General features: G+C 71.5%; 55 protein-coding genes and 1 pseudogene (1 of these 56 cut by a window edge). 28 read left to right on the forward strand and 28 right to left on the reverse strand.

Annotated features, from left to right (window positions below; genetic code table 11):
- From GTY47_RS22820 to GTY47_RS22830, 3 genes are all read right to left on the reverse strand, one after another.
- Positions 1-886: aminodeoxychorismate/anthranilate synthase component II (locus tag GTY47_RS22820; RefSeq protein WP_010047022.1), on the reverse strand; the 886-nt coding region annotated here is incomplete at its 3' end.
- A 30-nt stretch (positions 887-916) separates the two neighbouring features.
- Complete coding sequence (locus GTY47_RS22825) at positions 917-1,531, reverse strand: antibiotic biosynthesis monooxygenase (RefSeq protein WP_202458563.1); 615 nt, start codon at positions 1,529-1,531, stop codon at positions 917-919.
- A gap of 90 nt (positions 1,532-1,621) precedes the next feature.
- On the reverse strand, positions 1,622-2,464 hold the full coding sequence (locus tag GTY47_RS22830; RefSeq protein WP_029181668.1) for a hypothetical protein: 843 nt from the start codon (positions 2,462-2,464) through the stop codon (positions 1,622-1,624).
- Positions 2,465-2,612: 148 nt separating this feature from the next.
- Here GTY47_RS22830 and GTY47_RS22835 point away from each other — a divergent pair, with 148 nt between their 5' ends.
- From GTY47_RS22835 to GTY47_RS22855, 5 genes are all read left to right on the forward strand, one after another.
- Positions 2,613-2,972: a hypothetical protein gene (locus GTY47_RS22835; RefSeq protein ID WP_029181669.1), complete on the forward strand. Its 360-nt coding sequence runs from the start codon at positions 2,613-2,615 to the stop codon at positions 2,970-2,972.
- A gap of 15 nt (positions 2,973-2,987) precedes the next feature.
- Positions 2,988-4,169, forward strand: a complete 1,182-nt coding sequence (locus GTY47_RS22840; RefSeq protein ID WP_010047036.1) for a glutathionylspermidine synthase family protein — start codon at positions 2,988-2,990, stop codon at positions 4,167-4,169.
- 188 nt (positions 4,170-4,357) lie between these two features.
- Positions 4,358-5,806, forward strand: a complete 1,449-nt coding sequence (locus tag GTY47_RS22845; protein WP_010047038.1) for a glycine hydroxymethyltransferase — start codon at positions 4,358-4,360, stop codon at positions 5,804-5,806.
- Positions 5,807-5,907: 101 nt separating this feature from the next.
- Positions 5,908-6,921 carry a tryptophan--tRNA ligase gene (trpS, locus tag GTY47_RS22850; RefSeq protein WP_010047040.1) on the forward strand — a complete coding sequence of 338 codons (1,014 nt, stop codon included), beginning with the start codon at positions 5,908-5,910 and terminating at the stop codon, positions 6,919-6,921.
- Positions 6,922-7,062: 141 nt separating this feature from the next.
- Positions 7,063-7,641: a 2'-5' RNA ligase family protein gene (locus tag GTY47_RS22855; RefSeq protein ID WP_010047042.1), complete on the forward strand. Its 579-nt coding sequence runs from the start codon at positions 7,063-7,065 to the stop codon at positions 7,639-7,641.
- Between the two features lie 12 nt (positions 7,642-7,653).
- Here GTY47_RS22855 and GTY47_RS22860 read toward each other — a convergent pair whose 3' ends face one another.
- Positions 7,654-8,409: a decaprenylphospho-beta-D-erythro-pentofuranosid-2-ulose 2-reductase gene (locus GTY47_RS22860; protein WP_010047047.1), complete on the reverse strand. Its 756-nt coding sequence runs from the start codon at positions 8,407-8,409 to the stop codon at positions 7,654-7,656.
- 45 nt (positions 8,410-8,454) lie between these two features.
- Positions 8,455-9,834 carry an FAD-binding oxidoreductase gene (locus GTY47_RS22865; RefSeq protein ID WP_010047050.1) on the reverse strand — a complete coding sequence of 460 codons (1,380 nt, stop codon included), beginning with the start codon at positions 9,832-9,834 and terminating at the stop codon, positions 8,455-8,457.
- Between the two features lie 133 nt (positions 9,835-9,967).
- On the opposite strand from GTY47_RS22865, the gene GTY47_RS22870 reads away from it, so the two are divergent.
- Genes GTY47_RS22870 through GTY47_RS22885 form a run of 4 tightly spaced genes read left to right on the forward strand, consistent with a single transcriptional unit; the run spans position 9,968 to position 12,783 of the window.
- Positions 9,968-10,489 carry a phosphatase PAP2 family protein gene (locus tag GTY47_RS22870; protein WP_010047051.1) on the forward strand — a complete coding sequence of 174 codons (522 nt, stop codon included), beginning with the start codon at positions 9,968-9,970 and terminating at the stop codon, positions 10,487-10,489.
- The gene (locus tag GTY47_RS22875; protein WP_010047052.1) at positions 10,482-11,426 is read left to right on the forward strand and encodes a decaprenyl-phosphate phosphoribosyltransferase; all 945 of its coding nucleotides are present in this window, start codon (positions 10,482-10,484) and stop codon (positions 11,424-11,426) included. The genes GTY47_RS22870 and GTY47_RS22875 overlap by 8 nt, the downstream gene beginning before the upstream one ends.
- Positions 11,387-11,875 (forward strand): GtrA family protein, encoded by a 489-nt coding sequence (locus GTY47_RS22880; protein ID WP_231911129.1) that lies wholly within the window; start codon positions 11,387-11,389, stop codon positions 11,873-11,875. Before GTY47_RS22875 ends, GTY47_RS22880 begins: the two co-directional genes overlap by 40 nt.
- A complete protein-coding gene (locus tag GTY47_RS22885) occupies positions 11,863-12,783 on the forward strand; it encodes a YihY/virulence factor BrkB family protein (protein ID WP_010047054.1) in 921 nt (306 codons plus the stop codon). The genes GTY47_RS22880 and GTY47_RS22885 overlap by 13 nt, the downstream gene beginning before the upstream one ends.
- Here the strand turns inward: GTY47_RS22885 and GTY47_RS22890 are convergent.
- The gene (locus GTY47_RS22890) at positions 12,731-14,038 is read right to left on the reverse strand and encodes a D-alanyl-D-alanine carboxypeptidase (protein WP_010047055.1); all 1,308 of its coding nucleotides are present in this window, start codon (positions 14,036-14,038) and stop codon (positions 12,731-12,733) included. The genes GTY47_RS22885 and GTY47_RS22890 overlap by 53 nt on opposite strands.
- A gap of 91 nt (positions 14,039-14,129) precedes the next feature.
- On the opposite strand from GTY47_RS22890, the gene GTY47_RS22895 reads away from it, so the two are divergent.
- The 3 genes from GTY47_RS22895 to GTY47_RS22905 all read left to right on the forward strand — a co-directional run bounded on the left by GTY47_RS22895 (position 14,130) and on the right by GTY47_RS22905 (position 17,758).
- Positions 14,130-14,369, forward strand: a complete 240-nt coding sequence (locus tag GTY47_RS22895) for a hypothetical protein (protein ID WP_010047056.1) — start codon at positions 14,130-14,132, stop codon at positions 14,367-14,369.
- 23 nt (positions 14,370-14,392) lie between these two features.
- Complete coding sequence (locus GTY47_RS22900; RefSeq protein WP_010047057.1) at positions 14,393-16,036, forward strand: metallophosphoesterase; 1,644 nt, start codon at positions 14,393-14,395, stop codon at positions 16,034-16,036.
- Between the two features lie 165 nt (positions 16,037-16,201).
- Entirely contained in the window at positions 16,202-17,758 is a 1,557-nt protein-coding gene (locus tag GTY47_RS22905) for an ABC transporter substrate-binding protein (RefSeq protein ID WP_040904207.1), read from the forward strand.
- Positions 17,759-17,764: 6 nt separating this feature from the next.
- On the opposite strand, the gene GTY47_RS22910 is transcribed toward GTY47_RS22905, so the two are convergent.
- The 10 genes from GTY47_RS22910 to GTY47_RS22955 form a co-directional block, all read right to left on the reverse strand.
- The gene (locus GTY47_RS22910) at positions 17,765-18,532 is read right to left on the reverse strand and encodes a TetR family transcriptional regulator (RefSeq protein WP_010047059.1); all 768 of its coding nucleotides are present in this window, start codon (positions 18,530-18,532) and stop codon (positions 17,765-17,767) included.
- Positions 18,533-18,549: 17 nt separating this feature from the next.
- Positions 18,550-19,089 carry a DCC1-like thiol-disulfide oxidoreductase family protein gene (locus tag GTY47_RS22915; protein ID WP_010047060.1) on the reverse strand — a complete coding sequence of 180 codons (540 nt, stop codon included), beginning with the start codon at positions 19,087-19,089 and terminating at the stop codon, positions 18,550-18,552.
- A 12-nt stretch (positions 19,090-19,101) separates the two neighbouring features.
- Positions 19,102-19,509, reverse strand: a complete 408-nt coding sequence (locus GTY47_RS22920) for a membrane protein (RefSeq protein ID WP_010047061.1) — start codon at positions 19,507-19,509, stop codon at positions 19,102-19,104.
- Positions 19,510-19,598: 89 nt separating this feature from the next.
- Positions 19,599-20,372, reverse strand: a complete 774-nt coding sequence (locus GTY47_RS22925; RefSeq protein WP_010047065.1) for a hypothetical protein — start codon at positions 20,370-20,372, stop codon at positions 19,599-19,601.
- Between the two features lie 85 nt (positions 20,373-20,457).
- On the reverse strand, positions 20,458-21,078 hold the full coding sequence (locus tag GTY47_RS22930; RefSeq protein WP_010047067.1) for a Uma2 family endonuclease: 621 nt from the start codon (positions 21,076-21,078) through the stop codon (positions 20,458-20,460).
- Between the two features lie 155 nt (positions 21,079-21,233).
- Positions 21,234-22,013, reverse strand: coding sequence for a succinate dehydrogenase iron-sulfur subunit (locus GTY47_RS22935; RefSeq protein ID WP_010047069.1), 780 nt, complete (start codon positions 22,011-22,013; stop codon positions 21,234-21,236).
- Positions 22,013-23,767, reverse strand: a complete 1,755-nt coding sequence (gene sdhA, locus GTY47_RS22940) for a succinate dehydrogenase flavoprotein subunit (protein ID WP_010047071.1) — start codon at positions 23,765-23,767, stop codon at positions 22,013-22,015. Before sdhA ends, GTY47_RS22935 begins: the two co-directional genes overlap by 1 nt.
- A gap of 19 nt (positions 23,768-23,786) precedes the next feature.
- Positions 23,787-24,269 (reverse strand): succinate dehydrogenase hydrophobic membrane anchor subunit, encoded by a 483-nt coding sequence (locus tag GTY47_RS22945; protein ID WP_010047073.1) that lies wholly within the window; start codon positions 24,267-24,269, stop codon positions 23,787-23,789.
- 5 nt (positions 24,270-24,274) lie between these two features.
- On the reverse strand, positions 24,275-24,655 hold the full coding sequence (gene sdhC / locus GTY47_RS22950; RefSeq protein ID WP_010047075.1) for a succinate dehydrogenase, cytochrome b556 subunit: 381 nt from the start codon (positions 24,653-24,655) through the stop codon (positions 24,275-24,277).
- Positions 24,656-24,876: 221 nt separating this feature from the next.
- Positions 24,877-25,350: a 2-oxo-4-hydroxy-4-carboxy-5-ureidoimidazoline decarboxylase gene (locus GTY47_RS22955; RefSeq protein WP_010047080.1), complete on the reverse strand. Its 474-nt coding sequence runs from the start codon at positions 25,348-25,350 to the stop codon at positions 24,877-24,879.
- Positions 25,351-25,637: 287 nt separating this feature from the next.
- Between GTY47_RS22955 and GTY47_RS22960 the strand changes: the two genes are divergently transcribed.
- The 4 genes from GTY47_RS22960 (at position 25,638) to GTY47_RS22975 (ending at position 29,058) form a co-directional block, all read left to right on the forward strand.
- On the forward strand, positions 25,638-27,245 hold the full coding sequence (locus GTY47_RS22960; protein ID WP_029181673.1) for a glycoside hydrolase family 20 protein: 1,608 nt from the start codon (positions 25,638-25,640) through the stop codon (positions 27,243-27,245).
- Positions 27,246-27,341: 96 nt separating this feature from the next.
- Positions 27,342-27,848: a hypothetical protein gene (locus tag GTY47_RS22965; RefSeq protein WP_010047084.1), complete on the forward strand. Its 507-nt coding sequence runs from the start codon at positions 27,342-27,344 to the stop codon at positions 27,846-27,848.
- A gap of 107 nt (positions 27,849-27,955) precedes the next feature.
- Positions 27,956-28,510, forward strand: a complete 555-nt coding sequence (locus GTY47_RS22970; RefSeq protein ID WP_010047087.1) for a hypothetical protein — start codon at positions 27,956-27,958, stop codon at positions 28,508-28,510.
- Positions 28,511-28,662: 152 nt separating this feature from the next.
- Positions 28,663-29,058, forward strand: coding sequence for a hypothetical protein (locus GTY47_RS22975; protein WP_086012593.1), 396 nt, complete (start codon positions 28,663-28,665; stop codon positions 29,056-29,058).
- Between the two features lies 1 nt (position 29,059).
- On the opposite strand, the gene GTY47_RS22980 is transcribed toward GTY47_RS22975, so the two are convergent.
- Positions 29,060-30,259 (reverse strand): N-acetylmuramoyl-L-alanine amidase, encoded by a 1,200-nt coding sequence (locus tag GTY47_RS22980; RefSeq protein WP_010047094.1) that lies wholly within the window; start codon positions 30,257-30,259, stop codon positions 29,060-29,062.
- A 114-nt stretch (positions 30,260-30,373) separates the two neighbouring features.
- Entirely contained in the window at positions 30,374-33,070 is a 2,697-nt protein-coding gene (locus tag GTY47_RS22985; RefSeq protein WP_029181675.1) for an N-acetylmuramoyl-L-alanine amidase, read from the reverse strand.
- A gap of 262 nt (positions 33,071-33,332) precedes the next feature.
- Here GTY47_RS22985 and GTY47_RS22990 point away from each other — a divergent pair, with 262 nt between their 5' ends.
- Positions 33,333-33,950, forward strand: a complete 618-nt coding sequence (locus tag GTY47_RS22990; RefSeq protein WP_029181676.1) for an RNA polymerase sigma factor — start codon at positions 33,333-33,335, stop codon at positions 33,948-33,950.
- A 171-nt stretch (positions 33,951-34,121) separates the two neighbouring features.
- Positions 34,122-35,099, forward strand: a complete 978-nt coding sequence (locus GTY47_RS22995) for a hypothetical protein (RefSeq protein ID WP_010047102.1) — start codon at positions 34,122-34,124, stop codon at positions 35,097-35,099.
- A gap of 17 nt (positions 35,100-35,116) precedes the next feature.
- Here the strand turns inward: GTY47_RS22995 and GTY47_RS40365 are convergent, their stop codons facing one another.
- Complete coding sequence (locus GTY47_RS40365; RefSeq protein WP_197709812.1) at positions 35,117-35,260, reverse strand: hypothetical protein; 144 nt, start codon at positions 35,258-35,260, stop codon at positions 35,117-35,119.
- Positions 35,261-35,575, reverse strand: coding sequence for a TetR-like C-terminal domain-containing protein (locus GTY47_RS40370; RefSeq protein WP_197709811.1), 315 nt, complete (start codon positions 35,573-35,575; stop codon positions 35,261-35,263). It lies immediately after the preceding gene.
- A gap of 5 nt (positions 35,576-35,580) precedes the next feature.
- Between GTY47_RS40370 and GTY47_RS23005 the strand changes: the two are divergent.
- Both GTY47_RS23005 and GTY47_RS23010 read left to right on the forward strand, forming a co-directional pair.
- Positions 35,581-36,101, forward strand: a pseudogene (locus tag GTY47_RS23005) (ubiquinol-cytochrome c reductase cytochrome b subunit); the annotation flags it as partial.
- A 121-nt stretch (positions 36,102-36,222) separates the two neighbouring features.
- Entirely contained in the window at positions 36,223-37,527 is a 1,305-nt protein-coding gene (locus GTY47_RS23010) for an alpha-hydroxy-acid oxidizing protein (RefSeq protein WP_010047104.1), read from the forward strand.
- A 31-nt stretch (positions 37,528-37,558) separates the two neighbouring features.
- Here GTY47_RS23010 and GTY47_RS23015 read toward each other — a convergent pair whose 3' ends face one another.
- Both GTY47_RS23015 and GTY47_RS23020 read right to left on the reverse strand, forming a co-directional pair.
- A complete protein-coding gene (locus tag GTY47_RS23015; protein ID WP_010047106.1) occupies positions 37,559-38,128 on the reverse strand; it encodes a TetR/AcrR family transcriptional regulator in 570 nt (189 codons plus the stop codon).
- 464 nt (positions 38,129-38,592) lie between these two features.
- Positions 38,593-39,723, reverse strand: a complete 1,131-nt coding sequence (locus GTY47_RS23020; protein ID WP_010047110.1) for a 4Fe-4S binding protein — start codon at positions 39,721-39,723, stop codon at positions 38,593-38,595.
- A gap of 567 nt (positions 39,724-40,290) precedes the next feature.
- Between GTY47_RS23020 and GTY47_RS23025 the strand changes: the two genes are divergently transcribed.
- Both GTY47_RS23025 and GTY47_RS23030 read left to right on the forward strand, forming a co-directional pair.
- A complete protein-coding gene (locus GTY47_RS23025) occupies positions 40,291-40,965 on the forward strand; it encodes an RNA polymerase sigma factor (RefSeq protein ID WP_010047111.1) in 675 nt (224 codons plus the stop codon).
- Positions 40,965-42,023, forward strand: a complete 1,059-nt coding sequence (locus tag GTY47_RS23030) for a hypothetical protein (protein WP_010047113.1) — start codon at positions 40,965-40,967, stop codon at positions 42,021-42,023. The genes GTY47_RS23025 and GTY47_RS23030 overlap by 1 nt, the downstream gene beginning before the upstream one ends.
- Positions 42,024-42,179: 156 nt before the next feature.
- On the opposite strand, the gene GTY47_RS23035 is transcribed toward GTY47_RS23030, so the two are convergent.
- On the reverse strand, positions 42,180-43,031 hold the full coding sequence (locus tag GTY47_RS23035) for a L,D-transpeptidase family protein (protein ID WP_029181677.1): 852 nt from the start codon (positions 43,029-43,031) through the stop codon (positions 42,180-42,182).
- 159 nt (positions 43,032-43,190) lie between these two features.
- Between GTY47_RS23035 and GTY47_RS23040 the strand changes: the two genes are divergently transcribed.
- Positions 43,191-44,774: a methylmalonyl-CoA mutase family protein gene (locus tag GTY47_RS23040; protein ID WP_010047118.1), complete on the forward strand. Its 1,584-nt coding sequence runs from the start codon at positions 43,191-43,193 to the stop codon at positions 44,772-44,774.
- Between the two features lie 27 nt (positions 44,775-44,801).
- Here GTY47_RS23040 and GTY47_RS23045 read toward each other — a convergent pair whose 3' ends face one another.
- Positions 44,802-46,199, reverse strand: coding sequence for an FAD-dependent oxidoreductase (locus GTY47_RS23045; protein WP_010047120.1), 1,398 nt, complete (start codon positions 46,197-46,199; stop codon positions 44,802-44,804).
- 74 nt (positions 46,200-46,273) lie between these two features.
- Between GTY47_RS23045 and GTY47_RS23050 the strand changes: the two genes are divergently transcribed.
- Positions 46,274-46,924: a TetR/AcrR family transcriptional regulator C-terminal domain-containing protein gene (locus GTY47_RS23050; RefSeq protein ID WP_010047122.1), complete on the forward strand. Its 651-nt coding sequence runs from the start codon at positions 46,274-46,276 to the stop codon at positions 46,922-46,924.
- 12 nt (positions 46,925-46,936) lie between these two features.
- Here GTY47_RS23050 and GTY47_RS23055 read toward each other — a convergent pair whose 3' ends face one another.
- The 4 genes from GTY47_RS23055 to GTY47_RS23070 all read right to left on the reverse strand — a co-directional run bounded on the left by GTY47_RS23055 (position 46,937) and on the right by GTY47_RS23070 (position 51,572).
- Positions 46,937-47,857, reverse strand: a complete 921-nt coding sequence (locus tag GTY47_RS23055) for a class I SAM-dependent methyltransferase (protein ID WP_010047128.1) — start codon at positions 47,855-47,857, stop codon at positions 46,937-46,939.
- Between the two features lie 63 nt (positions 47,858-47,920).
- Positions 47,921-49,027, reverse strand: coding sequence for an acyltransferase (locus GTY47_RS23060; RefSeq protein ID WP_086012594.1), 1,107 nt, complete (start codon positions 49,025-49,027; stop codon positions 47,921-47,923).
- A 227-nt stretch (positions 49,028-49,254) separates the two neighbouring features.
- Positions 49,255-50,586 carry an alpha-2,8-polysialyltransferase family protein gene (locus GTY47_RS23065; RefSeq protein WP_010047133.1) on the reverse strand — a complete coding sequence of 444 codons (1,332 nt, stop codon included), beginning with the start codon at positions 50,584-50,586 and terminating at the stop codon, positions 49,255-49,257.
- Complete coding sequence (locus GTY47_RS23070; RefSeq protein WP_029181678.1) at positions 50,586-51,572, reverse strand: glycosyltransferase family 2 protein; 987 nt, start codon at positions 51,570-51,572, stop codon at positions 50,586-50,588. The genes GTY47_RS23065 and GTY47_RS23070 overlap by 1 nt, the downstream gene beginning before the upstream one ends.
- A gap of 198 nt (positions 51,573-51,770) precedes the next feature.
- On the opposite strand from GTY47_RS23070, the gene GTY47_RS23075 reads away from it, so the two are divergent.
- The 4 genes in view from GTY47_RS23075 to GTY47_RS23090 are tightly spaced (at most 47 nt apart) and all read left to right on the forward strand, a layout consistent with a single transcriptional unit that may run on beyond the window.
- Positions 51,771-53,117 (forward strand): DUF6716 putative glycosyltransferase, encoded by a 1,347-nt coding sequence (locus tag GTY47_RS23075; RefSeq protein WP_029181679.1) that lies wholly within the window; start codon positions 51,771-51,773, stop codon positions 53,115-53,117.
- 44 nt (positions 53,118-53,161) lie between these two features.
- On the forward strand, positions 53,162-54,427 hold the full coding sequence (locus GTY47_RS23080) for an N-acylneuraminate cytidylyltransferase (protein ID WP_010047142.1): 1,266 nt from the start codon (positions 53,162-53,164) through the stop codon (positions 54,425-54,427).
- Positions 54,428-54,440: 13 nt separating this feature from the next.
- Positions 54,441-55,379 carry an N-acetylneuraminate synthase family protein gene (locus tag GTY47_RS23085; RefSeq protein ID WP_010047143.1) on the forward strand — a complete coding sequence of 313 codons (939 nt, stop codon included), beginning with the start codon at positions 54,441-54,443 and terminating at the stop codon, positions 55,377-55,379.
- A gap of 47 nt (positions 55,380-55,426) precedes the next feature.
- Positions 55,427-56,143, forward strand: partial view of a hypothetical protein gene (locus GTY47_RS23090; protein WP_010047144.1) — the 5' portion only. It continues 531 nt past the right edge of the window; only the first 717 of its 1,248 coding nucleotides appear in the window; it begins with the start codon at positions 55,427-55,429; its stop codon lies off the right edge, out of view.

The raw sequence follows: 56,143 nt of genomic DNA on the forward strand, positions 1-56,143 counted from the left end.
CCATCCCGTCGGCCATCCCGGTGTCGGTGGACTGGTCGGCCCGGCTGGGCCGACGGGACGCTGTGGACGGGTCGGCCCCGCCGGGCCGACCAGGCGCTGCGGACGGATCGGCCGCTCCGGACGGCACGGCACCACCGAACCAGGCGGCCCCGGCCGACCGGATCACCGCTGCCCGGCCCACGGCCGCAGGCCGACCGCCCCTCGCCGACGACCGGGCGACTTTGACCTCGCACTCCGGTACCACCACGCGCCGTCGGACCGCCTCCGGTGCCGGGACCGCCGTGTTCTTCGTCCGCAGCTTGCCGGCCCGCTCCGCGGTCAGGTTGCGGAAGTTCACGAGCATGCGATGGCCGAACTCCGTGAGGACGGACTCCGGGTGGAACTGCACGCCCCACAGCGGCCGGGTGCGGTGCCGCAGTCCCATCAGGACGCCGTCCTCCGCCCAGGCCGTGGCCTCCAGCATCTCCGGCAGCGGCTCGCGCACGGACAGCGAGTGGTAGCGGACGGCGGTGAAGTGCTGCGGCAGGCCCTGGAACAGGTCGCGCTCGTCATGCCGGATCGTGGACAGGTGCCCGTGCCGCGGCACCGGCGCGGGCCCCACCACCCCCCGCTCCCCGAGCGCGATCCCCTGATGACCGAGACACACGCCGAGCACCGGGACCGGGGAGGTCGCGACCAGCCTGGCCGCGATGCCGAAGTCACGCGCGTCCGCCGGGTGCCCGGGCCCCGGGGAGACCACCAGGTTGTCGAACTCCAGGAGATCCGGCACCGCCTCGACCGCGGCGTCGTTGCGGATGACCACCGGCTCCTCGCCGTTGACCCCGGCGATCAGCTGGAACAGGTTGTACGTGTACGAGTCGTAATTGTCGATGAGCAGGGTCTTCACCCGCCCACCTCCCTCTGTTCGTTCGCGGGCCTACGTGGCCCGGCGTTTGTGCCGTCCGCGGAGCGCCTGGAGCGACGGGTACAGCCATTTCCTGAAGAAACGCTGGAGCCGCGGCATGAGAATCCAGGTGACAAGGGCCGTCACGCACAGACACAACAACAACGTGCGGATCAGCGCATTGAGGTCACCGAGATAGGGAAGCACCGTCAGATTGAACAGGAGCACCGGCGGAAAAACCGCGCTCATATTCACGAACCACAGTTTCCATTTCGACGGCGGAGCCGGCGGCGCGGGTGTCAGAGTCTGCGCCTCGAACCAGGCCCGGGGCCCCGGTACCCGCCTGCGCTCCGTCTCCTGGGCGAGCCCGTCCAGCCGGCCGTCCCACTGTGCCCGGGAAGGCGATGCCTCCCAGGCCAGGGCCGAACCCTCGCTGGCGAAGCGATAGACGACATGCCACTCCGCCCCTCCGTCGACAAGTACCCCACCCCCCAGAAACCCCGGTTGCCGCGCGGTCGCGCCCAGCATGGCCCACCCCCAGGAGTGGAAGTCGGCCGCACGGCCCGGCGTCACGCGATAGGCCACGGTGACCGTGACGGGATTACTGGTCACGCCGTCCCATACGGAAAGCGGTTCACCCGCGTTCAAGATTCAACAAACAATTTTCCGATCGTCCGGAAAGTGAAGCTTTCCGGCACGTGGGAAACACCCCGGATCACCTGGGCGTGAGCTCCCCGATCACCTGGGCGTAACCGTGCTCGCGCCCTGCTCGACCGGCGCCTGACCGAACCGCGACAACACCAGCGCCCCGGCCACCGCCACCGCGAAACCGAACACCGCCAGCCAGCCCAGCCCCGGCCGCGTACGGTCCCCGAGCCACACCACGCCGATCAGCGCGGGCGCGACGGTCTCCCCGAGCACCAGCCCGGCGGTCGCCGTCGTCACCGACCCGCGCTGGAGGGCGGAGGTCAGCAACAGGAACGCGGCCCCGCCGCCGAGCAGCAGCGCGTACACCGCCGGGTTCGTGGCGAGCGCACCGGGCGCCAGCCCGTCGATGAGCCGCACCGCCACCTCCACCACCCCGAACCCGAGCCCGGCGCCCAACCCGAGCGCGAGCGCCCGTCCCCGCTCCGGCAACCGCCCGCCCACCGACCCGAGCAGCAGCACCCCGCCCGCCGCCGCGAGCATGGCCCACTTCAGCCAGACCGGCCCGCCCTCGTCGCCCTCCGCACCGGACGCCGACCCCAGCAGCGCGAGCCCGGCGCACACCACCCCCACCGCCGCCCACTCCATACGGCTCAGCCGCACCCCGAGCAGCCGCGCCGCGACCACGGCCGTCACCGCGAGGCTCGCGGCCAGCGCCGCCCCCACGGCGTAGATCGGCACCGACCGCAGCGCGACGATCTGGAGCAGGAAGCCGAGCCCGTCCATCCCGAGCCCGGCCAGATACCGCCACTGCCGCAGCGCCCGCCACAACAGCGCCACGTCCCCGCCCGGGCCGCTCGCCACCGCCCGCGCGGCCATCGCCTGCAACACCGTCGCCGTACCGAAGCAGACCGCCGCATCAAGGGCGCACACCAATCCAAAGATCACAAAACGACAGTAGGGGAGGGGGCGTGAACCGGGGGGTCATGTACGTCCGTTCACACCGGTCTCTAGGCTGGCCGCTCGGCAGTACATGACAGAGACACGCAGTGCACGGGGACACGGGGACACGGGGAGACACGCAATGGCTGAAACACGGCGACGACTGCGCTCCAGCACGGTGGTGCTGGGCGGCATGGGTGTCCTCGCGGCGGCCCTGTCCGCATGCGGCTCCGACCCGGACCGCCGCTGCGTGGACCGGGACAGCTACGACTACATCAACGGCTACAAGATCGTCGCCGACAAGAACTGCAAGTCGGGCTCCTCGTCCTCCTCCTCCGGCAAGGGCCGCAAGAAGACCGGCAAGACCAGCACCACGAACGCCGACTGGTACTACGACGCCGACGTCAGCGGCCGCTACGCCGACAACGGCACCTTCAGCCGCAGCGAGGCCGTCGACCGGGGCGGCTTCGGCTGCTCCGGCTCCGGCAGCGGCGGCGGCTGACCGGGCCGTACGCGCATGGAACGCCGCACCATCACCCCCCGCCCCGGCTGGCAGCAGACCGTCGAGGAACAGGGCCTGATCTACCCCCTCACCCGCTACCCCGACGACTCCCTGCGCCCCTACTGGGACGAAAGCGCCTACTACGCCTTCACCCTCGAGGAGATCGAGGCCCTGGAAGAGGTCGTCGAGGAACTCCACCGCATGTGCCTGGCGGCGGCCGACCACATCGTCACGGAAGACCGTTTCGCGGACCTGGGCATCACCGATCCCCGCGTGGCCCGGACGGTCGCCGAGTCCTGGCACCGCCGTGCCGAACTCCCCTCCGTCTACGGCCGTTTCGACCTCCGCTACGACGGCACCGGCCCGGCCAAGCTCCTGGAGTACAACGCCGACACCCCCACCTCACTGGTCGAGGCCGCGTCCCCCCAGTGGTTCTGGATGGAGGACCGCTTCCCCGGCGCCGACCAGTGGAACTCCCTCCACGAGCGACTGATCGACGCCTGGAGGAAACAGGCCGCCCTCCTCCCGCCGGGCAGCCCCCTGTACTTCGCGTACTCCTCCGCCGACGAACTCGGCGAGGACATGATGACGGTCGCCTACCTGAAGGAAACGGCCGAGCAAGCAGGCCTGGCCACCGACTGGATCTCCATGGAGGAGATCGGCTGGGACCGCCTCTCCGGCCGCTTCGTCGACAACCGCCTCCGCTTCATCCGCAGCATCTTCAAGCTCTACCCCTGGGAGTGGCTCACCACCGACCGCTTCGCCGACCACGTCCTGGACACCCTCGACAACGGCGGCGGCACGGGCACGACCCTCTGGATCGAGCCGGCCTGGAAAATGCTCCTCAGCAACAAGGCACTGCTCGCGATCCTCTGGGAGCTCCACCCCGGCCACCCCAACCTCCTCCCGGCCTACCTCGACGGCCCCCGGGACCTGTCCACGAAGGGCTGGGTGGCCAAGCCCCTCCTGGGCCGAGAGGGCGCGGGCGTCACGATCCACGACCCCGGATCCCCTCCCACCCTCCGCGACGAACCCTGCTGCTACCAGCAACTGGCTCCCCTGCCCGACTTCGACGGCAACCACGTGGTCCTGGGCGCGTGGGTGGTGGAGAACGAGTCGGCGGGCCTGGGCATCCGCGAATCATCGGGCTTGATCACGGACGAGTACGCCCGCTTCCTGCCCCACGTGATCCTTTAGCCGACCCCCGGCAGATGCTCCCCCGCCCCCTCACCGGGTAGGCTGCCCCCGGGCCGTGACTGGCGTGCTGGGATGGGACCGACCATCGGGGAGCGGCCCCCGGACCTGGCTGAACGCCGGGTACCGGAACCGTGCCGTGCGCCTGGGCCGTACCGTGAACGCTGAACGCAACGTCCGGAGGTCCACACATGCCAGCCGAGCCCCTCTCCACCGCTTCCACCGCCTACCGCGCCGCCCTCGACGTCATCCGCGCCGTCGAGCCGCGCGTGGCCGACGCCATCGGCCAGGAGGTCGCCGACCAGCGCGAGATGCTCAAGCTGATCGCCTCCGAGAACTACGCCTCCCCGGCCACCCTCCTGGCCATGGGCAACTGGTTCAGCGACAAGTACGCCGAGGGCACCATCGGCCGCCGCTTCTACGCCGGCTGCCGCAACGTCGACACCGTCGAGTCCCTCGCCGCCGAGCACGCCAAGGAACTCTTCGGCGCCCGCCACGCCTACGTCCAGCCGCACTCCGGCATCGACGCCAACCTCGTCGCCTTCTGGTCGGTCCTCGCCCAGCGCGTCGAGGTCCCGGCCCTGGAGAAGGCCGGCGCCCGCCAGGTCAACGACCTCTCCGAGGCCGACTGGGCGGAGCTGCGCCGCGCCTTCGGCAACCAGCGCATGCTGGGCATGTCCCTGGACGCCGGCGGCCACCTCACCCACGGCTTCCGCCCGAACATCTCCGGCAAGATGTTCGACCAGCGCTCCTACGGCACGGACCCGGCCACCGGCCTCATCGACTACGAGGCCCTGCGCACCTCGGCCCGCGAGTTCAAGCCGCTGATCATCGTCGCCGGCTACTCCGCGTACCCCCGTCTGGTGAACTTCCGGATCATGCGCGAGATCGCCGACGAGGTCGGCGCGACGCTCATGGTCGACATGGCGCACTTCGCCGGGCTGGTCGCGGGCAAGGTCCTGACCGGCGACTTCGACCCGGTCCCGCACGCCCAGATCGTGACGACGACCACGCACAAGTCGCTGCGCGGCCCGCGCGGCGGCATGGTCCTGTGCGACGACTCCCTGAAGGACCAGGTCGACCGCGGCTGCCCGATGGTCCTCGGCGGCCCGCTCCCGCACGTGATGGCCGCCAAGGCGGTCGCCTTCGCCGAGGCCCGCCAGGAGTCCTTCCGCGACTACGCCCAGCGCATCGTCGACAACTCCCGCGCCCTCGCCGAAGGCCTGATGCGCCGCGGCGCGACCCTCGTGACGGGCGGCACGGACAACCACCTGAACCTGATCGACGTCGCCTCCTCCTACGGTCTCACCGGCCGCCAGGCCGAGGCCGCCCTGCTCGAGTCGGGCATCGTCACCAACCGCAACGCGATCCCCGCCGACCCGAACGGCGCCTGGTACACCTCCGGCATCCGCATCGGCACCCCGGCCCTGACCACCCGGGGCCTCGGCACGGCGGAGATGGACGAGGTCGCCGGCCTGATCGACCGCGTGCTCACCACCACCGAGCCGGGCACGACCAAGTCGGGCGCCCCGTCCAAGGCGGCCCACGTCCTCGACGCGAAGATCGCCGACGAGATCAGCCACCGCGCGACGGACCTGGTGGCGGCCTTCCCGCTGTACCCCGAGATCGACCTCGGCTGAAGCGCCCCGTAAGGGGCGCGGGGAACTGCGCGACCTGCCACGACGGGTCCGCAGTTCCCCACCGCCGGAACCACCCGCGGGCCTCTGAGACAATAAGCAACATGGCCTCTGACCGACCCCGCGTGCTCTCCGGTATCCAGCCCACCGCCGGCTCGTTCCACCTCGGCAACTACCTCGGCGCCGTCCGCCAGTGGGTGGCCCTCCAGGAGACCCACGACGCCTTCTACATGGTCGTCGACCTGCACGCGATCACCATCCCGCAGGACCCGAAGGACCTGCGTGCGAACACGCGCCTGGCCGCCGCCCAGCTGCTCGCCGCGGGGCTGGACCCGGACCGCTGCACGCTCTTCGTCCAGAGCCACGTCCCCGAGCACGCCCAGCTCGCCTGGGTCATGAACTGCCTCACCGGCTTCGGCGAGGCCGGCCGGATGACGCAGTTCAAGGACAAGGCCGCCAAGCAGGGCGCCGAGCGCGCCTCCGTCGGCCTGTTCACGTACCCGATCCTCCAGGTCGCCGACATCCTGCTCTACCAGGCGCACGAGGTCCCGGTCGGCGAGGACCAGCGCCAGCACGTCGAGCTGACCCGCGACCTCGCCGAGCGCTTCAACGGCCGTTTCGGCCAGACCTTCACCGTCCCGAAGCCGTACATCCTGCGGGAGACGGCGAAGATCTACGACCTTCAGGACCCGTCGATCAAGATGAGCAAGTCGGCGTCCACGCCGAAGGGCCTCATCAACCTCCTCGACGAGCCGAAGACCACCGCCAAGAAGGTCAAGAGCGCGGTCACCGACACGGACACGGTGATCCGCTACGACGTCGAGAACAAGCCGGGCATCAGCAACCTCCTCACGATCTACTCGACCCTCACCGGGGAGGGCATCGCGGAGCTGGAGGAGAAGTACGCCGGCAAGGGCTACGGCGCGCTCAAGACGGACCTCGCCGAGGTCATGGTCGAGTTCGTGACGCCGTTCCGGGAGCGCACCCAGCAGTACCTGGACGACCCGGAGACGCTCGACTCGATCCTGGCCAAGGGCGCCGAGAAGGCCCGTGCCGTCGCCGCGGAGACCCTCGCCCAGGCGTACGACAAGGTCGGCTTCCTGCCCGCCAAGCACTGAACCCGCTCCCGCGCACGGCCGTACCACCGCACAGCGCTGTACATCACTCCGGTTGCGCCTGCCTGTAACCGGGTCGTGGCCGTACAGTCGATAACCGGGTGGTCGTATCAGCGACCCGCAAACTTAACGACAGGAGACGACGTGGGGACCGTAACGATCGGTGTCTCGATCGCGGTCCCGGAGCCTCACGGCAGCCGGCTTCAGCAGCTGCGCGCGGGCTTCGGCGACGCCGCGGCTCACGGCATCCCCACGCACGTCACCCTGCTGCCGCCGACGGAGATCGACGAGTCCGCCCTGCCGGCCGTCGAGGCGCACCTGACCGAGGTCGCCGCGGCCGGCCGGCCGTTCCCGATGCGGCTGTCGGGGACCGGCACCTTCCGGCCCCTGTCCCCGGTCGTCTTCGTCCGGGTCGTCGCGGGAGCGGAGGCCTGCACGCGGCTCCAGGATCAGGTCCGCGACCCCGCCGGGCCGGTCGCACGCGAACTGCAGTTCCCGTACCACCCCCACGTCACCGTGGCGCACGGCATCGACGAGGCGGCCATGGACCGCGCCTTCGAGGAACTCGCCGGCTACGAGGCCGAGTGGCCGTGCACCGGCTTCGCCCTCTACGAACAGGGCGCCGACGGCGTCTGGCGCAAGCTCCGCGAGTTCCCCTTCGGCGGCTCGGTCGTCCCGCCCCAGGCCGGACACGTGGAGCGCGGCTCGGTCCCGACCTGGTGATCCGCCGGTAGGTCAGATCGGCAGCCGCCGGAACACCCCGCGCGGCATGTGCCGCAGCGCCGACATCACCACGCGCAGCGCGCCCGGCACCCACACCGTCTCCGAGCGGCGCCGCAGCCCCAGCTCGACGGCCGTCGCCACCGCCTCGGGCGTCGTCGCGAGGGGTGCCTCGGGCAGTCCGGCGGTCATCCGCGTCCGGACGAACCCGGGGCGTACGACCATGACGTGCACGCCCGTGCCGTGCAGCGCGTCGCCCAGCCCCTGGGCGAAGGCGTCGAGTCCGGCCTTGCTGGAGCCGTAGATGAAGTTCGCGCGGCGGGCCCGCTCGCCCGCGACGGAGGACATGACGACCAGCGAGCCGTGCCCCTGGGACTGGAGCGAGCGGGCGCACACCAGGCCCGCCGAGACCGCGCCGGTGTAGTTGGTCTGCGCGACCCGCACCGCCGCCTCCGGGTCCCGCTCGTCGCGGGCCTGGTCGCCGAGGAGGCCGAAGGCGAGCAGCACCATGTCGATGTCGCCCTCGGCGAAGACCTTGCCCAGCACGGCCTCGTGGGAGGAGGGGTCGAGCGCGTCGAAGGCGACGGTGTGCACATCGGCCCCCAGCCCGCGCAACCGCCCTGCGGCCTCCTCCAGCGCGGGCGACGGGCGGCCTGCCAGCCAGACCGTGCGGGTACGGCGGGCGATCAGCCGGCGGGCGGTGGCCAGCGCGATCTCCGACGTACCGCCGAGGACGAGCAGGGACTGGGGGAGACCGAAGGCGTCCTTCATGACAGCTCCTAGAGGTTGCCTGGTGTGCCGGTGCCTGTGCCTGCGCTAGAGGCTGAGGCGGCGGGACAGATCGGACGTGAAGACCCCGTGCGGATCCAGTTCCGCCCGCAGCGCCCGGAAGTCGTCCAGCCGTGGGTACATGACCGCGAGCAGTTCCGGGCGCAGCCGGGCGTCCTTGGCGAGGTAGACGCGTCCGCCGGCGGTGGCGACCTCCTCGTCGAGTTCGTCGAGGAACGCGCCGAGGCCGGGCAGGCCCGCCGGGATGTCCAGCGCCAGCGTCCAGCCGGGGACCGGGAAGGACAGCCAGCCCGGGTCGGACTCCCCGAAGCGCTTGAGGACCGCCAGGAAGGACGGGCAGCGGCGCTCCGAGATGCGGCGCACGATGCGGCGCAGGGCGTCCTCCTGGCCGTAGCCGACGACGAACTGGTACTGCACGAAACCGCTCCGGCCGTAGACGCGGTTCCAGTGGGGGACGCCGTCGAGGGGGTGGAAGAAGGCGGAGATGCGCTGGAGTTGGCCGGACCGCGAGCGGGGGGCCTTGTGGTACCAGAGCTCGTTGAAGAGGCCCACGGTCGTGCGGCTGAGCAGGCCCTCGGGGAGGACGGCGGCGGACGGCAAGCGGGGCGTGCGGAAGGACAGCGGGTCCCGGCGCAGGCGGGCGGGGAGGGCGTCCAGGGGGGCGTGGTCGCCGCGGGTGAGCACCGCGCGGCCGGTGGCGGCGCCCCGGGCCAGCAGGTCGACCCAGGCGACCGAGTAGCGGTAGCGCTGGTCGGTGGCCGCCAGCCGGGCCATCAGGTCGTCGAGATCCGCCGCGCGTTCGGTGTCGACCGACATCAGCGAGGTCTGGACCGGCTGGAGCCGGATCGTCGCGGTGAGGATCACCCCGGTCAGTCCCATGCCGCCCGCGGTGGCGTCGAACAGGGGCGTGCCGGGGATCACCGTGCGGATCTCGCCGTCGGCGGTGAGCAGTTCGAGGGCCAGCACGTGGCGCGCGAAGGAGCCCGAGACGTGGTGGTTCTTGCCGTGGATGTCGGCGCCGATCGCCCCGCCGACGGTGACGTAGCGCGTGCCCGGGGTGACCGGCACGAACCAGCCGAGCGGCAACAGCACCTCCATCAGCCGGTGCAGGGAGACGCCCGCGTCGCACAGCACGGTGCCGCCGTCTGCGTCGATCGCGTGGACGCGGTCCAGGCCCGTCATGTCGAGCACGGACCCGCCCGCGTTCTGCGCCGCGTCCCCGTACGCCCGTCCCAGGCCCCGGGGGATCCCGCCGCGCGCCCCGCAGTCGCGGACGGCCGCCGCGGCCTCCTCGTACGTCCGCGGGCGGATCAGCCGGGCGGCGGTGGGAGCGGTGCGGCCCCAGCCGGTGACGGTGGTGTGGTCCAGGCCCGTGACGTCCGGGACGGAATCGGTGTCGGCAGACATGTTCGTGACCGTATCGCCCCCATGTGAGCTATTAGTTAGAGAACATGGCAGCCCTCCCCGAAACGGGTGATTAATGGGATGTCGCTCAATATTGCCGGAGTTCAGGCCAGGTGGGCGTGAACAGTGAGTCCACATGGACGACCTCGACGACCTGCACGACATGGACCACCGGATCGTTTCGGCGCTCAGGGCGTGCGGCACCGACCCGCGCGTGGCAGGCGCCGCACGCGCCCTGTCCTGGGCGGGTGAGCACGCGGCGCTGTGGCTGGCGGCGGGGCTCGCCGGAGCCGCCGTCGACGGCAGGAGACGCGGCGCCTGGCTGCGCGGGACGGCGCTCACCGCGGGGGCGCACCTCGTCAGCATGGGGGTGAAGCGGGTCGTGCGCCGCCCGCGCCCCGCACACGTCGAGCCCCTGGTGCGCACCGCCGGCCGGCACTCCTTCCCCAGCTCGCACGCCACCTCCGCCGCTGCCGCCGCCGTCGCCTTCGGCGCCCTGGGAGCGCGCGCCGTCCCGCCGCTCGCCGCCGCCGTGTGCGTCTCGCGGCTGGTGGCGGGCGTCCACTACCCCTCGGACGTCGCGGCGGGCGCGGCCCTCGGCGCGCTCACGGCCCGGCTCGGCGCCCGCTGGATGAAGGGAGCGGCCCACCATGACTGAGACGGCCATCCTGCGGCAGCGCGGCCACGAGGAGCGGCCCGCGGCACCCCGCAAGGGCGGTCTCCTGGCCGGCCTCCTCCGGACCGCGCGTCCCAAGCAGTGGGTGAAGAACGTCCTGGTGGCCGCCGCCCCGGCGGCCGCCGGCGAGCTCTTCTCCCGGCACGCCCTGATCCAACTCGCCCTCGTCTTCCTCCTCTTCACCGCCTGCGCCGCCGCCGTCTACCTCGTCAACGACGCCCGAGACGCCGACGCCGACCGCGTCCACCCCACCAAGCGGCACCGCCCGGTGGCCGCCGGGCAGGTCCCCGTGCCTCTCGCCTACGCCGTCGGCGGCGGCCTCGCCGTCCTCGCGCCCGCCGCCGCGCTCTGGGTCTGCTCCCCGGCCGTCGCCGCCCTGCTGACCGCCTACCTGGGCATGCAACTGGCCTACTGCGTCAGCCTCAAGCACGTCCTCGTCGTCGACCTCGTCGTCGTCACGACCGGCTTCCTGATGCGGGCGATGATCGGCGGGCTCGCCCTCGGCATCCCGCTGTCGCGCTGGTTCCTGATCACGACCGGCTTCGGCGCGCTGTTCATGGTGTCGGCCAAGCGCTACTCCGAAGCCGTGCAGATGGCCGGAACGGCGGGCGCCACACGCGCGTTGCTCACCGAGTACACCACCGGCTACCTCCGCTTCGTCTGGCAGCTCGCCGCCGGTGTCGCCGTCCTCGGCTACTGCCTGTGGGCCATGGAGGAGGGCGGCGTCCCGCACACCAGCGTGCTGCCCTGGCGGCAGCTGTCCATGGTCGCCTTCGTCCTCGCGATCCTCCGGTACGCCGTCTTCGCCGACCGCGGCACGGCAGGCGAACCCGAGGACGTCGTCCTGCGCGACCGGGCACTCGCCCTCATCGGCCTGGTATGGGTGGCGATGTACGGCCTGGCGGTGGCCAATTGGTGACCACGCGCGCGTGGTCGGGCCCCACGGCCCCCTGCCGCCGTGAGCTCCTGGGTTTCGCCGCCGTCGGTCTCCTCGCCTACGCCGTCGACCTGGCCCTCTTCACATGCCTGCGCGGGCCCGCCGGACTCGGCCCGCTCACCGCGAAGGCCCTGTCCTTCCTGGCCGCCTGCTCGGTCGCCTATGCGGGCAACGCCCTCGGCACCTACCGGAACACGCGGGTCCGGGGCCTGCGCCCGTACGCCGTCTTCTTCCTGGTGAACCTCGCCGGGGCCGCCGTACAACTGCTGTGCCTGGCCGTCAGCCACTACGGCCTCGGACTCACCTCGCAGCGCGCGGACACCGTCTCCGGCGCGGTCATCGGCATGGCACTGGCCACGATTCTGCGGTTCTGGGGTACCCGTACATGGGTCTTCCGGGCGGAGGGCAGAGTCGGATCATGGACTGGCTGAAAAGGCTCCCGGTCGTCGGGCCGTTCGCGGAGCGGCTGATGATCACCCACGCGTGGCGGTCGTACGAGCGACTGGACCGCGTGAAGTGGACACGGCTGGCCGCCGCGATGACCTTCACGAGCTTCGTCGCGCTGTTCCCGCTGCTGACGGTGTCCGCCACCATCGCCGCCGCCACGCTCAGCACGGAGCAGCAGCACAAGCTGCAGGACAAGCTCGCCGAGCAGGTGCCCGGCATCTCCGACCAGCTGGACATCGCAGGCCTGGTGGACAACGCCGGCACGATCGGCCTCATCGCCGGCGCCCTGCTGTTCTTCACCGGCGTCAGCTGGGCCGGCTCGATGCGCGAGTGCCTGCGCGCGGTGTGGGAGCTGCCCGCCGAGGAGGAGAACCCGGTCCTGCGCTACGCCAAGGACGCGGGCGTCCTGATCGGCCTCGGCGGCGCGCTCCTCGTCACCATCGCCGCCTCCACCGTCGCCTCCGCGATGATCGGCTGGATCACCCGGCACCTGGGCATCGACGAAGGCGGCTGGAGCGGAGTCCTGCTGCACATCGCCGCGTTCCTGATCGCCGTACTCGCCGACTTCCTGCTCCTGCTCTACGTCCTGACACTGCTGCCCGGCGTGGAGCCCACGCGTCACCGTCTGCTCGTCGCGGCGCTGACCGGCGCGGTCGGCTTCGAGCTGCTGAAGCTGCTGCTCAGCGGCTATTTGCAGGGCGTGGCCGGGAAGAGCATGTACGGCGCGTTCGGCGTGCCCGTCGCGCTGCTGCTGTGGATCAACTTCACCTCGAAACTGGTGCTGTTCTGCGCCTCCTGGACGGCGACGCAGAGCAAGGAGGAGGACGAAGTCCCGGGCGTCACGGGCGAGTCCGGCGGCGCACCAGATCCGGCAGCGGCCAACGGCGGTTGACCAGGAACGCGCCGCCCGCGAGCAGTACCAGCACCCCGCCGGTGATGCCGAGCGCGATACCGATGCCGCTGGAGCCGTCCGCGGCCGGGGCGCTGGCCACCGGCTTCGAACCGGTCCCGGCCGTGCCGCCCGCGCCGCTCCCGGAGCCGCCGGACTCACCGGAGGGGTTCACGCCGGGCTGGGAACTGGCCTGCGCGGCGCTCTTCGGCGGCACCAGCTCGCCCACCGGCTGCACCTTCCCGGCGGCCTTGAAGCCCCAGTCGAACAGCCGCGCGGTCTCCTTGTAGACCTCGTTGTGCTCCGGCTTCTGGGGGTTCATCACGGTCACCAGCAGCACCTTGCCGTCCCGCTCGGCGACACCGGTGAAGGTGGCGCCCGCGTTGGTGGTGTTGCCGTTCTTGACGCCGGCGATGCCCTGGTAGACGGGCAGGTCCGCGTCGCCGCTCAGCAGCCGGTTGGTGTTCTGGATCTCGAAGGACTCGCGGACCGTCTTGCCCTTCTTGCCCTTCTTCGTCTGGCCCGGGAACTTCGCGCGGACCGTCGAGCAGTACTCCCGGAAGTCCTTCTTCTGCAACCCCGAGCGCGCGATCAGCGTCAGGTCGTACGCCGACGAGACCTGCCCCTCGGCGTCATAGCCGTCCGGGCTGACGACGTGCGTGTCGAGGGCCTGGAGCTCCTCGGCGTGCTCGTTCATCTCCTTGACGGTGTTGTCGACGCCCTTGTTCATCGCCGACAGCACGTGCACGGCGTCGTTGCCGGAGCGCAGGAAGACGCCGAGCCACAGGTCGTGGACGGTGTAGGTCTCGTCCTCCTTTATCCCGACCAGGCTGGACCCCGAGCCGATGCCCGCCAGGTCGGCGGGGACGACCTTGTGCTTGGACGTCCTCGGGAACTTCGGCAGCAGCGTGTCCGCGAACAGCATCTTGAGCGTGCTCGCGGGGGCCAGCCGCCAGTGCGCGTTGTGCGAGGCCAGCACGTCACCGGACTCGGCGTCGGCGACGATCCAGGAGCGGGCGCTCACGTCCTTCGGCAGCACCGGCACGCCGCTCGCGAGGTTCACCTGCGTGCCCGGCTGTCCGAGCCGGGCGCCGCCCACGGTCGACATCGACGCCGGGGGAGTGGCCGACGGGCTCGCCGACGGACTGCCCGAGGGGCTCGGGGCCGCGACGGCGGCGGGCGCGGCCAGGGCGAGGGACGACAGGACGGCGGAGGTGACCAGCAGGTATCGCCTGGCGGTCTTCTTCGGTGCGGGCACGGTCGGAAACGTACATGCAGTACGCAGGGAAGTCCCGCCTGCGCCCCCACCCCGCGAACGGAACCGGACACGCTCTGGCGATACTGGGTGCATGAAGCTCAGCCGCCCCGTCTCCTGGTTCCTGCTCGCCTTCGGGGTGTGGAGCTGGGTCATCTGGATCACTTTCGTCAAAAACCTCGTCAAGGACAGCAGTGGGCTCGCCTTCGACGACGGTCATCCCACGGCGTACTTCTGGGTGCACCTGCTGCTCGCTGTCGTTTCCTTCGTATTGGGGACGGCCATCGGGGCCATCGGGTTGCGTGGTCTGCGCGCACTGCGCCGGACGTCATAACGGCAATCGGGAGACACGACACCGTGGCCATCGTCTTCGTACTCGTCGCAACCCTCGTCCTGGCCGTCATCGTGACGGCCAACTGGTACGTGTGGCGACGCCTCTTCCGCGACACGACCCGCGGCCCGGGCCTCACCCGCCGCGCGGGCGCGGCCCTGATCGCCGGCGGCTGGCTCCTCGCGATCACGGCCCTGGTCGCCGAACGCACCGGCGTCCCCTTCTGGCTCCAGCAGGTCCTCGCCTGGCCGGGCTTCCTGTGGCTGGCCCTGTCGATATACCTGCTGCTGGCGGTCGTGGCGGGAGAGTTCGTACGGCCGCTGCTGCGGTGGTTCCTGGCGCGGCGGGCGAGGACGAAGGCGGCGGGCCCGGAGCACGGGCCGGTGGTGACGGCGACTGGTCCGGGGACGGACCGCGGCACCGGCGTGCCTGGCGGAGTGACGGCTTCCGCGACAGCCGCCGGTTCACCGGGGGAGGGCGTCGCTGGTGCGCGCGGCGGAGCGACGGCCTCGGCGACTGCGACCGTGCCGCAGGCGGACGGTGCCGGGATGCCCGGCGGGACGACTGCTTCGGCGACGACGGCGGCTGGGGAGCGGGCGGAGAGCGACGCCGGCGTGCGAAGCGGAGTGACGGCCTCGCCGGAGGCCGGGCCACGGCCGGACGTTGCCGGTGTGCCTGGCGGAGTGACGGCTTCGACGACGGCGGCCGTGCCGCAGGCCGAACGCGCCGGGGCGCCCGGCGCCGGTGCGTCCGGCGGTGCGGTTACCGCTTCCGCCACCGCCCCGCACCCCCAGGACGACCCCGCCCCCGCCACCCCCGACACCACCGTCTCCACCCCCACCGGCCCGTCCCGCCGTCTCTTCGTCTCCCGGGTCGTCGCCGGGGCCGCCGCGGCCGCCGCTGTCGGGACCGTGGGGTACGGGACGTACGGCGTGCTGCGTGGGCCCAAGGTGAAGCGGGTCACCGTGCCGCTGGCCAAACTGCCGCGCGCCGCGCACGGGTACCGGATCGCCGTGGTCAGCGACGTACACCTCGGCCCGGTCCTGGGCCGCGGCTTCGCACAGAAGGTCGTCGACACGATCAACGCGACCCAGCCCGACCTGATCGCGGTCGTCGGCGACCTGGTCGACGGCAGCGTGAAGGACCTTGGCCCCGCGGCGGCCCCGCTGGCCCAGCTGAAGGCCCGTCACGGGTCCTACTTCGTCACCGGGAACCACGAGTACTTCTCCGGCGCCGAGCAGTGGGTCGAGGAGGTCCGCCGCCTCGGCCTCACCCCCCTGGAGAACGCCCGCAGGGAGATGCCGTACTTCGACCTGGCCGGGGTCAACGACGTCGCAGGCGAGGACGAGGGCCAGGGCCCCGACTACGCCAGGGCCCTCGGCGACCGGGACACGGCACGCGCGTGCGTGCTGCTCGCCCACCAGCCCGTGCAGATCCACGACGCCGTCGAGCACGGCGTCGACCTCCAGCTCTCCGGCCACACCCACGGCGGCCAGCTCTGGCCCGGCAACCTCATCGCGGCCGCCGCGAACCCGACCGTCGCGGGCCTGGAGCGCTACGGCGACACCCAGCTCTACGTCTCACGCGGCGCGGGCGCCTGGGGCCCGCCCACCCGGGTGGGGGCACCGTCGGACATCACCCTGATCGAGCTGGCGTCGCGACAGGCCTGACCCTGTGAGAGCGCTGTGAAACCGGACGGAAACGCCCATCGGTAAGTTCTTTCCCAACTCGTCAGATCTCCCTTCCGCCAGCTCAAACACCTGTGATTGGGTGAGGCCGCCACAAAGGGGTGTGGCACTGGCACAAGGGCCCACGGGCCTGGGAGGGCAAGGCCGATGCGATCGGTTCGCATGCGGATACTCGCGGGACTGCTCGTCCTGGCGGCAGCGGGGGTGGGCGCCTGGCAGCTCGTGCCGTCGAAGAAGGACGGCACGACCATCACGGTCGGCACGACGGACGCCGTCACGTCGCTCGACCCGGCCGGCGCCTACGACGCCGGTTCCTGGGCGCTGTTCAGCAACGTCTTCCAGTCGCTGCTCACCTTCGCCCCGGGCGGCACCGCACCCGTACCCGACGCGGCCAGGAGCTGCGCGTTCGCCGACGGCGACCTGACCACGTACCGCTGCGAACTGCGCTCCGGCCTCACCTTCCCGAGCGGCCGGAAGATGACCGGCGAGGACGTGAAGTACTCCTTCGACCGGATCATGAAGATCAACTCCCCGGTCGGCCCGGCCCCCCTGCTCGACACCCTCCGTTCCGTGGACGCCGACGGGCTGACCGTCACCTTCCACCTGTCCTCGCCCGACGCCACGTTCCCGTTCAAGGTGGCGACCGGCGCGGGCTCGATCGTCGACCACACCGCGTACCCGGCCGACAAGCTGCGCACCGGCAGCGGTGTCGACGGCACCGGCCCGTACACCCTGACCTCCTACACGAAGGACGCCTCGGCGGTCCTCGCGCCCAACAGCCGCTACCAGGGTGCCGTCAAGGGCGGCGCGGGCCGGCCCGTCGAACTGCGCTACTACCCCACCCCCGCCGCCCTGGACGCCGCGTGGCAGGACAAGCGCGTCGAGGTCACGACCGACCAGCTGCCGCCCGCGGTCCTCGCCGGCCTGAACCCGAGCGATCCCGCGCAGCGCGTCTTCGAGTCGGAGAGCTCCGAGACCCGCAACCTGTACTTCAACACCCGTGCGGGCAAGCCCCTGCACGACCCGAAGGTCCGGCAGGCCATGGCCTGGCTCATCGACCGCGAGCGGCTGGCCGCCAACGTCTACGACGGCACCGTCGACCCGCTGTACTCCCTGATCCCGGCGGGCCTCACCGGGCACACCGCCTCATTCTTCGACGACTACCCGCGCCAGGACCCGAAGAAGGCACGGCAGCTGCTCACCCAGGCCGGCGTGACCCTGCCGGTCCGCTTCACCTACGGCTACGCCAAGGGCCGTGGCGCCGGTGCGCAGGAGGCCGCCGAGATCAAGCGGGAGCTGGAGGCGAGCGGCCTGTTCAAGGTCACCCTCAAGGGCTACGAGTGGACCGACTTCCAGAAGCGCTGGGCGAGCGGCAAGCTCGACGCGTACGCCGTCGGCTGGGTCGCCGACTTCCCCGACCCGGACACCTTCGGAGCCGCGCTCGTCGGTACCGGCAGCGCCATGAAGACCGGCTACAGCAGCAAGACCGTCGACCGGCTCATCCAGGACAGCCAGCGCTACGCCGACCGCGGCGAGGCCGACCGGGACTTCCAGTCGGTGCAGCAGACCGTCGCCCAGGACGTGCCGGTGCTGCCGCTGTGGCAGGCGAAGGAGTACGTCGTCACCACCGAGGACATCGGCGGCGGCCAGTACCTGTCGGACGGCACGGGCGTGTTCCGCCTCTGGAGCCTCACGCGGCTCTAGGGAGCCTCACGCCGCTCCAGGGCCGGTGCTCTGGGAGTCGGTCCGGCGCGCGGCCGGGTCCGGGATCGCCCGGGTCATCCCCGGCAGGAAGTCCGTGAACAGTTCGTGCACCTCGCGCACCAGCGGCCGCAGCACCCGGAAGCGGGCCAGTGCGACTCCACGCGCGGTGAGCCGGGCCCCGCGCTCGGCGAGCCGGTAGCTGCGTTCCCGGCCCTCGGTCCGGTCGAAGATCCAGTACAGGACGAGGCCCATCTGGGACAGCCACATCAACTCGGGCAGGATGTCCCGCAGTTCCTCGGCCACCTTGGTCTTCGTCGCCCCGGCCAGCACCTCCCGGTGGACGCTGATGGCCTCCTCACGCGCGTGCTCCGACTCCGGGGAGAAGGGGCTGAGCGGGCTGTCCGGATCGGCGGCGTTCTTGAAGAACTGCACCGCGAACTCGTGGTACGGCGCGGCGATGTCCAGCCACGCCCGCAGCACACCCGCGAGCCGGGCCTCCAGATCGCTCTCCCGGTCCAGGATCTCCCGGACCGCCACCTGGTGCTCGGCGGCGATCCGGTCGTAGAAGCCCTGGATCAGGTGCTCCTTGCCCTCGAAGTAGTAGTACGCGTTGCCGACGGAGACCCCGGCCTCCTTGGCGATGGCCCGCATCGTCGTCTTGTCGTAGCCGCGCTCCTGGAACAGCCGCATGGCCGTCTCCAGGATCAGGGCGCGGGTCTGCTCGGACTTGGTCGGGGTGGCGCCGTCGTCGGGGCCGTCGTTCTTCGCGGACACGGGAAGAGAGCCTAACGTCAGCGCCCCGGCGCCCGGCGAGGGGCGCAGGTGCCGTCGGCGCAGCCCGGCGCGGTGTAGGTCCAGCCGAGGTCCGGGTGGTACGCCCACCCGTCCGCCCGCCGGTACACCCGGCCGCCCCACTGAGCCTGGCCCCACTGCGCCCCGCCTCCCGGCGCCCTGCCTCCCTGCCCCCGGTTCCACTGCGCGCCGCGCCACTTGGCGGCGGCCAGCACCGCGCCCCTCGCGAGCCGGGCGCCGGACGGGGTGCTGAGCCGGTGGGCGAGCGGACGGTGCTCGCGCAGCGCCCACAGGGTGACGATCCAGGCGGCGGGGCCCCGGTAGACCTGCCCGGCGTCGCCGACGACGGTGATCTCGTCGAGGGTGGCGCCGTGGTCGAGGCCGGGAAACCGCCCCCGGGCCTCCTCGGAACCGGCCGGGACCAGCTCCAGCGGCACCAGCTTCGGTTGCCGCAGGAGCCAGTCCCGCAGGAACGCGCACAGGGAGCACTCGGCGTCGTACAGGACGGTGAGCCGGCGGACCGGTGCGGTGGCGTTCATGCCGCTCTCCGCTCAGGCCTGCGCCTGCGGGGCGGCCCAGCCCTGCGGCGGCACCGGCGGTACCTGCTCGCGCTCCATGGCACCGCGCCGCCGGATCCGGTTGAGCACGTAGACGTTGCCCAGGTGCATCACGCCGAGGACCAGCAGCACCACGCCGACCTTGGTCGACAGGGCCTCGAAGACGCCGCGCGTGTCGGTGATGGTCTCGTCACCGCTCAGATACAGCGCGACGAACCCGAGGTTGACGAGGTAGAAGCCGACCACCAGGAGGTGGTTGACGGCGTCGGCGAGCTTCTCGTTGCCGTGCAGTACGTCGGCGAGGAAGATCCTCCCGTTCCGGCTGAGCGTGCGGGCCACCCAGATGGTCAGACCGATGCTGACCAGCAGGTAAATGACGTAGGCGATGACCGTGCGGTCCATTGCCCCCACCCTTCTTGAACACGTTCAAAACGCTGTCGGGGATGACTCTAGACCTGTTTTTGAACATGTTCAACACGTGGGCCGGCCCCTCAGGCCGCGCAGCCCCCGATCCTCCGCGTGCTCAGCGCGATGTCGTCCAGCCGGACCTCGTACGACGACGGGCTCGGGTCCGCCTGGTACAACTGCCAGCCCAGCTTGAGCTGTTCGAAGGCAGGGAAGACGAACGGACCGGACGTACCGCCGTGCTGGTCGGTTGAGACGGTCAGGTCGGGCTGGGGTACGCCGTCGAAGTAGACCGTGACGCGGTTGTCCCTGGCGTCCAGATGGAACTCGACGCAGCTCCACTTACCCGCCGTCGCCGGCGCGGAGGTCTTCCACGCGGTCCAGTCCCCGGTCGGTCCGAGGTCGGAGCCGACACCGTAGAAGTTGCGCTTCTCCGTGGGCACGTACTGGCCGCCGAGCGGACGGACCAAGGTCGGGGAGTCCCGGCCGGAGGCCTCCGCAAGGGTCCAGTGCGCCCAGTCGGGGGCGGTCGGGAACGCGTCCACCCTCAGCCGCATCCGGGCCCAGAAGCTGTTGCCGGGGGGAGCCAGGTGTGGGAACACCAGGAAGGCGCGGCCGTTGCCCTCGGTGCGGATGCGGAGTTCACGGCCGTGGCCGGTGGAGGCGCGGGTGACGGTCAGTGTGCCGTCGGAGGTGTCCGAGGTCCAGTCGCGGCCTTGGGCGACCGGGCCGAGGGGGAGGCGGTCGAAGCTCTCCCGGGCGAGGACCGGGGAGGGTGCCGCCGAGGCGGTGGGGGATGCCGTGAGCAGCGCGGAAGCCGTGGCCAGCAGCGCTGCGGCGGCCCTTCTGAGGTATGCCATGCGGCAGTCTGGCCACGGGAGTTACAGCCGTGACAGGTGCCGAGCCTTAAGTGGCCGGTCACGTTCCGTTTCTGTCCGGATCGGGTCACGCGACCTTTTTCGCTTGGCCTGCCTTCAGGATTTCAGCAACGTCCAAGGTGACCTTGGCGCCGATGGAGTCGGGGAGGGTGACGATCTCGCCAGGGGCGTGAGGACGGTGGTTCTCGTACCCATTCCCGGCCGGGTCGGTGAGGACGTGAAGGCGCTGGTGCTTGCGGTCGACGATGACGTAGACGGGCACCTTGGCGTCGGCGTAGGCGGCGACCTTGGTCTTGAGGTCGTCCTTCCAGTTCCCGGAGGTGACCTCCAGGACGAGACGGAAACAGGCCGGGTCGTACGCGTTGTTCTCGACGAAGTGGTCGTCGATGTCGGCGTCCACCACCACGAGGTCCGGGATGGCGTAGTCCTCGGCGCCGGTGGGCAGCCAGAGCCCGACGTTCTGAAGGACCTCGGTTTCGCCGTCGTCCAGTCCTGCCGCGATGAACGGGCGCATGAGCTTGGTCAGTGCACGGGCGTGGGGAGCATCCGAGGACGGGGTCACGAGGAGATGGCCTGCGATGATCTCGACGCGGTAGCCCGGATGGCGCTCCATGATCTCGTCGGCGATGGTCGTCAGGGTGACCGGCTCTTCTTGGTGGAAGGGCTGCTCGACGGAAGCTGCGGACATCAGGTGCCTCCTGGGGGCTGGTGTCGAGAGCATCATCGTAGGTCGGACGACGTCATTGCGTCCTTCGCAGCCATGTTCACCCGTGAGTGTGGCATATGCCCGAGGGCCCTGTTTCCAGCGGAAACAGGGCCCTCACAGCCGTACGGCAGACGGCCTCAGTAGCGGCGCGTGATCAGCGCTCGCTTCACCTCGGCGATCGCCTTCGTGACCTCGATGCCGCGCGGGCAGGCGTCCGTGCAGTTGAAGGTCGTGCGGCAGCGCCAGACGCCGTCGCGGTCGTTGAGGATCTCCAGGCGCTGTTCGCCCGCCTCGTCACGCGAGTCGAAGATGAAGCGGTGCGCGTTGACGATCGCGGCCGGGCCGAAGTACTGGCCGTCGTTCCAGAAGACCGGGCACGACGTGGTGCAGGCCGCGCAGAGGATGCACTTCGTCGTGTCGTCGAAGCGCTCGCGGTCCTCGGCCGACTGCAGACGCTCGCGCGTGGGCTCGTTCGTGTCCTTCGTGATGAGGAAGGGCATGACGTCCCGGTACGCCTGGAAGAACGGCTCCATGTCCACGACCAGGTCCTTCAGGACCGTCAGGCCCTTTATGGCCTCGACCGTGATCGGCTTCTCGGGGTTGATGTCCTTGATCAGCGTCTTGCAGGCAAGGCGGTTCTTGCCGTTGATCCGCATCGCGTCCGAGCCGCAGATGCCGTGCGCGCAGGAGCGGCGGAACGTCAGCGTGCCGTCGAGGTCCCACTTGATCTTGTGGAGGGCGTCGAGGACGCGCTCCTTCGGGTCGATCTCCAGCTGGAAGTCTTCCCAGCTGGCCTCCGCCGCGACCTCCGGGTTGAACCGGCGGATGCGGAAGGTGACCGTGATGTAGGGGGAGTCGGCGAAGCCGGGCTCGGGCTTTCCGGCCGCGTCCGACTTGTCCAGAACGGGGGTAGCCATCAGTACTTACGCTCCATCGGCTGGTAGCGGGTCTGGACGACCGGCTTGTAGTCGAGACGGACGGTTTCGGAGCCGTCGGCGCCGACCTCGCGGTACGCCATGGTGTGCCGCATGAAGTTGACGTCGTCGCGGTTCGGGTAGTCCTCGCGGTAGTGACCGCCGCGGGACTCCTTGCGGGCGAGCGCGGAGACCGCCATGACCTCGGCGAGGTCGAGCAGGTTACCCAGCTCGATGGCCTCCAGCAGGTCCGTGTTGAACCGCTTGCCCTTGTCCTGGATCGAGACGTTCTTGTAGCGCTCGCGCAGCTCCGCGATCTTCTCGACCGCCGTCTTGATGGTCTGCTCGGTGCGGAACACCATGACGTTGGCGTCCATGGTCTCCTGCAGCTCACGGCGCAGCGTCGTCACGCGCTCGGTGCCGGTGGAGTCACGCAGCCGCTCCACCTGCTCCATCACGAACTCGGCCGGGTTCTCCGGCAGCTCGACGAAGTCCGCCGTCTGGGAGTACTCGGCCGCGGCGATGCCGGCCCGCTTGCCGAAGACGTTGATGTCCAGGAGCGAGTTCGTGCCGAGGCGGTTCGCGCCGTGCACCGACACGCAGGCGACCTCGCCGGCCGCGTACAGGCCCGGGACGACGGTGGTGTTGTCCGCCAGGACCTCACCCTCGACGTTCGTCGGGATGCCGCCCATCGCGTAGTGCGCGGTGGGCTGGATCGGGATCGGGTCCGTGTACGGCTCGATGCCGAGGTACGTCCGCGCGAACTCCGTGATGTCGGGCAGCTTGGCGTCCAGCTGCTCCGGCGGGAGGTGGGTGAGGTCGAGGTAGACGTGGTCGCCCTCGGGGCCGCAGCCGCGGCCTTCCCGGATCTCCGTGTAGATGGAGCGGGACACGACGTCACGGGACGCCAGGTCCTTCATGACCGGCGCGTACTTCTCCATGAAGCGCTCGCCGTCCTTGTTGCGGAGGATGCCGCCCTCACCGCGGGCGCCCTCCGTCAGGAGGATGCCCATGCGCCAGATGCCGGTCGGGTGGAACTGGAAGAACTCCATGTCCTCCAGCGGGATGCCCCGGCGGTAGACGGCCGCCTGGCCGTCACCGGTCAGCGTGTGCGCGTTTGACGTCACCTTGAAGAACTTGCCGCAGCCGCCGGACGCGTAGATCACGGCCTTCGCCTGGAAGACGTGGATCTCGCCGGTGGCGAGCTCGTAGGCCACCACACCGGCCGAGCGCTTCACGCCGTCGACCTCGGTGATCAGCTGGTCCAGGACGTAGAACTCGTTGTAGAACTCCACGCCCTCCTTGACGCAGTTCTGGTACAGCGTCTGGAGGATCATGTGGCCGGTGCGGTCGGCCGCGTAGCAGGAGCGGCGGACCGGGGCCTCGCCGTGGTTCCGGCTGTGACCGCCGAAGCGGCGCTGGTCGATGGTGCCGTTCGGAGTGCGGTTGAACGGCAGGCCCATCTTCTCCAGGTCGAGGACGGAGTCGATGGCCTCCTTCGCCAGGATCTCGGCGGCGTCCTGGTCGACCAGGTAGTCACCGCCCTTGACCGTGTCGAAGGTGTGCCACTCCCAGTTGTCCTCCTCCACGTTGGCCAGCGCGGCGGCCATGCCGCCCTGCGCGGCGCCCGTGTGGGAGCGGGTGGGGTAGAGCTTGGTGAGCACGGCGGTGCGGCTGCGCTTCGTCGACTCGATGGCGGCGCGCATACCGGCGCCACCGGCGCCGACGATGACGGTGTCGTACTTGTGGATCTTCATGATTTTCGCAGCCCCGTGCCTAGCGGATGTTCGGGTCGAAGGTGAAGATCACCAGCGTGCCCAGCAGGATGGTGAACACCGTGGCGGTGTAGAGCAGGCCCTTGAGCCACAGCCGGGTGTTCGCGCGCTCCGCGTAGTCGTTGATGACCGTGCGCAGGCCGTTGGCGCCGTGCAGCATCGCGAGCCACAGCATCAGCAGGTCCCAGACCTGCCAGAAGGGGCTCGCCCAGCGGCCCGCCACGAAGGCGAAGCCGATCTTGGACACACCGCCGTCCAGCACCAGCTGGATCAGCAGGTGGCCGAGGACCAGCACGACCAGCACCACGCCCGACAGGCGCATGAACAGCCAGGCGGCCAGCTCGAAGTTGCCCCGGGTGGACTTCGGGGTCTTCTTGGTGCGCTTGCGCGGGGCCTCGATGAAGGGCGCGGGGTTGTCGACGGTGTAGACGGCGCCACCCTCGACGGGGCCGACGCCGGCGGCGGTCTTCTCAGTCGTGGACATTGGCGTCAGCTCCCGAACAGTTCACGAGCGGCGTGGCCGAGGACGGGGTAGATCGCCCCGAGCATCAGCACGACCCACAGGGCGACGACGGTCCAGAGCATCTGCTTCTGGTACCGGGCGCCCTTGATCCAGAAGTCGACGGCGATGACGCGCAGACCGTTGAGCGCGTGGAAGAGGATGGCGGCGACGAGGCCGTACTCCAGCAGCGCGACGATCGGCGTCTTGTACGTGGCCACGACGTTGTCGTAGGCCTCAGGGGACACGCGGACGAGAGCGGTGTCCAGCACGTGAACGAACAGGAAGAAGAAGATGAGGACGCCGGTGACTCGGTGAGCCACCCAGGACCACATTCCTTCCCGGCCGCGGTACAGCGTTCCAGCCGGCACGGAAGTTTCCTCCGGGAGCGGGGATTGGGGCCGCGCCGGCTTGGTGTGTCGGTCGGGCCCGGCCGGGTACGGTCCACCGGCCCCCAGCATCGTAGCGATGCGCTGCCGCTGGGCTGAGCCGGGGTCCCGGGGTGTGATCAAACTGGCATGCAAAGAGGTACAGGTGGGCTAGCGCGGGCAGGGGGTATCGGGGTTCCCCGGGGCCTGCCGGGTGCGGGCCGTCAGTGGTTGATCGCGCAGTTCCCCGCGCCCCTGAGGGCGGTCAGCAGACGTCCCCTCGCGAGGCGCCGGAGTTCGTCCGCCGTCACTGCCCGCTCCTCCTCCGGATCGTTGGTCAATCGTGACCGGATGGCCTCCAGGAGGCGGTCCAGGGTCTCGGCCGGGGGCACACCGTCCAGGCAGATGACGAACACGTGTCCGAAGCGGGCCTCATAGGCGGCGTGGGCCGCGCTGAGGGCCGTGTGGGCCGCGGAGTACGTGCCGGGCGGGAGGGGCGGCAGGGACTCGGCTGCCAGGGCCTCCGTCAGGTCGGGCCAGGTCAGGTCGTAGGCCGCCTCGTCCGCCGCGGCCAGCAGGGAGGCCAGGTCCGGATAGGGGCGGTGTTCCGCGACACGCCGGGACCAGCGGGGGCTGCGCAGGCAGGAGAGGAGCGTCTGCTCCAGGGCCTCCTCGGAGGCCGCGTTGAAGCGCTCCACCGGTATGGCGAGTCGGCCGGGGAGGTCTGGGAGACGGTGCGCAGGCAGCGTGGGTCCTCGTGGGCGTCACGTGTGTCGGCAGGGCATGTTGTGAGGGATGTGACGTCACGCTATCGAGTACGACCATGACGTGTCCGACGGATGCCCGAATTTCACCCGGGAGAGAGAGTTTCGGCACGCGTGGTGGACGCGCGCAGGGTGGCAGGGGGTCTTAGGTTGGCGATGTGAGTCAGCACAAGCGCCGGGGTTCGGCGAAGCAGGGAAAGCCGGGGAAGCAGTGGCAGGTGCTGGTCGTGGCCACGGCCGTCGCCCTGGTCGTGGTCGCGGCCGGGGTGAGTCTGGGGCTCTGGGCGGCCTCGGGCGGCGACGGCGGGACCACCGGGCCGGAGGCCAGACCCTCCCAGGACCGGACCGCGGCCGCCCCGCACGGCACCTCCCCGGAGGACGGCCCGAGTCCGAGCCGCTCGTACGCCCTGTCCCAGGCGCCGCAGACGATCCCCGCCGTGCGCGAGCACACCGCGGCCCGCGGCCCGGGCTGGCGCCCCGCGAGCGGGGACCGCGTCGTCGTGGACGACCCGGCGCTGGCCGACGAGGGCCGGCTGATCGCCGGTGAGCTCGGGCTGACGTACGAGGGCGAGAAGGACGACCGGCGCGCCGGGGACGTACGGCTGACGCTGGACGACGGCAAGAAGGCGAATCCCGAGTCGTACGTCATGACCGTGCGCGACGGGCGGGTGGAGATCAGCGGGCCCGCCGACGCGGGCGTCTTCTACGGCACCCGCACCCTCAAGCAGGAAGTGCACGACGGCGGCACGGCGCCCGAGGGCGTGGTGCGGGACGAGCCGGCCAAGCCGGAGCGCGGGTTCATGCTGGACATCGCCCGCAAGAACTACACGGCCGGCTGGATCGAGGACCGGATCCGGGAGCTGGGCGATCTGAAGTTCAACCAGCTCGGTCTGCACTTCTCCGACGACCAGGGATTCCGGATCGAGTCCGACTCGCATCCGGAGATCGTGTCCGAGCAGCATCTGACCAAGGCGCAGGTGCGGAAGATCGTCGACCTCGCGGAGAGCCGCCACATCACCGTCGTGCCAGAGATCGACTCCCCGGGGCACCTCGGCGCGGTCCTCGCCGCCCACCCCGACCTCCAGCTGCGCACCGGGCGGGGATCGGCGGTGCAGGGGGCCATCGACATCTCCGAGAGCGAGAGCGCCGCGATCGTCGACGATCTGCTGAACGAGTACGCCGACCTGTTCCCGGGCGGGCCGTGGCACCTCGGCGGCGACGAGTACCAGGCACTGGTGCGCTCCGACCCGGAGGCGTCGTTCCCGCAGCTGGCCGCCGCCGCGCGGGAGAAGTACGGCTCCGGGGCGACGGTCGCCGACCTCACCACCGGCTGGCTCAACGACCGGGCCGCCACCGTCCGCAAGCACCAGCGCACCCCGCGCGCGTGGAACGACGGCTTCTTCCGGGACACCTCCGTCAAGGCCGCCAGGGACATCCAGGTCGCCTACTGGACCGGCAAGGAGATCGGCGCCCGGCAGCCCGCGGAGTACCTGGGCGAGGGCCGGAAGGTGATCAACTACAACGACGAGTTCCTGTACTACGTGCTCGGCGAGCCGCAGACCTTCGTCTATCCGACGGGGCAGCGGATCTACGAGCAGTGGACGCCCCGGGTGCTGCGCGGCACGGCGGCCGTGCCGGAGCGCTACGACGGGCAGATCCTCGGCGGGTCCTTCGCCGTCTGGGGCGACGTCCCGGACGCGCAGACGCAGGACCAGGTGGCGGCCGGGATCCGCATGCCGCTGCGGGCGACCGTCCAGAAGCTGTGGGACCCGGGCCGGCCCGAGCTGTCCTGGGCGGAGTTCCGGGCGCTTGCGGACAGGCTCGGCTGACCGCACACGAATTGGCCCGTACGGCTGCGAACTGCCGTACGGGTGTGGTGGTCTTCTGACGCGAGCCGAATCGAATATGCCGGGGGGAACCGGAGCATGGGCTACTGGGGGTACTTCGTCGTGGGCCGTGGGGAGCGGCCGCTGGCGGAGCTGGACGCACTGGCGGGGGCGACGGACGGGATGGTGCGGCGCACCTCGGCACCGGGCGGGTGGCAGGTTTGGGAGTACCCGAGCAGCGACGGCGACGTCGGGAACATGAACGCCCTCGCCCGGGAGACCGGGGCGCCCGCGCTGTTCGGGTACGTGATGAACAGCGAGTGCGTGGTGCTGGAGGCCGCGGCGCCGGACAGCGGCACGTGGACGACCTGCCTCGCCCGGGCCGCCATGGCCGGGTACCTGGGCGCCGGCCGGGAGGGCCTCACACTGGAGGACTACTTCCTCGAACCCCGCGACGCCGCCGAGCACGCGGTCCGCTGGGCCGCCGAGGCCGGGCACGAAGTGAACGCCGACACGCTGGTGGACGTACTCACTTCAGACCCTGATCCTCTGGCTGAAAACCTCTTCTTCCGCTTCCTCGACCGACTGGGCGTCGTGCCCCTGTGACGTTCCGGGGCCGTTGCGCGCAGTAAGGGGAAGTGCGGGTTCCGTGAGGGGTGAGGGCTGGAAGCGGCCTGGTAGGGCCCCTGCAAGGCCCGCGGAGGGAGGCGTGGATGAGCCTGGTGGAGTTGATCGCACAGGCCGACGAACGCGGGCTGGCCGCGAGCGGGCTGGCTTGTCTGGATCGGTGCGTGCCCCTGCTGGGCGGCGACGACGAGATCCTGCGGCCGCTGTGGGCGAGCCTCACCGACGGCGCCGGTACCGGCGACTGGGGTGAGGGGCTGGAGCAGGCGCGCGGAAAGCTGGACGCGGCCGGCACCGGGGACGAGGCGGCCGTGCTCGCCCACCGGATGCTCGAGGCCGCTCCCGCCGAGCTGTCCCCCGCGGGGGTACGGGTGTGGGCCGACGCCTGCTCCGTCGCCTCCCTCCAGATCCACCGCCTCCTCGACACCGCCGAGGACGACGCCTCGTCGGTCACCGTGCGCCGCGAGGGCCGTACGGAGGGCATGTCGCCGCTCGTCGCCGCGGAACTGCGCCGCCAGATCACCGTCCTGGAGGTCCTGGCCGGTCACGGTCCGGCCGGGCTGCGGCGGGCGCTGGAGGTGTCGACCGAGGGACGTCGGGTACTGCGCGCGGTCGTCTCGCGCCGGAGCCGGCAACAGGGCTGACGGACCGGGCGCCGAGCCCCTGACCGGCCCAAACCCCATTCCTGGGAGAGTCCTGTGACGGTCCCTTGGGTGAGGTGGGGCGGTCCTGCGCCGCTTCGGGGAAGTCGCCGATTCCGTGTGACGAAACGTCATGCCGCAGCGCTTTCCCGGGTGTGACGACTCAAGCGGAAACCAGGCCCTCGGCCGCGGCGAAGCCGCTGCGGTGGGCGGCGGACACGGTGGCGACGATGCGCGAGGGAGCACGGCTGCGCCTCGACTACTCGGCACAGAGTCTGTGGAGCATCGACCGGATGATCGAGGGGATACGGCGGGAAGGAGCGCCGTACGCCGCCGTGCAGGAGGTGCTGCGCGGGTTCGGGGCCTACGCCGGTGAGGTGATGGCGCGTCAGACCGGGGCCGAGTGGTGGGCGACGGGCGGCGACCACTGGATCCGCACCCCCGACGGACGCCTCTGGGACCCGATCGACGAGGCCCGCCGCTGTTACGCCGGGCACGGCTCGCTGCGGCTGCTGTGCCGGGACGCGACGACGGCCGCGCCCCCGCGGTAGCTCAGCGCGCGAGCCCCACCGGGGCGTCCCCGGTTCCGGGACCGGCCTGCTCCGGGGCCGGCTCGTCGAGCTTGGCGGCCCTCCCGGCGAGGGTGCGGATCTCGGGCAGGTCGTCGTAGAGGTGCCGGCCGGGGCACTCGGTCGGGTAGCCGTCGCGATGGCCGGAGACGCGGTGCAGCGTGGCCTTCTGGCCCGCCTTGTACTTGCCGTTGTCGGCACCGGCGGTCAGCACCACCGTGCCGGTCGGGTCGATGCCGTACAGGCCGAGCTTCCAGGCCGCGACCTTGGCGACCGACTCGCGTACGGCGGTGTTCGGGGTCGTCTTGCTGTAGTCGCCGAGCACCGAGACGCTGCTGGTGGCGGTGTTGAAGCCGTAGGTGTGCGCGCCGAGGACGGGCCTGTCCATGCCGCCCGCACGGCCCTCGAAGACCGTGCCGCACTTGTCGACGAGGAAGTGGTAGCCGATGTCGTTCCAGCCGTTGCTCCGCACGTGGTAGAGGAACACGCCGCGCACGATCGACGCCGACTCGGAGCAGGTGTAGTCGTTGGTGCCCGCCGTGTGGTGGACGAACATCGCACGGGTGCCGGTGGTGTAGGTGGGCGGGTCCTTCACGAGGGACTCGTCGGCGCCCCAGGCGGAACGTGACCTGACGGCGGGACGTTCGGCGTGCGGCGCACCGGCGGCCGGCCCGACGACCTCCGGTTCGACGAGGTCCGGTTCGACGACCGTGGTGTGCACGGCGTCCGATCCGCCGTCCGGGTCGACCAGTTCGACGCGCAGCCCGTCGGGCAGCCGTCCGCCCGACACCCGCACCTGGACGCCGTCCGAAGGCCCGGTCCACAGCGGCTGGGTGCCGCCGCGGACTCCGGCGCGGTGGCGGTCGGGGCCGGTCTCGGGCGTCCGGACGTCGGTGTCGAGTGCGCGCCACGCGCTCCATTCGCCGCTCTGGCGGGAGCGGGTGCGCACGTGCGCGGTGCCGTCCAGGGCCGCGTCCGGGTCGTCCCAGGTGACACCGACCATGCTGAACGGCTCGGTGGTGCGCGGGGCGAGGGACCGCTCGTGCGGGTCACCGTCCGGCACCCGGACGGTGTGCACGCCGTCCGAGGAGGAGGCGGAGGAGGTCCGGGCGGGCTGGGTCAGGCCGAGCGTGCCGGCGGCCAGGGCGGTGGCGACGGCGGTGTGCAGCAGGAGGCGTGTCATGCGTGGCTCGCTTCCGGTCCTCTTGGGGGCGATGGGGGAGTCTTTCCCCCTTGCCCACCCGTCCGTTCGGTCTGCCGGAGAAATCCGGCAAACGGCCGAGGACCGGACGAGTCGTCACGGCGTCAGCGTCTGGCCCAGGTGGGCGTCCGTCGGGGTGCCCAGCGTGGACTTGCCGAAGACGACGGAGTCGGCGTACCCGAGGCCGGTGCTGTTGCTCGGCAGGTACAGCAGGACGCCGTCGCCCCCGTCCTCGCCGTCGGCGCCGAACGTGAGGTCCGCCCGGCCGTAGCCGGACAGGTCCGTCAGTGACACCGACGAGCCGAAGCGGTCGCCGGTCTCCGTGGAGCCCGGGACGCCGGAGGTGTCCTGCGAGATCCCGACCGAGCCGGAGCCGGTCAGACCGGAAGCGGTGCCCTTGACGAGGATCGCGCTGCCCGCGTCGGCGCGGTTGACGCCGTCCCGGGTCAGGTCCTCGCCCGGGGCGCCCGCGAGGACGTCCGCGTAACCGTCGGCGTTGTAGTCGCCGACCGAGACGGAGGTGCCGAGGGCGTCACCGGACTCGTTGCCGCCCGGCACGTACGCCGTGTCCTGGTGGATCACGGTCATGCCGGTGGTCGTGAAGCCCGTGGCCGTGCCCGGGACCATGGTGATCTGGCCGCCGGACCTGCCGCCGGACTCCGACGCGGCCGGCTGGCCGATGACGATGTCGTCGTAGCCGTTGCCGCTGACGTCACCGGCGGCGAGGGAGCGACCGCCCTTGACGGAGATGACGCCCACCTTGGTCAGACCGGTCGCGGAGCCCGCGAAGCGGACGACCCGGCCGATGCCGCCGGTGTCGCGGTAGTTCAGGGCGATGTCCGCGTAGCCGTCCCGGTTGAAGTCGCCGGTCGCGGCGTCGAGGTAGGAGACGGCGCCCGTGGCCGTGGTGAGCGTGCCGTACTTGGTGGCGCCGCCGGTCAGCCGGGCGTTCCAGTTGCCGCCCCTGCCGGTGCCGGCGGAGAAGACGTCCGCCTTGCCGTCGCCGTCGAAGTCGCCGACGGCGACCGTGGAGCCGAGCCTGGCGCCCGTCGAGGTGACCCCTGACGTGGTGTACGAGAAGCCGGTGTCGAGTGCGGGTCCGTACATCACCGTGACCGAGCCGCGGTCGGCGTGGCCGCTGGTGTCGTCCTCGCCGGGTGCGCCGATCGCGAGGTCGGCGTAGCCGTCGCCGTTCACGTCGCCCCACGCGGTGGAGGTGCCGAAGCCGTCACCGGTCTCGTGGGAGCCGGGGACGCCCGGGCTGCTCTGGCTGAGCGTCACCTTGGCGGCGGTGACCGGGCCGTCGATGCCGCCCGGGACGACGGTGACGGTGCCGCCGCCGCTCAGCGCCTTGGGAGTGCCCGCGACCAGGTCGGTGACGCCGTCCCGGTTGACGTCGGAGGTGGCGAGGGCGTGTGAGATGCCCGGGGTCTTGGCGACCTGGGCGATCCGGGAGAGCTGGGAGTAGAGGTTCGCGCCGGGGCAGGCGGTGGCGTTGGTGTCGCGGTGGCCGAAGACCCGGGGCAGGGTGATCGAGACGCCCTTGTCGACCTTGTTGCCGTCCTGGCCGGCCGGGCTGCCGGAGGTGAGCGTCACCTTGCCGGTCGGGTCGATGCCGTACATGCCGAACTTCCAGGCGACCAGCCGGGAGATCGCGTCGAGCGCGGCGCGGCTCGGCCGGGCCTTCTCGAAGTTGCCGATGTACGAGATCCCGACGGTGTCGGTGTTGAAGCCGATGTCGTGGGCGCCGGTGACCGGCAGGTCCATGCCGCCGCTGCGGCCCTCGAAGATCTGCCCGCACTTGTCGACGACGAAGTTGTAGCCGATGTCGTAGTAGCCGCGTGCGAAGTGCTCCTGCTGGATGGAGCGCATCCGGGCGCGGGACTGGGCGCAGGACAGGGTGTTGTCGCTGTCCATGCCGGTGTGGTGGACGACGGCGGCCTTGATCTCGGTGCCGTAGGCCGGTGTGCCGTCGTAGTCCGTGGAGGCGCCCCATTCGGCCTGCGTGATGATCGGCGGCTTGACGACCGTGGAGGGGCGGGGCGCGGGGGCCGTGGGGGTCGGGGAGGGGGAGGCCGTCGGGGACGCCGTGTCGCCGGGGGTGCCGCTCGGCGTGCTCGTCTCGGTCGGGGTGGCCGTTTCCGCCGGGGTGCCCGTTTCCGCCGGGGTCTGGGTGGGAGTCGGCGGAGTCTGGGTGGGGGCCGTCGGCTCCGTCGTCGGGGCGGGGGTCTCCTCGGTGAAGGCCGCGGTCCGGATGGCGCCCTTCGGGTCGGTGCCCGGGTCGAGGAGCCTCACGTCCATGCCGGCGGGCTGGCCGCCCGCCTCCGTGCCGTCCGCGTTCACGACACGCACCTCGACGCCGTCCGCGTCGCCGGTCCAGAGGGACTCGGTGCCGCCGCGCAGCGCGGCCCGCTCGCCCTCCGCGCCGTCGGCCTGGCCCGGTTCGGCCGACAGCTTCTGCCAGCCGGACCAGCGCCGGCTCTCCAGGTCTCTCGTCCGCACCTCAGCCGTGCCCCGGAGTCGGGCATCCGGGTCGTTCCAGGTCACCAGTACCGCGCTGAACCGGTCCGTGTCCTGCTTGGCCAGGCCCTTGCGCCCGGAGCCCTCGTCCTTGAGCTTCACGGTGTGGACGGCCGGCTTGCGGCTCTGGGACGCGCCGTCGGGACCGCCGGGCGGATCGGCCACCGCATAGGTGACCACCCCTGCCGCGCTCAGGACGACGGCGCCGATGGTCAGCCACGCCCGTCTCTTCAGACTGAGCGGTTTGTACGCACGCGTGCTGCGAGGACTCAACTACCCCACCCCTAGAACTGGACACATCCGCCCCTGCAGTCACACAGGTGGCACTCACCCAGCGCACATCTGTGGCCAAACATCACCCGGTTGTGTCGATGCCGCCGTGCAGGCGCGCTGCCACTGCCTCGGGAGGGACGCAGCACTCCGCCTGCTGTGACATTTCTCCGGAGCCCGGCGCTGATGATCGTGGAGGACGTGGCACGGACGCGTTCCCCGCGGTGCGGATCCGCCGCGAACCCGGTACGGACGAGGACGGTTCTTGGGCCAGGGAGGGGAACCCCGGCGCGTGCAGGCGCGCGACGGGGAACTGGGCGCGGCCGTCGAGCGGGCCCAGAACGGTGACGAGGCGGCCTTCGCGGTCGCCTACCGGATCGTGCAGCCCGGCCTGCTGGGCTATCTGCGCGGACTGGTCGGGGAGGACGCGGAGGACGTGGCCTCCGACGCCTGGCTGGAGATCGCCCGGGACCTGGGGCGGTTCAAGGGCGACGGGGCCGGGTTCCGCGGCTGGACGGCGACCATCGCCCGGCACCGGGCGCTGGACCATCTGCGCCGCCAGCGCGTCCGGCCGAGGTCGTCCGCGCTGGAGCAGGACGTCCTGGACCTGCCCGGACCGCACAGCACGCACGACCAGGCGCTGGAGGCCATGTCCACCGAGCAGGCGCTGCGGCTGGTCAGGGGCCTGCCGCAGGACCAGGCCGAGGCCGTGCTGCTGCGCGTCGTGGTGGGGCTGGACGGGCCCGCCGCCGCCCGTGTCCTCGGCAAGCGGCCGGGGGCCGTGCGGACAGCCGCGTACCGGGGTCTGAAACGCCTCGCCACCCGGCTGGGCGCCGAAGGTGTGACGGATGAGGTTCCCCGGACGCTGGGGGAGTCGAAATGAACGATGCCGGCGGGCCGGGCGGAGTCGCCGGGTCCGGTGCCCTGAACGGGGCGGACGAACGAGACGTATGGATCGGCCCCGGATCGCCGGGCCGGTCGGCCGGGCCGGCCGGGTCGTACGGACCCGGCGGGCGCCGCGGGACGCATGGATCGAGCAGGGACGGAACAGGACATGGGTGAACATCAGAGCGGCGGCGTCCCGGGCCGTCGGCGTGTGCACCCTGGGGACTCCGCCTACGGCCACCGGGCGGCGCGGGACGCCGACGGCCGGTGGCCCGGCCACCGCGGGACGGCCGGCTGCGGCAGCCCTGGCCTCGGCACTCGGCACGTCCTCGACGAAGCCGAGCTGGAGGCGCTGCTCGTCGCCGCCCTCATCCGGGACCGGATCGACGCCGAGGCCGAACAGCGGGCGGTGGCCGCCTTCCTGGCCGCCCGGGACGCCGGCGCGCACCGGGCCCGCACCCGCCGCCGGGACGACTGGCGGCCCCGGGAGCGGCGGCATCCGGGGCGTTCGCTGAAGGCCACGCTCTCCGTGCTGCTCGCCAGCCTCACGCTGGGCGGGGTCGCGGTCGCGGCGATCGGCTCGGTGGGATCCACGGACGGTGCCGACGACCGCGGTCGCCCGCCCGCCTCCACCCGCGCCCCCGGCGCCTCGGCGGGCGAGCCCACCGGTACTCCGTCCGGTGTCGCGACCGGCTCCGCGTCCGCGCGCCCGGACCGTCCCGCCCCCTCCCGGGACACCGAAGCCCACTGCCGTGCCTACGAGGAGGTCGACGGCCGGGGCAAGGCCATGGACGCGACAGCCTGGAAGCGCCTCGTCGAGGCCGCGGGCGGCGAGAGGAAGGTCACGGCGTACTGCGCCGAGCAACTGGCCCGGGCCGAGGCGAAGCCCGGCAGCACCGCCCGACCGGAGAAGAGTGCGGACGCCCCCGGTTCCGCCGGCGCCGACAACGGCGCGAGCAACGCCGACAAGGGCGCGGGTAACTCCGGCAGTGGCGCCGGCAGCGCGGACAGCGGCGCCGGCAACGCGGACCCCGGATCCGGGGCCGCGCAGAGCGGTGGGGACGCCGCCGACGGCGCCTCATCGGGGACGTCCGGGGCGTCCGGGGCCAAGGGCAGGACCGTCCAGCCCGACGACCGCCGCCCGTAGCGGAGTTCAGGAAGGAGTCAGGACTCCACGCTCAGGCCGAGGGCCACGGTCAGTTCGCCGAGGCACTGCTCGAAGAACGGCTCCATGTCGGTCAGGACGAAGTCCCACTGGCGAAGAACTTCCAGGCACAGCAGTCCGTAGAGCCTGCTCCAGCAGGTCACCTACACGTGCAGTGCTTCCGGGGGCAGGCGTTCGTCGATCAGGCGGGAGTACGCGCGCAGTTGCTCGCGCAGGGACTCGGGCTGGTCCTCCAGGTCCGGCACCGGGAACGGCTGGGTGTTCCACAGCTCGATGATGATGTCGAGGAAGACGTACGCGAAGCGCAGGCCGGCCTGGTACCGGGCGGAGTCGGGCTGGTGCTGCGTGCTGCCGACAGGGCTCGCGAAGATCCACTCGAACTCAAAGGGGTGGGCCACGGCCCAGGAGCGCATCGCGCGGCAGACGGCCGCCAGCCGCTCGGCAACTTCTGGGGGCACACGCTGTCACCGGAGACAAGCGCGAGCACCACATCCTGGACCGCCCGCGCAACGCCCCCACCCGCACGGCCTTCGGCGTCGCTGGCTGACGGCGTACTTCGTGGTGATGATCGCGGGCGGCAACGACATCCCCATCACCTGGTTCTCCCGGATCTTCTTCTTCGCCGGACCCGTCATCGCGTTCGTCGTCACCAAGCGGATCTGCCTCGGCCTGCAGCGCCGGGACCGCGACAAGGTGCTGCACGGCCGCGAGACCGGCATCGTCAAGCGCCTCCCGCACGGCGAGTTCATCGAGGTCCACGCCCCGCTCAGCCAGGACGCGCTGCACACCCTCACCGCGCACGAGCAGTACCGGCCGGCCGAGAACGGCCCGACCGTCGACGAGAACGGCGGCGAGCGCAGGCCCAAGGGCTCCGAGAGGCTCCGCGCCAGGCTCAGCAAGGCGTACTTCGGCGCGGAGGGGCAGATCGCCAAGCCGACCGCCGAGGAGTACCGGGAGATCACGAGCGGTCACGGGCAGCACTGATCCCGGTGTGCAGGCGCTGCCGCGCCCTGCCCGTCGACCCGCGTGCGCAACTCGCCCGACGTGAAACAGGTTCGGCTCGACGTGTTGACGGACGGGCCGGCCACGAGGGAGGTTCTCCGCCATGAACGTTCGGAAGGCCGGGCCCGGGCGCGAACGCCAGGCGGTCGTCTACCGCGACGGCGTGCTGGGGCGCCGCCCGGCCGTGCCTGCGGATTTCGCCGGCCTCGAGAGGGCCGCCCGCCGATCCAGCAGCGCGAGGGCGTGGGCCTACGTCGCGGGTGGCGCGGGCGAGGGCCGGACGATGCGCAACAACCGGGCGGCGTTCGACCGGTGGGCGATCGTGCCCCGCATGGCGCACGGCGTCACCGAGCGCGACCTGACCACGGACGTCCTGGGCACACCGATGCCCGCCCCGGTGTTGCTGGCGCCGGTCGGCGCCGGAGCGCTGATGGGCAAGGACAGCGACGTCAAGATCGCCCGGGCAGCGGCGGCGACCGGCACCCCGTACGTCTTCAGCAACCAGGGCTGCAACCCGATGGAGGAGTGCGCCGCCGCCATGGGCGGGACGCCCCGCTGGATGCAGTTGTACTGGAGCACCGACGACAGCGTGGTCGACAGCCTGATCAACCGCGCCGAGGCCATCGGAGCGGGCGCCCTGGTCGTCACCCTGGACACCACCAGCTTGGGCTGGCGGCCCCAGGACCTCAACCTCGGATCGCTTCCGTTCACCCAAGGCGTCGGGATCGCCCAGTACACCTCCGACGCGTCGTTCAGCCGGCTCGTCCGGGAGCGACTGGGCGAGACGGCCGTCGGCAGGACCGACGTCACCCTCGGCGCGCTGCGCAGCCTGCTGTCCATCACCCGCAACCATCCCGGCGGCTTCCTGGCCAACCTGCGCTCGCCGGTGCCGCGCGCGTCGGTACAGACCTTCCTGGACACCTACTCCAACCCCGGCCTGGGCTGGGACCATCTGGCCACCCTGCGAGACCGCACCCGGCTCCCGGTCGTGCTCAAGGGCATCCTGCATCCCGACGACGCGCGACGCGCCTTCGAGATGGGCGTCGACGGCATCGTCGTGTCCAACCACGGTGGCCGGCAGATCGACAACTCCGTCGCCTCACTCGACGCGCTCGTCCGGATCCGGGACGAGGTCGGGCCGGACCCCACCGTGCTGCTGGACAGCGGCATCCGGACCGGCGCCGACGTGTTCACCGCCATCGCCCTCGGCGCGGACGCGGTGCTGCTCGGGCGCCCCTACCTGTACGGGCTCGCCATCGCCGGGCAACGGGGTGTCGAAGAAGTCATCGCCAACGTCGTCGCCGAACTCGACCTCACGATGGCACTCACCGGCGCGTCCTCGATCGCCGGCGTCACCCGCGACTTCCTCGCGCCGCAGGAGCCGCCGCACGGCATCCGCACCCCGTGACCGTGAGGGGGCGTTCGGGAACGGCGATGCGTCAGCGCATGCCCGCCGCGTCGAGCAGGGTGGTCACCGTGGGCGCGACGAGCCCCGTCAGTTTGTCCGCTCCGATTCCCGCGCGGGCACTGGCACCGTCGAAGACCAGGCTGAGCTGCCGGGCCAGCAGGTCGGGACGGCTCGCGCCGCCCTGTTCGGCCTCGGCGCGGAAGAAGGCGGTCAGGTTCTCCTTGACCCGGTGGGCGACCCGGCTCGCGGGGTGGTTCTCGTCCTTCAGCTCGATCTGCGCCGCCAGGTACGGACAGCCGCGGAACTCGGGCGCACCCGCCTGCGATTCCACCTGCCCGAAGACGTGCAGGATCCGCTCGCGGGGTGACCGGCCGTCGTCCGCCGCGGGCAGGAGCGCCGCCACGAAGTCGGCAGTGCGCTGCTCCAGGCTCGCCGCCAGGAGTTCGTCCTTGCTCTCGAACAGCTGGTACATGGAACGCTTCGACACCCCGGCCGCCTTGCACAGGGCCTCGACGCCGATGCCGACACCGTCGCGGTAGGTGAGCGTCGCCGCCGCGTTCAGCAGCCGCTCTCTGGGGCTTGGCTTCGCCTCGGTGGTCATGCTGCGAGACTAACGCGATTCCGCCCCGATAAAAACTGATCGGTTTCCGCTCTCCGTTGCGCCGGCGCGGCGGTCTTCTCGGGGTTCGTCTCCACCGGGATGCGGTGCAGCCCGCTGCGGTCGTACCACCCCAGTACGCAGAAGCCGAACAGCGCGGCCGCCACGAGGCCGGCGGCCCTCATGACCCAGCCCCGCGTCAGACCGCGTCGCCCACTCGATGGGGGTGGTGGCACCGGCCGTCGGCACCGCCATGCCGATGAAGACCGGAAGCGTCCATGCCCAAGATGCCGACCGCACGACGAGCGAGGCGTTCTGGGCCGCCTGCGTGGTCGCCGTCCGGGCCAGGCTCGAGTCCACGCTGCCGGCGGACTGGTTGGTCAGAACCGTGAGTGTCGGGCGGACCGGGGCCCCGTTGGTCGCGGTGCCGGTCACTCCCTTGTCGGCGTTGACCAGACCGATGCCGCTCATGCCGTACGTGTCTCTCGGTCGGGGGGCGCGGCGCGTTTCGCCGGGGGGTGCCAGCCGCCGGTCACTTCCTTGACGGGCTTGTGGGGGAAGCGGCGCCGGGCGTACTCCTGCGCGTGGGAGCCCGGCAGGACGTACAGGGTTTCCTTCTTGTCCTGGAGCGGTCGCAGCACGGTGTCCATGAACGTCTTGCGGTCGTCCAGGTAGGGGTCGAGGACGTCCTCGCCCGCGGGGCAGACGGCAAGGCAGTAGCCGGACTTGTAGCCGGGGGGTGAGCTCAGGCTCTGCCACATGGAGGCGCTCTCGGAATCGGTGACCCGGGAGCGGTAGTCGGCGGCGTCCTCGCTGTCGGCCACGGTCTGCGCCCAGTCGGTGAACCCGCTCATGAACTCGCGGTAGTTGTGCGTGGTGCAGGCCAGGGCGTCGAACGCCCCGTCCTTGCTGATGGCGCCGACCGGGCAGGCGGCGACGCACAACTTGCAGTCGATGCAGGGGTTGTAGTCCAGCGCCTGTCCGTACGCGCTGACCTCCGCGTCCACCAGGACGGTGGCCAGCAGCACGAAGCTGCCGAACTTCGGGTGGATGACGTTGCGGTGCAGACCCATCACGCCGAGCCCCGCTGCCACCGCGACGGTCTTGTGCGCCACCACCCAGATCCGCTCGCTGGGGAAACGGTCCATCTCCTGAGGGAAGCCGACGGAGGGGTTGAGTGCGCGGTGACCGGCGTCCTGGAGCGCCTGGGTGACACTGCGGGCGGCGTGGTTCGCCTGCTCGTCGGTCTGGTGGAACTCCTGGTTGGCCACGCTGCGGGCGGGGGAGCGGCAGTTGTCGCGGTTCATCCGGAACGCCATCGCGATCAGCGTGCGGGTGCCGGGCAGTGCGGACTGCGCGTGCTCACGCTCGCCGGCCAGGTCGGGGTGGTCCAGGCTGACCGCGGCGGCGTCGTCCGCGCCGGCCGCCAGGCACAGTTCGCGCAGCCAGGCCGCGTCGATCACCGAGGGCGGGTGCACCGCGTCACCGGCCCTGCGCCGGGCGAGTACGGCCTGGACCGACGGGTGGGCGGCCAGCTTCGCCGGAAGCCTGGGGGCCGGGGCCGCCGGTTGCCCCTCGGCGTCGCGCGCGGCAGTCATCCGATGCTCCTCATGAGTGGGGTGTGAGACTCGCCTCCCCCGGCGAGAAACCGATCAGTTTCACCACCGTAAACCGACCGGTTTCCGCGTGCAAGCCCCAGCGGCGGGACTCGAAGGGTGTTGTCCGGGTCACGTCTCGCAAGGCGGCGCAGACCGCGCAAAGGTGCGGATGAGGGAGAAGTGCCGGGCGCACTGCCCGTGCCGGTGAGGGGGCTCCGCACCGCACCGGGGGGCTGCCCGGGGTCATGCGCGAGACGGCCGGGGCCGCCACCCCCCACAGGAGAGGCCCCGGCCGTCGCGCGGCACGGGCCGCGCGGCGGCCCGTACTCCCTACAGCGCCCGGGGAGCGTTTTCTGTCACACCCCACCGTGTCACGGCTTAGTTGCATCCTGGGCGGACATGGACGGGGAGTGGTTTCAGGTCGTAACGTGCCTTTCGCGCCACGCGGAGGCACCAAGACCACCGCAACCACCTGCGGTCTCGTTACCGCAACCACCAATTGAGGAACCACGACGGCGAGAACCGGTCCGCGAAAGCGGTGCCGGCTTAGGCGCAGAAGGGCGCGCGGTGCTGGGGGACGACGCGGAGCTGACCGCCGCGGTGCGCGCGGCACAGGACGGAGACGAAACCGCGTTCCGGACTGTGTACCGGGCCGTGCACCCGCGGCTGCTCGGGTACGTACGGACGCTGGTCGGCGACCCCGACGCCGAGGACGTGACGTCCGAGGCCTGGTTGCAGATCGCCCGGGACCTGGAGCGGTTCACCGGTGACGCGGACCGCTTCCGCGGCTGGGCCGCCCGTATCGCCCGCAACCGCGCGCTGGACCACATACGCATGCGCGGGCGCCGGCCCGCGATCGGCGGCGACGAGACGGAACTGACCGGCCGGGCCGCCGAGTCCGACACCGCCGACGAGGCCATCGAGGCGCTCGCCACCGACGGCACGTTCTCCCTGATATCCCGGCTGCCGCAGGACCAGGCCGAGGCGGTCGTGCTGCGCGTGGTGGTGGGGCTCGACGCGAAGACCGCCGCCGAGACCCTCGGCAAGCGCCCGGGCGCCGTCCGTACGGCGGCCCACCGGGGCCTGAAGCGGCTCGCCGAACTCCTCGGCGACGATCCGGAGGCCGATCCGGAATCGGCCGGGGTCCTCGACGCGTTGCCGCCCCAGCGAGAACCGCGCGGCGGTGCCATGGCGTCCGCACGTGTGACGCAAAGCGTCATGCGGACGCAGAAGGATGTGTGATGGCCGACGAGCAGTACAGGTGGCTGGACCGCGAAACGGCGGAGCGCTTGCTGAGCGGAGAGCCACCCGAAGCTGTCGACGGCGCCGCCCGGGGCGAGGCCGAACGACTCGCGGCAGCGCTCCGCGCGCTCTCCGCCGCACCCCCGCTGACCAGCGAGGAACTCCCAGGTGAGGCCGCGGCGATGGCCGCCTTCCGCAAGGCGCGCGCCGAACGCGCCGACACCGCGGCGGCCCCCGCGGCCGACGGCGGACGGGCCGGTACCGAGACCGCCGACGCCGGGCTGGTCCGGATCGGAACCCCGCGCGGCAGCGGCTCGGGCGACGTCCGGCGGCCTCGCTGGGCTCGTCCCGCGCGCCTCGCCCTGGCCGCCGTGCTGGCTGTCGGGATGACGGGCGGTGCCGCCCTCGTGGCCGGAACCGGAGCCTTGAGGGCACCGTTCGGCAACGACGAGCCCCAGCCCGGCTCCTCGGTCTCGGCCGCTGTCACTCCGCCCGAGCGCCCGCTGGTGTCGCCCTCGCCGAGCGACGCCGTGCAGGGCGGGTCCACGCCCGACGACAACCCGGGTGGCGGCGACCCCGGACGGGACGCGGCCGGCGACGACCCCGCCCCGAAGCCCGGCTCCGGCGACCGGGGCGACCGCGGGGACAGCTCCGGCGACAGCCGTAGGGGGATCGCTGCCGCCTGCCGCGACCTCCGTGACGGCAAGCGGCTGGACGCCGACCGCAGGCGCGCCCTGCGCGACGCGGCGGGCGGCTCCCGGGTCTGGAAGTACTGCAACGGCGTCCTGTCCGGGTCCGGGGCAGGCGGCCGCTCGGCGCAGCGGCACGACGAGGACACGGACCGGCGTGATCGCGACGACAGGTCCGGGAAGCAGGGCCGCGAGCGGGACGAGGCGGAGAAGAAGGCCCAGAAGAGGGCCGAGCGGAAGGCCGGGAAGCGGGCCGAGCGGCAGGCCGGCGAGGACGCAGCCGCGGACCGCGGCCGTTCCACGCGGTCTCTCACACCCCTGCGACCTGCGATTTCGTACTCCGCGAAAATCTCCTCGCCGAGGGTGTGACGTTTTCGGCCGCCCCGGCGCAGTAATGAGTGAGCCGACTGGTCATCGGCCGTCGCACGGAGCCGGGGTTCCCCCCGTACCTACGGCTCGTGCACCTGAGCGCGGGCGGGACACGTTCCCCCGGTCCCGCCCGCGCCCCAATTCCCCTTCCTGTCCTCACCAGGACACGACGACCTTGTCGCCGTTACGGACCTGCGCGTACAGCTCCGCGATCGCCCCCTCGTCCCGTACGTTGACACAGCCGTGCGAGGCGCCCGCGTAGCCCCGGGCCGCGAAGTCCGGGGAGTAGTGCACGGCCTGGCCGCCGCTGAAGAACATCGCGTAGGGCATGGGCGAGTCGTAGAGCGTCGACACGTGGTCGCGGGACTTCCAGTAGATGGAGAACACACCCTCCCGGGTCGGTGTGCCGCGTGAGCCGAAGCGGACCGCCATCGTCGACACGGTCCGGCCGTCGATCATCCAGCGCAGCGTCCTGCTGGTCTTGTCGATGCACAGCACCCGTCCGGTCCGGCAGCGCGGATCCGGTGGATCGGCCGGCTGGCCGCCCATGAGGTACAGGTCCCAGGTGCCCGGTTCACGGGTCATCCGCAGCAGCCGCTGCCAGGTGACGGTGTCGGTCTTCCCGGTGCGCGGCAGCCCCCGCTTGCCCTGGAAGCCGCTGACCGCCCGCTCCGTGGAGTCGTCGTACGTGCCGGTCGGCCCGTCGAAGAGCCATGCGACCTGCCGCAGCCGGGCCTGCAACTCGCGGACGTCCCGGCCGGTGTCGCCGCGGGACCACAGCACGCGGGGCGGCACGGCGGCGGCGCTCGGCTTGTCGTCGCCGGGCGGGGCGGGAGCGCTGCCCGGTCCGCCGCCGTCGGCGGGGGTCCGGGCCGGTGACGGAGTGTCCCCGGGTAATTCGATGTGCACCGGTGAGCGGCGCTTCCCGTCGCCGTCGGGCGCCTGCACGCTGCAGCCGGCCAGGACGGCCGCCCCGGCGACTGCCACCGCGATCGCTGCTCTCCCCATGCCCGTGGTACGCAAGCGGCCCTCCGTCGTCTCACCGGTGTGTCCGGATGTCACCTGAGATGTTCCCCGGGGGTGACCCGGCGCGAACCACGGGGCATGGTGGTGAGCGAGGTCCCTACAGTCGGTCCCTACAGTCGGTCCTGCGGGAGGCATCAGACCATGGCGCGCGAGTCGGAGTCCGGACTGCCCATCGAACCGGTCTACGGGCCGGACGACCTGCGGGACTGGGACCCGGCGGAGAAGCTGGGGGAACCGGGGGCGTATCCCTTCACCCGTGGCGTGTATCCGACCATGTACACCGGCCGGCCCTGGACGATGCGCCAGTACGCGGGCTTCGGCACGGCCGCCGAGTCCAACGCCCGCTACCGGCAGCTGATCGCCCACGGCACGACGGGCCTGTCGGTCGCCTTCGACCTGCCCACCCAGATGGGCCACGACTCCGACGCCCCGCTCGCGCACGGCGAGGTCGGCAAGGTGGGCGTCGCCATCGACTCGATCGACGACATGCGGGTGCTGTTCGGCGGCATCCCGCTGGACCAGGTCTCGACCTCGATGACGATCAACGCCCCCGCGGCCCTGCTGCTGCTCCTCTACCAGCTCCTCGCGGAGGAACAGGGCGTCGGCGCCGACCGGCTGACCGGGACGATCCAGAACGACGTGCTGAAGGAGTACATCGCCCGCGGGACGTACATCTTCCCGCCGAAGCCCTCGCTGCGCCTGATCGCCGACATCTTCAAGTACTGCCAGGCCGAGATGCCGAAGTGGAACACCATCTCGATCTCCGGCTACCACATGGCCGAGGCGGGCGCGAGCCCGGCGCAGGAGATCGCCTTCACTCTCGCCAACGGCATCGAGTACGTCCGCACGGCGGTGGCGGCCGGCATGGACGTCGACGACTTCGCGCCCCGCCTGTCCTTCTTCTTCGTCGCCCGTACGACGATCCTGGAGGAGGTCGCCAAGTTCCGCGCCGCCCGCCGGATCTGGGCGCGGGTGATGAGGGAGGAGTTCGGCGCGAGGAACCCCAAGTCGCTGATGCTGCGTTTCCACACGCAGACGGCGGGCGTCCAGCTGACGGCCCAGCAGCCGGAGGTGAACCTGGTCCGTGTCTCGGTCCAGGCCCTGGCGGCGGTCCTGGGCGGCACCCAGTCCCTGCACACCAACTCCTTCGACGAGGCGATCGCGCTGCCCACCGACAAGTCCGCGCGCCTCGCCCTGCGCACCCAGCAGGTCCTCGCCCACGAGACGGACGTGACGGCGACCGTCGACCCGTTCGCGGGCTCCTACGTCATCGAGAGGATGACGGACGACGTCGAGGCGGCGACCGTCGAGCTGATGGCCAAGGTGGAGGAGCTGGGCGGCGCGGTGGAGGCCATCGAGCGCGGCTTCCAGAAGAACGAGATCGAGCGCAGCGCCTACCGCATCGCCCAGCAGACCGACTCCGGCGAGCGGGTCGTGGTCGGCGTCAACCGCTTCCAGCTCGACGAGGAGGAGCCGTACGAGCCCCTGCGCGTCGACCCAGCGATCGAGGCCCGGCAGGCGGAACGCCTGGCCAAGCTCCGCGCGGAGCGCGACCAGCCGGCGGTGGACGCGGCCCTGGCCGCCCTGAAGAAGGCCGCCGAGGGCGAGGACAACGTCCTCTATCCGATGAAGGACGCGCTGAAGGCCCGGGCGACGGTGGGCGAGGTGTGCAACGCCCTGCGGGAGGTGTGGGGGACGTACGTACCGGCGGACGCGCGTGCGTGACGTCCCCGGAGATCCCTCAGGAGCCCGCTAGAGACCTGCGCGCTCCAGGTACCGCGTCAGTCCGGCGCCCGTTTCGCCCGCCCAGCCCACATAGCCGTCCGGTCGTACCAGGAACAGGCCCTTCCCGTACGTCGCCTGCTGCGCCCCGCTGATGGTGTGCACCGACTCCGGCAGCGCCGGTGCCGCCGTCCCCACCGCCACCAGCGTCCAGTGCGGTCCCCGGAAGGCGTCGAAGAGCCGTACGCCGTCCAGCGTGCCGTCGGGTGCGCGGTCGCCGGCCCGTAGGGCGCCCGGGACCGTACGCGTCTCCTGGGTGAGGGACGACTTCCGGTACCCCAGCCCCAGTTGGCGGGTCGCCGCGCCGCGCCGCGTCTGTCCGCGGTGGACGCTCGTCGACAGCCCGAGCATGTCCGCGGCGATCGGGCGCCGTTCCTCCTCGTAGGTGTCGAGGAGCGACGCCGGTGCACCGCCCGTCAGTACCGCGCCCAGTTTCCACCCCAGGTTGTAGGCGTCCTGGACGCTGGTGTTGAGGCCCTGGCCGCCGGCCGGGGAGTGCACGTGTGCCGCGTCGCCGGCGAGGAAGACGCGCCCGGAGCGGAAGCGGTCCGCCAAGGCCGCCCGGGGGCGGAAGTCCGAGGCCCAGCGCACCTGGGTCACGGCCTCCGGCGCGAGGTGCGAGCGGGCGGCGACGACCTTCCGTAGGCCCTCCAGGGAGGCGTCCGGGGGCGTCCCGTCCGGGAACTGCGCCACCAGCTGGAAGTCCTCCGTGCCGGCCAGCGGGCAGATCGCGAGGAAACCGTCACCCTCCCCGAGCGGCGGGAAGATGTGCCAGTGGTCCCGGTCCAGGCCGCTGATCCGGACGTCCGCCACCAGCATCGGGTCCGGGTCGACGGTCTCGCCCGTCATGCCGATGCCGAGCAGCCGGCGAACCGTCGAGCGGCCGCCGTCCGCCGCGACGGCGTACCGGGCGGTGACGGGCTCACCGGAGGCGAATTCCGCGTGGACCCCGTCCGCGTCCTGCGTCAGGCCGACGACCTCCCGGCCGAAGGCCACCGCCCCTCCCAGCTCCGCAAGCCGCGCCGCCAGGATCTCCTGCGTGCGCCACTGCGGCACCATCCACGGCCCGGTGTACGGGGAGTCCTCGCTCTCCTCGACCGGGTCGAACATCCGGTGTTCGCCCGTCCGCCTGCCGTCCTGCCAGATCACCCCTACCGGACAGGGCCCGCCCGCCGCGCGGATCGCGTCGAGCACGCCCAGGTCGTCGAAGACCTCCATCGTGCGCGGCTGGACGCCCTTGCCGCGCGAACCGGGGAAGAGCCCCTCCGCCCGCTCGGCCACCAGCGCTGCCACGCCCCGCCGGGCGAGATCGATGCCGAGCGCCAGACCGGTCGGGCCCGCACCCACCACCAGTACGTCCGTGTCCATGGGCCACCCCCTCCTTAACGTTGTTAAGTGCTGCCGTTTCCGAGCGTCGCCTTAACGGTGTTAAGTTGTCAAGCGTGAGTACGGAACGACGCGCGCCCCTGGACCGCCGCCGGGTCGCGGACACCGCGCTGCGGCTGCTGAACGAGGTGGGCCTGGACGGCCTGACCCTGCGCGCCATCGCCCGGGAACTGGACGTGAAGGCGCCCGCCCTCTACTGGCACTTCAAGGACAAGCAGGCGCTGCTCGACGAGATGGCGACGGAGATGTACCGCCGGATGGCCGCCGGGGCCTCGCTCGACCCTGCCGACACCTGGCGGGAACGCCTGCTGAAGGCCAACCGGGGCCTGCGTGCCGCCCTGCAGGGCTACCGGGACGGCGCCAAGGTGTTCAGCGGCTCACGCTTCACCGGGATCGAGCACGCCGGGCAGATGGAGGACAACCTGCGCCTGTTCACGGCCGCCGGCTTCACCCTCGCCCAGGCGGTCCGCGCGCTCACCACGACGTACCTGTACACGCTGGGCTTCGTCACCGAGGAACAGGGCGTCCAGCCGCTGCCGGGCGAGCGGCGCGAGGGCTTCGACATGAACGAACGCGCCCGCCTGATGGCCGACTTTCCCTTGTCGGCCCAGGCGGGCGCGGAGATCTTCGAGGACTACGACGGGCACTTCGAGGAGGGGCTGGCGCTCCTGATCGAGGGGATCGGGACGCGGTACGGGGTCGCGTGACGCCCCCGGGTCTCACCCCCGGGTCGCGCGTGCCCGCCGTACGGCCCGGGTGACCACGGGGGGCAGCAGGTCCTTGGCGAGCCGGCGGGCCCGGGACGGGGCGGGCCGGGCGGGGCGCGCCGCGCGGGACTCGGCGACGGGGGCGGCCGGGGCGCCGGCCGGCACCGGTGCCACGTAGTGGCGGGAGGGCGGGAAGGGCGGCGGCTTCATGCCCCTGGACCGGGCGCGGACCAGCCGGTGCCCGGCCGCCTCCTGCACGCTCAGCCCGCAGTCCGTGCGCTGTCGCAGCATGTCGAGCAGCTCCTCCTGGAGCGGCTCGGGGTCGCCCCAGGTGCCGTAGAGCTTCTGCGTGCTCAGGCAGACGGGGCGCAGACCGCGGTTGAGGACGGCCTCCCAGGCGGCGACCGAGACACCCGGCGTGTGCTCGGAACGGAAGTCGTCGAGCACGACGATGCCCTCGGGCAGCAGGATGTCGTGGGCGGCGCCGATGTCGCCGTAGACGTGCTCGTACAGGTGCGAGGCGTCGACGTGGACGAAACGGCAGGTGCCGGGGGCCACCTTCTCGGCCACCACCGAGCTGGGGGCCGCGATCACCGTCGGCAGGGTGTCGTGGAAGGAGAGGTAGTTCCGCTCGAAGGCCTGCTGGGTGAGCGAGGCGTACGACTTCGTCGCCTCCGCCTGGTTGGCCCCGTCGGGGGCGTCGCCCTCGAACAGGTCGCAGACCGTGAACCTCTCACCGTCCTGGAGGTGGTGGCCGAGGAGGATCGCGCTCTTGCCCATGTAGACGCCGAGCTCCAGCAGGTCTCCGCGCATGCCCTGCTTCTGCTGCCGCTCCAGGAACCAGGTGAACAGCATCTGGTCCAGCGGCGGGAACCAGCCCGGGACGTCGGCGAGTTCGCCGGGGTACGTGTCGGTCGCTTGTGCGTTGGTCATGAGACGAGCCTTCTCCCTGAGCGATGCCCAAACCGACGGTTGGTTGAACGTCCCGTGAACAGCTCAGCGGGCCTTGGCCAGCAAGGCTCGCAGCCGTGGCGTCAGCGGCTTCTCCACATAGTGGTTGAGCAACCACGCCAGCAGCAGCATTGAGCCCGCGGTCAGGGCGAATGTCGCCGCGGACGGCAGACCCAGACCGCGGTGCAGGGCGTGGATCACCACCCAGCCGAGGTGCTCGTGGACGAGGTAGAACGGATACGTCAGCGCCCCCGCCACCGTCAGCCAGCGCCAGTTCGCCCGGCGCAGCCAGCCCAGCGCGATCGCCGCGACCGCCACGAAGCCGAAGGTGACGACGAGCATGATGCCGACCGAGGAGCGGTACGAGAAGCCGCCCGCGTCGGGCGCGTGCCACAGGCTCTGGACCGCGTAGTGCTGACCGATCAGCCAGCTGACGGCGACGATGCCCCAGCCGTAGGCGTCCCGGCGGTCGAGGTGGACGAGGTAGAGACCGACACCGCCGATGAAGAAGGGGGCGTACTCGGGCATCGCGACGATGTCGAGCAGCGGCATCTTCGCGTTCTGCGCGATCACCGCCGCGAGCATCCAGCCGGCGCAGAACATGATCACCCGGCGGCGGTTCGCCCCGGGCAGCACGACGCACAGCGCGAACAGCGCGTAGAAGCGGACCTCCGCCCACAGCGTCCAGCACACGCCGAGCACGCGGTCGACGCCCAGCGGCATCTGAAGCATGGTCAGGTTCACCAGCGCGTCGCTCGGCGAGACCGCCTTGTAGGCCACCACGGGCAGCGCGAACACCGCCGTCACGAGCACGACCGCCACCCAGTAGGCCGGCAGCAGCCGGGAGGCGCGGGAGGCGAAGAACGACTTCAGCGGCCGGCCCCAGCCGCTCATGCAGATCACGAAGCCGCTGATCACGAAGAAGACCTGGACGCCGAGGCAGCCGTAGGCGAAGTACTCGTGCAGCGTCGGGAACTGCTCCTTGGGCGAGGTGCCCCAGGCCTCGGAGACCTCGCCGTCGCGCCCGCCGTAGTGGTACGCCGCCACCATCAGCGCGGCCACCAGCCGCAGTCCGTCCAGGGCACGCAGCCGGCCGCCGGAGTCCTTCCGGCGCCGTGGGACGGTCGTGGCGCCCGGTGGCTCGACCAGCACGGCGACTTCGGGCCGGGGCTTACGGGTGCTGACGACCGTCTCGGTCACGCTGAAAACCTCTGTGTGGCTCGTATGTCCTTTACCTGAGCCGCCTGTGGGGCGGGCAGGGCGCCTGTCACCCTAGGGCGTGAATTGACGTAATTACGTTCGATGGCAACAGGCTTCGCCTGCCGGTCTCCATGGGTTCACCTGGATGTCGCCGGGGCCGGTCGCGGAACCGCCCCCTTTCAGCGGCGCACCGCCTTGCGCAGCGCCCGCGCCCGCCGGACGACCCGGCGCGCCGTGGAATTGCGGGGCAGGAACGCCAGCCGCTGCGGAATGCCGCCGGGCAGTCCGAGCGAGGTGAGACGGCGCTTCTTGAAGTACCGCCGGGTACGCGGACCGAGGTGGCGGGAGAGGAACGCTTCCGCCTGCGGGCGCAGGTCCGGATAGATCTGCGGCTGCATGGTGAATCCGACGGCGGTCACCAGGTCGGACAGCAACTCGGCCCGCAGCAGGTCGCCGTCCTTGCCGCCGTCCAGGTCGGGCAGCAGCGCGTCCGCCAGGGTGGTGGGGATCCGGTTGCTGTTCTGATACGGCGTCAGCCGCTCCAGCAGCAGCTCGGTGCCGATGCGCGCGACCGGCAGCTCGTAGAACACCGAGGCCGTGAACAGCGCGGTCGAGAAACAGCCGACCACCAGTGCGGGCCGGGCCCGGTCGAACAGCACCTCGGCCAGCACGGGCGTGTCCAGCACGGTGAGGTCCACGCCGAGCTTCTCGGCCTCGGTCTCCAGGGCGCGGCTGTAGCGGGCCGGTGCCGTCGGGTGCGGTTTGAAGACGACCGTGCGGTGGCCGCGGGCGACCGCGCCCCGCATCATCCGCACGTGCAGGTCCTCTTCCTCCTCGGGGGAGAGGATGTTCAGCGCCGACAGGTACTGGCCGAGCAGCAGCGCCGCGTCGCCCGGCAGGTCGGGCAGCTCGGGGACCGTCTCGGTGATCTCGCCCAGCACCTTGAGGAACGCGGGCGACGGCACCAGATGCGCGGGCACCTCGAACTCGGTCAGCAGCATCGGCGTGAGCCCCGGCACCAGATCGAGGTGCAGCAGCCGCCGTACGCGGGTGCCGACCAGCGGGTCGAGCTTGTTGCGCGTGGGGCCGTAGCTCATCAGCCCGTCGGCGTAGACGTCGATGGGGGCGTCGGTGAACAACTGCGCCACCGTGAGCGCGGGCGCCACCTGGATGGACTCCAGGACCAGGCTCACCCGGTCGTCGCCGAGGCCCCACAGCATCCGCAGATAGCGCTCGAACAGCGGGATGTCGTCGGAGCGCGGCGTCCAGGCCCCGGGGTGGAACGGGCGGATGGCGTCGTTCCAGGACAGCACGTCGTCGAAGTGCTCGCGCAGCGGCGCGAAGCCCGGCATCTCGTCGAGGGCCGGGGTGGTCTCCGGGTTCGCGGAGTTGTTGAACACCAGCAGCACCCGGCGGTCCGGCTCCTCGAAGAGATCGGAGTCGATCGCGGCGGCCAGGGTGGCGACGCCGTACAGCGTCGAGGCGCAGAAGATCTGTGTGGTCCCGGGCATCAGGCGGCCGCTCCCGCCGGCGTGACCCTGCGCCGCAGCCGCCGCAGCTTGGACGAGCGGTCCATGTCCATGGCCTCCAGTGCGTCACCGAGCGCGTCCTGCGGCATGCGCTTGATGGCCGCCGCGCTCATCGACCGCAGCTGCCTGGCCACGGCCGGTTCGAACCTGTCTTCATGGGAAAGGTGGTGCGCGATGATCGCGCAGTACGTCCGTACCGCCTTGGGCAGCAGCCGGTCGGCCTCACGGTCGGCGGCCGTCTCCTCGATCACCTGGTCGAAGGCGCGGATGAAGTCGAGCTGGCGCACGTCGCCGATCTGGGTCAGGGAGGAGGCCACCCCGCGCCGGTAGAACACGCCCAGCAGGCTCACCACGGCGAACGACTCCGCCTCGCGGTGCAGCTTCCAGATCCACGGCCGGTCCTCGGCCGTGCGCAGGCCGTCGGTGAAGTGCAGCACGCCCCGGTCGAGGAGGCGGCGGTGGTAGGCGCCGGCCCAGGCGTAGGCGTAGTCCACCGAGGTCGAGCGGTGGGAGGGGAGGATCGCGTCCCGCGGGTTGATCGCCTCCCAGCGACGGCCGACCGGGACCCGGTGCACGGAACGGGCGCGCGCGGTGGCCTGCACATGGTCGGTGCGGATGAAGTCGCAGCCCAATTCGTCCAGCGCGGAGACCAGTTCGGCGAGGTAGCCGGGGGCCAGCCAGTCGTCGCCGTCCAGGAACGTCAGGTACTCGCCCTGCGCCGCGTCCAGGCCGGTGTTGCGGGCGGTGGCGAGCCCCCCGTTCTCCTCGTGTCGGATGTAACGCACCTGCGCGACATCCGAAAGGTCCTCGGCCGCCCGTTCGAGAATGGCCGGAGTCCCGTCCTTCGAATGGTCGTCGACCAGGATGAACTCGAAATCGCGGTCGGCGTTCAACCGAAGGCTTCTGAGTGTGTCCGGGGCGTATTGCTGCACGTTGTAGAACGGCACGATCACGGAAAGCTTAGGCACCCGCAAAACGTTAGGAGGCCGTCCGGCTCCGGAACTTTCCGGTGAACATACACTGGGTGAACTCAATGTGTCAGAACGGTGCACCCCGTGTACTTCCCCGCTTGCCACGGGCCAGTTCGGCTCCCGGTGGGGTGTTGTTAACTTTTCGTTGAGTCGTGGTTCCGCCATACCTAGGAATTGCTTCCTAGCGTCTTCGACGTGCCAGCAAGTACACCGAAGCGCCCGCGAATCGCCGTCCTCGCGGACTCCGACACCCGCTGGAAATGGGGTGCGCTCACCGCGCATCGCATCGCCCCGGGACAGTCCATGGAAGCCGGACCGCGCGAGGGCGCGCAAGTCGGCCCCGTCCTCGACGGATTCCTGCTGCGCGGCCGGGCCACGCCCACGCCGCGCCAGCTGGAGGAGGTGGGCGTGCGCGCCGACTCGCTGCGGGAGGTCACCGCCGTCGAGTTCCTGCGCACCATGGCCGAGGAGTCCTACGACATCCTCGTCCTGGCCCTCGTCGGGGGCGGTGTGCAGGCGATGCTGCACGGTCTCAGGGGCGTCTGGGAGAACCGGACTTCGCGGCCCGTCGTCGTCACCGGCTACGTCGGTGTCGTCTACGAGAAGCTCGCCGACGGCCTGCTGCTGCGGCACGGCGCGGACCTGGTCCTCGCCAACTCCCGTCAGGACGCGGACCGTTTCCGGGCCGTCTACGAAGGGGTGGGCGCCGACGCCACGTCGGTGACCGAGGTGGCCCTGCCGTTCCTCGGCGGTGCGCCGTACGAAGGTGAACACGACCCCTACACGGTCGTCTTCGCCGCCCAGCCCTCCGTGCCGGAGAACCGCAGGGACCGTACGTACCTGCTGAACCGGCTGGTGCAGCACGCCCGCAAGCACCCCGAGCGCGAGGTGCTGCTGAAGCTGCGCTCCAAGCCGGGCGAACACACCACCCACATCGAGGAGTTGCCGTACCAGAAGCTGGTGCAGCGCCTCGATCCGCCGGCCAACTTCCGCCTGGTCTACGGGAACATGGGCGAGGTCCTCGACCGCACCGACCTGCTGGTGACGGTCAGCTCCACGGCCGCACTGGAGTCGCTGCACCGCCGCATTCCGACCGTCGTGCTGACCGACCTGGGCGTGCGCGAGTCGCTCGGCAACCACCACTTCGTGGGCTCCGGCTGCCTCGCCTCCTGGGACCAGCTCGACGCCGAGCACCGCCCCACGCCCGACGAGGAGTGGGTCTCCCGGCAGGGCGTCGCGGTGGACGGCTCCTACGATTCCGCCTTCGACGCGGCGCGCGAACGCATCGCCAAGCTGCTCGACCGGCCCGGCGGCCTGCCGCCGCTGACCCCGTACTACACACCCGTCACCGCGCCCGGCTATCTGCCCGGGATCCTCGCCCGCCACCACCTCGGCCCGGACGGCACCCCGCTGCCCGGCGCGCCGGCCGCCGACAGGGAGCCCGGCCCGGTCCGGCAGATCGTGCGCAGGGCGGCGCGCGGCGCCTACCGGCACGGCGTGCAGCGCGTGGCGCCCGTCATCCGGCGGATGGGGGAGCTGTGAGCCGCCCCGAGCCCACCGCCCACGGAGCCCAAGGAGTAGACCCCATGTCCCACCCCGAAGCCGGCCGAGGCGCCTCGGTGCGCCGCGTGCTCGCGGTGATCCCCGCGCGCGGCGGCTCCAAGGGCGTGCCCGCGAAGAACCTCCTCCCCGTCGGCGGCGTCCCGCTGGTGGCGCGGGCGGTGCGCGAGTGCCGCGCCGCCCGGCTCGTGACGGACGTCGTGGTCTCCACCGACGACCAGGCCATCGCGGCCGCCGCCCGTCAGGCCGGCGCCGAGGTCGTACTGCGGCCCGCCGCCATCGCCGGCGACACGGCCACCTCCGAAGCCGCCGTCCTGCACGCCATGGACGCGCACGAGGCCCTGCACGGCGCGGTCGTGGACGTCGTGCTGCTGGTGCAGTGCACCAGCCCGTTCATCACCCGCGAGGACGTGGACGGCGTCGCCGCGGCCATCGTCGAGAACGGCGCCGACACGGCCCTCACGGTGGCCCCGTTCCACGGTTTCGTCTGGCGCGACGCGGAGGACGAGGTCACCGCCGGCACCGTCGCGGAGGCCGACGCGGCCGTCGGCGGCGGCTACGGCGTCAACCACGACAAGTCCTTCCGCCCCCGCCGCCAGGACCGCCCCCAGGACCTGCTGGAGACCGGCGCCGCCTACGCCATGGAGGCGGCCGGCTTCCGCAAGCACCAGCACCGCTTCTTCGGCCGGACCGAACTGGTCCGCACCGACGCCGCGCGCGTGCTGGAGATCGACGACCCGCACGACCTCGCCCGCGCCCGGGCCCTCGCGCCGCTCTTCGACGCGGACCGCCCCGGCGCGCTGCCGACCGCCGACGACATCGACGCGGTCGTCCTCGACTTCGACGGCACCCAGACCGACGACCGGGTGCTGGTCGACTCCGACGGACGGGAGTTCGTCTCCGTGCACCGCGGGGACGGACTCGGTATCGCGGCCCTCCGCAGGAGCGGCCTGAAGATGCTGATCCTGTCCACGGAACAGAACCCTGTGGTCGCCGCCCGGGCCCGGAAGCTGAAGCTCCCGGTGCTGCACGGCATCGACCGCAAGGACCTCGCGCTGAAGCAGTGGTGCGAGGAGCAGGGCATCGCGCCGGAGCGCGTGCTCTACGTCGGCAACGACGTCAATGACCTCCCGTGCTTCGCCCTCGTGGGCTGGCCCGTGGCGGTCGCGAGCGCCCACGACGTCGTGCGCGGCGCCGCACGCGCGGTCACCACCGTCCCCGGTGGCGACGGCGCGATCCGAGAGATCGCCAGCTGGATCCTCGGCCCCTCTCTCGATTCCCTCACCAAGTAAGGACATCTCTGCCATGAGCACCAACTCCCGTATCCGCCGGTTCGGTTCGCGCGAGGTCGGCCCGGGTCGTCCGGTCTACGTCTGCGGTGAGATCGGCATCAACCACAACGGCGAGCTCGAGAACGCCTTCAAGCTGATCGACGCCGCCGCCGAGGCCGGCTGCGACGCCGTCAAGTTCCAGAAGCGCACCCCCGAGATCTGCACCCCGCGCGACCAGTGGGACATCGAGCGCGACACCCCCTGGGGCCGGATGACCTACATCGACTACCGCCACCGCGTGGAGTTCGGCGAGGACGAGTACCGCGCCATCGACGACTACTGCAAGTCGAAGAACATCGACTGGTTCGCCTCCCCGTGGGACACCGAGGCCGTCGCCTTCCTGGAGAAGTTCGACGTCCCCGCCCACAAGGTCGCCTCCGCCTCCCTCACCGACGACGAGCTGCTGCGCGCCCTGCGCGCCACCGGCCGCGCGGTGATCCTCTCCACCGGCATGTCGACCCCGAAGCAGATCCGCCACGCGGTCGAGGTCCTCGGCTCCGACAACATCCTGATGTGCCACGCCACCTCGACCTACCCGGCGAAGGCCGAGGAGCTCAACCTGCGTGTGATCAACACGCTGGAGAAGGAGTTCCCGAACGTCCCGATCGGCTACTCCGGCCACGAGACCGGCCTCCAGACCACTCTCGCCGCGGTCGCCCTGGGCGCCACCTTCGTCGAGCGTCACATCACCCTCGACCGCGCCATGTGGGGCTCGGACCAGGCCGCCTCCGTGGAGCCGCAGGGCCTGACCCGCCTCGTCCGCGACATCCGCACCATCGAGGCCTCCCTCGGCGACGGCGTGAAGAAGGTCTACGAGTCCGAGCTGGCCCCCATGAAGAAGCTGCGCCGCGTCGCCGGTGTGGTCGCCGAGGCGGAGATCGCCGACGCGGCGGGCGAGCCGGTAGGCGTCTGAGCGCACCACCCCCACAACCCCCCTTACGACGGGACGGTCGTACGTCGATGAGCCCCCGCGCCGGGAACGCCGGCCCCCACACTCTCGCGTTCGTCGAGAGTCCGGTACAGCTGCTGAACGTGCTGGAGTGGGCGCACGCGCATGCGCCCGGCGTGGGGCTCACCCTCGTGGTGCTGTCGCCCGTCGACCCGATGACGCGCGGCCAGCTGCGGCGGATGTCCGACCTGGCCCGCGACGAGGGGCACGAGGTCCGCTGGGAGGAAGCCCGCGGCGGGCCCCTGGCGCCCTTCCAGACCATCGGCGGCCTGGCCGGCCTGCTCCGCAGGGCGCGCCGGGTCGTACTGGGGGACCCCTTCTCCCGCTACGTCCAACTGCTGCTGACGATCACCCGGGCCCGTGACCTGGTCGTCGTCGACGACGGCACGGCGACCATGGAGTTCGTCGGCCAGCTGGCCCGGGGCGAACGGCTGGTGCGCTGGCACCGCAAGGGCGGCCGCCCGGGCCCGCGCGACCTGATCTTCGCGCCGGTGTCGTCGTCGGCCCGCCGCCGCCTGACCCCCGGCGGCGACCGCCACGTCGAGATCTTCTCCTCCATGCCGATGGAGGAGACCCCGGCGGGCGTCACCGTCAGCGCCAACGACTTCGCGTGGACACGGGCCCGCTTCGGCCCGCCCCGCATCACCAAGGGTGCCGACATGGTGGGCACGTCCCTGGTGGAGACGGGTGTGGTCGACGACGACCGCTACCTGGAGGCCGTCCGTGCG

The organism is Streptomyces sp. SID5464 (assembly GCF_009862985.1).
GTDB lineage: Bacteria > Actinomycetota > Actinomycetes > Streptomycetales > Streptomycetaceae > Streptomyces > Streptomyces chartreusis_D.

Bases quoted from the DNA above. Each gene is read 5' to 3' on its own strand.
- GTY47_RS22905 (WP_040904207.1), top strand. From the start codon at position 16,202: ATGCGATCGGTTCGCATGCGGATACTCGCGGGACTGCTCGTCCTGGCG.
- GTY47_RS22895 (WP_010047056.1), top strand. From the start codon at position 14,130: ATGAAGCTCAGCCGCCCCGTCTCCTGGTTCCTGCTCGCCTTCGGGGTG.
- GTY47_RS22880 (WP_231911129.1), top strand. From the start codon at position 11,387: ATGGGTGGCGATGTACGGCCTGGCGGTGGCCAATTGGTGACCACGCGC.
- GTY47_RS22870 (WP_010047051.1), top strand. From the start codon at position 9,968: ATGGACGACCTCGACGACCTGCACGACATGGACCACCGGATCGTTTCG.
- GTY47_RS22995 (WP_010047102.1), top strand. From the start codon at position 34,122: ATGGGTGAACATCAGAGCGGCGGCGTCCCGGGCCGTCGGCGTGTGCAC.
- GTY47_RS22935 (WP_010047069.1), bottom strand. From the start codon at position 22,013: ATGGCTACCCCCGTTCTGGACAAGTCGGACGCGGCCGGAAAGCCCGAG.
- GTY47_RS22840 (WP_010047036.1), top strand. From the start codon at position 2,988: ATGGAACGCCGCACCATCACCCCCCGCCCCGGCTGGCAGCAGACCGTC.
- GTY47_RS23040 (WP_010047118.1), top strand. From the start codon at position 43,191: ATGGCGCGCGAGTCGGAGTCCGGACTGCCCATCGAACCGGTCTACGGG.
- trpS (WP_010047040.1), top strand. From the start codon at position 5,908: ATGGCCTCTGACCGACCCCGCGTGCTCTCCGGTATCCAGCCCACCGCC.
- GTY47_RS22945 (WP_010047073.1), bottom strand. From the start codon at position 24,269: ATGTCCACGACTGAGAAGACCGCCGCCGGCGTCGGCCCCGTCGAGGGT.
- GTY47_RS22970 (WP_010047087.1), top strand. From the start codon at position 27,956: ATGAGCCTGGTGGAGTTGATCGCACAGGCCGACGAACGCGGGCTGGCC.
- sdhA (WP_010047071.1), bottom strand. From the start codon at position 23,767: ATGAAGATCCACAAGTACGACACCGTCATCGTCGGCGCCGGTGGCGCC.
- GTY47_RS23015 (WP_010047106.1), bottom strand. From the start codon at position 38,128: ATGACCACCGAGGCGAAGCCAAGCCCCAGAGAGCGGCTGCTGAACGCG.
- GTY47_RS23030 (WP_010047113.1), top strand. From the start codon at position 40,965: ATGGCCGACGAGCAGTACAGGTGGCTGGACCGCGAAACGGCGGAGCGC.
- GTY47_RS23035 (WP_029181677.1), bottom strand. From the start codon at position 43,031: ATGGGGAGAGCAGCGATCGCGGTGGCAGTCGCCGGGGCGGCCGTCCTG.
- GTY47_RS22925 (WP_010047065.1), bottom strand. From the start codon at position 20,372: ATGGCATACCTCAGAAGGGCCGCCGCAGCGCTGCTGGCCACGGCTTCC.
- GTY47_RS22915 (WP_010047060.1), bottom strand. From the start codon at position 19,089: ATGAACGCCACCGCACCGGTCCGCCGGCTCACCGTCCTGTACGACGCC.
- GTY47_RS22930 (WP_010047067.1), bottom strand. From the start codon at position 21,078: ATGTCCGCAGCTTCCGTCGAGCAGCCCTTCCACCAAGAAGAGCCGGTC.
- GTY47_RS22865 (WP_010047050.1), bottom strand. From the start codon at position 9,834: ATGTCTGCCGACACCGATTCCGTCCCGGACGTCACGGGCCTGGACCAC.
- GTY47_RS22920 (WP_010047061.1), bottom strand. From the start codon at position 19,509: ATGGACCGCACGGTCATCGCCTACGTCATTTACCTGCTGGTCAGCATC.
- GTY47_RS23045 (WP_010047120.1), bottom strand. From the start codon at position 46,199: ATGGACACGGACGTACTGGTGGTGGGTGCGGGCCCGACCGGTCTGGCG.
- GTY47_RS22980 (WP_010047094.1), bottom strand. From the start codon at position 30,259: ATGACACGCCTCCTGCTGCACACCGCCGTCGCCACCGCCCTGGCCGCC.
- GTY47_RS22835 (WP_029181669.1), top strand. From the start codon at position 2,613: ATGGCTGAAACACGGCGACGACTGCGCTCCAGCACGGTGGTGCTGGGC.
- GTY47_RS23020 (WP_010047110.1), bottom strand. From the start codon at position 39,723: ATGACTGCCGCGCGCGACGCCGAGGGGCAACCGGCGGCCCCGGCCCCC.
- GTY47_RS23065 (WP_010047133.1), bottom strand. From the start codon at position 50,586: ATGCCCGGGACCACACAGATCTTCTGCGCCTCGACGCTGTACGGCGTC.
- GTY47_RS22845 (WP_010047038.1), top strand. From the start codon at position 4,358: ATGCCAGCCGAGCCCCTCTCCACCGCTTCCACCGCCTACCGCGCCGCC.
- GTY47_RS22860 (WP_010047047.1), bottom strand. From the start codon at position 8,409: ATGAAGGACGCCTTCGGTCTCCCCCAGTCCCTGCTCGTCCTCGGCGGT.
- GTY47_RS22965 (WP_010047084.1), top strand. From the start codon at position 27,342: ATGGGCTACTGGGGGTACTTCGTCGTGGGCCGTGGGGAGCGGCCGCTG.
- GTY47_RS22885 (WP_010047054.1), top strand. From the start codon at position 11,863: ATGGACTGGCTGAAAAGGCTCCCGGTCGTCGGGCCGTTCGCGGAGCGG.
- GTY47_RS23080 (WP_010047142.1), top strand. From the start codon at position 53,162: ATGTCCCACCCCGAAGCCGGCCGAGGCGCCTCGGTGCGCCGCGTGCTC.
- GTY47_RS23085 (WP_010047143.1), top strand. From the start codon at position 54,441: ATGAGCACCAACTCCCGTATCCGCCGGTTCGGTTCGCGCGAGGTCGGC.
- GTY47_RS23055 (WP_010047128.1), bottom strand. From the start codon at position 47,857: ATGACCAACGCACAAGCGACCGACACGTACCCCGGCGAACTCGCCGAC.
- GTY47_RS23010 (WP_010047104.1), top strand. From the start codon at position 36,223: ATGAACGTTCGGAAGGCCGGGCCCGGGCGCGAACGCCAGGCGGTCGTC.
- GTY47_RS22875 (WP_010047052.1), top strand. From the start codon at position 10,482: ATGACTGAGACGGCCATCCTGCGGCAGCGCGGCCACGAGGAGCGGCCC.